Raw genomic sequence first — 53,831 nt, 5'->3', positions numbered from 1 at the left:
CCGCCACGTCGTCCGCCCGCCGGTCGGGGACGGTGTCCTCGTCGGGGTCGTCGAGGGTGCTGCCAGAGATGCCCCTCGGGTCGTGCGTGACGACGGTGTGGTCGCCCGCGAGCGCGTCGGCCAGCGGTGCGAAGGCCTCGGCCTCCATGGGTGATCCCATGACCAGCAGGAGCGGTCCCGCGCCGCGCACCTCGTAGTGCAGGTGCGCGCCGGGGACTCGAAGGGTGTGGGTGGCGGTCATGCCGGTGGTCCTTCCTCGATCGGCGCCCCGCGGTCGCGGTGCCGTTGTGGTGACAGAGGTAGGACCCCGGCCGCTGCGAAAACTCATCGCCCGGCCGCCTGTCCGCTTGTGGCACAACGGTGGGACAGCTGCTGACAGAATGGGGTGAATGGCAACACTCTCCGCTCCTCCGCCCGATGCCCGGCCTCCCGAGCCCTGGCCGGACGGCGCGTTCCTCCACGCCGGTCTCCTCGCGGCGAAGGCACGCGTCTACGACCCGAGCGGGCTCGTGTGCACGCGGCCGGTGCCCGAGGCGGAGAGCGCCGAGTACGGGGCGCACGAGTTCACCGTGGACGGCTCCGCCGTCCGGTTCCGGGTGGCCCGGACCACCCCGGCCAAGGCCGGTCAGTTCGTGACGGTGTGGAAGCGGTCCGCCGGTGGCGGGCCGATCCGGCCCTACAACTCCGGGGACCCCGTCGACCTCTTCGTCATCAGCACCTGCGACACCGACGGCTTCGGACAGTTCGTGTTCCCGCGAGCCGTGCTCCGCGAGCGGGACATCGTGTCGACGGACGGGGTCGGCGGGAAGCGCGCGTTCCGCGTCTACCCGCCGTGGGTGGCGACGACCAGTCGCCAGGCCGGCCGTACGCAGGAGTGGCAGGCGGAGTACTTCCTGCCGGTCCCGGACGGCGGGGCCGCCGACCCGGACCGGTGCCGGGCGCTCTACCGGCCGTGACCGCGGCGGCCGGTCAGCGGTAGTCCTCCGGGTGGCCCTGCATCCAGGTGTTGATGCGGTCGCGGGTGCCGATCAGTTCGGAACGGTGCTTCTCCAGGTTGTCCGTGGAGGTGTCACCGTTCAACGTCTTGCGCAGGGCGGCGATCCGGGCGATCGGCTCCTTGAAGTGGCCGGGGCCCTGCGCGTCCGCCTTCATGGCCTTGTCCAGGCCGGCCAGTTCGTCGTGGACCCGGCCCAGGAAGTAGGCGCAGTTCGACGATCCCGGGGTGCAGTTGTCGTTCAGCGTGGCCTGGAGGCCCGCGAAGGCGTCGCGTACGGCCACCGGCCTGTTGCGCTCCGCCTCGGCCGCCTCCGCCGCCTCCGCGTTCTCTTCCGCCTCGTCCTTGGCGTCCTTCGCCGCCGCGGCGTCGTCGGCGGCCTTGGACGCGGCTGCGGCGTTCGCGGACGGCGCCACGTAGGGAACGTCACCGCCCGGCCCCTGCGAGGTCTCCGCGCCCGAGCAGCCCACCAGGAACGCTCCGAGAACCACCGCCGTGACCACGGCCGTTGCCGCGCCACGTGCATCGGTACGGACGGAACGGCTGGAACCGATCGAACGGATGGAGCGGATGGAACGGATGGACATGAGGCCCCCCTCGTCAGATGGCCCAGACCATACCTTCCCACCCGGTTCCACGGCCTGGTCCCCACCGGGAACCGCAGATCAGGAACCGCCGATCAGGGTCTGCGGATCGGGGTCTGCGGATCAGGTCTGCGGATCAACGACCGTCGATCAAGGACTGCAGCGCGGGGGCGTACAGGTCCGCGATGTGTTCGGCGGTGGCGTCCGCGCCGGCGCCTTCGCGGTGGAGGCTGAGGGTGGCGCCGAGGCCGAGGAGGTGGCCGGCGATCAGTTCGGCGCGCAGGGCGCGTTCGCGGCCGGGCAGGCGGGCGGTCAGGGCGTCGGTGACCTGTTCGTGGAAGCGGTCGCGGAGCAGGGAGCGTTCGTCGCGGTTGCCGAGCGAGAAGACGACGCGCAGCAGTGGGTCGGACTGCAGTTCGCGGCGGCGGTTCACCAGTGTCACGACCATGTGGCGGCCCAGGGCGGCGAGCGGCGCGTCGAAAAGTTCGGCGGCGGCGGGGCCGAAGTCGGCGACGGTGTTGAAGAGTTCTTCCTTGCGGCCGAAGTGCTTGACCACCAGGGACGGGCTCACTCCGGCATCGGCCGCGATCCCCCTGATGGTGACCTCGGCGTACGGGCGCTGCGTGAACGCCCGGCGGGCGGCGCGCAGGATCGCGTCCCGGCCGCTGCCCGAGTCGCCGGCGGGCCGGGCAGAAGAAGGGGCCGAAGACGGGGTCGGGGCCGGTGCGGTGGCCTGGCCGCTGGTCATGCGCCCTCCTGGATCGGCGTCGTCCGCGCACCGCCCTTCCGGTCGGCGGGGACGTCACGGTGCTCTTCGACCGTACCCGTCGCGGGCGTCCGGCCGCCCGGCAGGCACAGGGTGACCAGCAGCGCCGCCAGCGCCGCGCCCCCCGCGATCAGGAAGACCAGCTGGTACGCGTGGAGCGTCGGGGCCGTTCTGCCGCCCACCCGGAACGTGATGTTGGCGAGGACCGCCGCCACCGTCGCGCTGCAGAACGCCTGCCCGATCGACCGCATCAGTGTGTTGAGGCCGTTGGCCGCACCGGTCTCGCTCACCGGGACGCCCCGCATGACCAGCGCGGGAAGTGCCGAGTACGCGATGGCCGTGCCCGAGGCGACGACCGTCGCACCGGCGATGATCAGCCAGAGGTTGTGGCTGGTGAAGTACCGCACCACGTATCCGGTGCCGATCACCCCGGCCGCCAGCGCCAGGCTGACCTTCGGGCCGTACTTCGCGGAGATCCGCGCCGAGACCGGTGAGAGCACCACCATCATCACGCCGCCCGGCAGCAGGCAGAGGCCACTGACGACGAGCGAGGCGCCCAGCCCGTACCCCGTCTCCTTCGGCTCCTGCACCATCTGCGCGGTGACCAGGGAGTTCGCGTAGAAGGCGAAGCCGATCAGCAGGGCCGCGATGTTGGTGAGCAGGACCGCCGGGCGGGCCGAGACCCGCAGGTCGACCATGGGCGACGCCACCCGGAGCTCGTACGCGCCCCAGATCAGCGCCACGACGACGGCCGCCACCAGCAGGCCGACCGTCCGGGCCGAGGTCCAGCCCCAGCCGGCGCCCTGGGTGACCGCGAGCAGCAGACAGACCAGGGCCCCGGACAGCCCCAGCGCACCGAGGGCGTCGAAGCGGCCACGGGTGCGGAGCGGGGATTCCGGTACGCACCACAGCACCAGCGCGATGTCGATGACGCCGATCGCACCCGAGACCCAGAACATCGTGTGCCAGTCGAAGTTCTCGACGACGAGGGCGGCGACCGGCAGCCCGATCGCCGCGCCGATGCCGAGCGTCGAGCTCATCAGCGCCACGGCGGACAGCACCCGCTCGGGCGGGAGTTCGTCCCGCAGGATGCTGATGCCCAGCGGCAGGACGGCGAGCGCCGCACCCTGCAGGGCGCGGCCGGTGATCAGTACCCCGATGTGGGAACTGACCGCGCACAGGACCGAGCCCACCACCAGCACCAGGAGCGAGGCGACGAGCACCCGCCGCTTGCCGTACATGTCACCGACCCGGCCCAGGACCGGCGTGAAGACGGCGCCGGTGAGCAGGGTGACGGTGACCAGCCAGCTCGCGGCGGCCGGGGTCGCGCCGGTGAGGGCCGGGATGTGCGGGAGCAGCGGGACGACGATCGTCTGCATCACCGCGACCACGACACCGCAGAACGCCAGCACACCGACGGCGAAGCGGGGGTGCGGCGCCTCAGCGGTGGCGGTGGTCGGGGCGGGTATGTCCGCGGGCATGGCTCTCCGTACGGTGCTCGGCTGCGAGGGCGTCGTGCGGGGCGCGGGAGCGCGACGCGGGGGTGCACACACGTTCACCCCCAGGGTAAACGCTTGTGCACCCCCTCCGCGACCGGAAACCCGGGCGCCGCGTCGGTCCCGGAGCGGCGTCGCGTTAGCCTCGGAGACCCGGGCCACAACCCTCCTGGAGCCCGGATCACATGAATGAGAAGGCGAAGGTGGCAGCGATGGCGAAGGTTCCGGCAGCGGCGGTGGCGGCGAGCGGGCTGGTCGGCGGGTACGCCGTCGCGCGGTGGACCAGGAAGCGGCCGCTGGGCGGGGTCGCCCTCGCCGCCGCGGGCACGGTCGCCGCGTACGAGTGGAACCGGCAGGCCGGACCGCGCGCGGCCGCCGGGCTGACCGCGGCGTACGTCGCCGCGTTCGCCGGTTCGCACCCGCTGGCCAAGAAGGTCGGCGCCTGGCCGGCCGTCTTCGCCGTGGCGGGCAGCATGGCCGCCGCGTCGTGGGCGGTCACCCGCCGGGCCGCCTGAAGCACGAACGAGGGCGGGGGCTCCGGAGAGCCCCCGCCCCTGCTGCTGCCCGGACTCCGCTACGCGCCCAGCGCCCACGACACCGTGTAGATCAGCAGGCCCGCCAGCGCACCCACCACCGTGCCGTTGATCCGGATGAACTGGAGGTCGCGGCCGATGTGCGCCTCGATCTTCTTCGACGTCTGGTCCGCGTCCCAGCTCGCGACCGTGTCGCTGATCAGCGAGGTGATCTCCGCACGGTAGGTCGTGACGACATAGACCGCCGCGTCCTCCAGCCAGCCGTCCAGCTTCGCCTGCAGCCGGCCGTCCGTCGCCAGCCGCGCCCCCAGCGACATCAGTGAGGCCCGCGCCCGCAGCCGCAGCTCGCTCTGCTCGTCCTCCGCCGCCGCGATGATCATCGTGCGCACCGACGACCAGGCCGAGGCGATGACGTCCTGGACCTCACCGCGTCCCAGGATCTCCGACTTCAGCCGCTCCACCCGGGCCCGGGTGTCCGAGTCCGTCTGGAGGTCCGCCGCGAAGTCCGTCAGGAACGTGTCGATCGAGGCGCGCGCCGGATGCCCCGGCATGTCCCGCATCTCCGTGACAAACCGCAGCAGCTCCTTGTAGACCCGCTCCCCGACCCGCTTGTCGACGAACCGCGGCGTCCAGCCCGGGGCCCCGCCCTGCACCGCGTCCATCACCGAATCGCCGTGCAGCACCAGCCAGTCGTGGGCGCGCACGCAGATCAGGTCCACCACCCTGCGGTGGCCGCCGTCCGCGACGATCTTGTCCAGCATCTTGCCTAGGCCGGGACCGATCTCCGCCGCGTCGGCCCGCCGGGTGATCGCCTCCCCCACGACGGCCTGCACATCCGAATCCCGCAGCACCTTCAACGCCCCGCGCAACGCGGTCGACAGCTCGGCGGTGACCCGGTCCGCGTGCTCCGGCTCGGCCAGCCAGGCACCGACGCGGCGGCCGACACCGAGCGCGTGGATACGGCCCCGCACGACATCACCGGAGAGAAAATTCTCGCCGACGAAGGAACCCAGGGACGCCCCGAGCTGGTCCTTCTTGGTGGGGATAATGGCGGTGTGCGGGATCGGCAGGCCGAGCGGACGCTTGAACAGCGCCGTGACGGCGAACCAGTCGGCCAGCGCACCGACCATCCCCGCCTCGGCGGCCGCGGCGACGAAGCCCGGCCAGCCGCCCACACCCGCGTTCTTCGCCCAGGTGGCCAGTACGTACACGAGCGCGACCAGCAGAAGGAGGCCCGTGGCCGTGGTCTTCATCCGGCGTACACCGCGCCGCTTCTCCTCGTCGGCCGCGGTGTACGCGAACGAGGCCAGCGGGGCCGGACGGCCACCCGGCCGCGCCGCACCCGCCGCCCGTCCCCCGGCACGCTCCTGCTGCCGCGCGGCCTCTTCCCCGGCTCCGGTCCGGTCGATCCGTTCCATCCGCTCCACCCGTCCGCGTACGCCTCGCCCCCGGTGTCCCGTACGCATTGTCCCTACCTGACCTACTCCCGGGCCGCACGTCGAGTTCCCGACGCCCTGCCCCATCATGGGATCAGTCCGATTGATCATGAGGAGACACACCGCCCATGCCCAGGCGCCAGGGGTACGCCCTGCTCATCGCCCTCGTGGCGGGCACCGCCGCGCTCGCCGCCGCCGTGGCGTTCGCCGGCTCCCTGCTGTTCTCCGGCACCGGCACCGGCACCCGGCCGAAGCCGGGGGCCGTACCCGACCCGCGGTCCGTGGCCCGTACGCCCGCCGCACCCGCGCACTCCACCGGCCTCTGGGCCGCCACCTGGACCGCGGCCCCCGTCACCGGGGTGACCGACTCGTACAACAGCAGCGCCCTCAACCGCCGCACCGTCCGTAACGTCGTGCACACCAGCATCGGCGGCGACGCGGCCCGCATCACCCTCTCCAACGCCTTCGGCACCCGTCCGCTGGTCATGGACCGCGTCACCGTGAACACCCGCCCGGTGACCTTCGCCGGCGCCGCCACCGTGACCGTGGCGGCCGGCGGGCAGATCGTCAGCGACCCCGTCACCGTCCCGGTCCCCGCCGATTCCGACCTCGTCGTCACCCTGCGCACCCCCACCGCCCAGGGGCCCGTCACCGTCCACGAGCGCAGCCACCAGACCTCGTACGTGGACACCGCGTGGGGCACCCGGCGGACCGACGGCTGGCGCTACCTCACCGCCGTCGACGTGCACACCCGGACCGCCGCCGGAACGATCGCCGTGATCGGTGACTCCCTCACCGCGGGCACCGGCTCCTCCCTCGACACGAACAGCCGCTGGCCCGACGTGCTCGCCGACCGGCTCGGCGGCCGGTACGGGGTGGTCAACGCGGGCATCGCGGGCAACCGCATCCTGCGCGACGGGCGCGGCGTACGGGCGAGCGCCCGATTCGACCGCGACGTACTGGACGTCGCCGGAGTGAAGACCGTCGTCATCGCACTCGGCATCAACGACGTGCAGCAGTCCCCGCAGGAGACCGACCCGCAGCGCATCGCGGACGGCCTGCGCGCCATGACCCTGCGCGCCCACGCACGCGGACTCCAGGTCGTCGGGGCGACGCTGATGCCGTACGAGGGGTACGCCACCTGGACCCCCGGGAGCAACGACGTACGGGAACGGGTCAACGCGCTGATCCGGGCGGGCGGGATCTTCGACTCCGTCATCGACTTCGACGCGGCGGCCCGTGACCCCTACCGCCCGACGCGACTCCTGCCGGCCTACGACAGCGGCGACCACCTCCACCTGAACGACGCGGGGTACCGGCAACTGGGCTCGATGGTGGACCTGACGACGCTGGTGCACGAGCAGCCCACGTCCGACCAGCTCTGACGGGCAGTGTCGCGTCGACGAGCGGCACCCCGGGAACACCCCGGGCCCCGGGAACACCCGGAGCCCCACGGGCGCCCCGGGGCTCCGCCCCTCTCAGTCCGACGGACCCTTCTCCAGCCGGCCGCGTCCGCTCCCGCGCTCCCCGTCCAGCTCCCGCTGCCGGTCCCGCAGCCGCTCCAGCTCCGCGTCCCTCAGCCGCTGCCTCTCCGCCTTGCTCCGCTTACGCTCCACACCGACGCCGCCCAGCAGCGCGAGCCCGGTGATCCGCACCCGAGGGGAGTCCGGCGACGGGACCCCGTCGTCCTTCGAGCGCTCCCCGAAGCCGCCCATGATGCCGATCCCCCGGACCTCGACATTCAGCTCCGGCGGAACCGTCACCTGCATGCCGCCCATGAGCGCGAAACAGCGGATGACCACCTCGCGGTCCTCGAAGTTCGCCTCCCGCAGATCGATCTCACCGCCGCCCCACATCGCGAACGCGGTGAACTTCCGGCCCACCGTCCAGTTCCCCCGGCGACCGAACCCGCCCCAGATCGCGAACGCGCCGCTCGACGTGGCGGGCTTGCCGATCCGGTCCGCCCACCGCTTCTGCGACCCGGTCCGCGCCGGAGCCGCCCCCACCGGGGCCACCTCGACGCCCGGCGCGGGAAGATCCCGCACCAACGGCTCCAACTCCCCATGCGTACGGGCCTTGTAGGCCGCTTCGAGCCGCTGCTCGAACTCCTCCATCTCCAGCCGGCCCTCGGCAACCGCCTCGCGCAGGGTCTCGGCGACACGCTCACGCTCGGAATCGGAAGCACGCATTTCCGGAAGGTCACTTGTCATACCGCGAAGCCTATTGAACGTCCCCGCCCCCGTCCCAGCCCTACATGCCGCCGGCCGACTCATACATCTTCGCGATCACCGCCTCGATGTCCGGCTCCCGCACCGACAGGTCGACCAACGGGTAGTCCGCGGCGATCCGCGCGACCAGCGGAGCGGCCGACTCCGACGCCGGGAAGGCCAGCCACTGCCGCGGCCCCTCCACCTTCACCGTACGGACCGACGGCGCCGACTCCAGCCGGATCGGCGGCAGTTGACACTCCAGATCGACCACCAGCGTCCGCTCGCTCTCGCCCACCTCATGCAGACCGGCGAGGGCCCCGTCGTACATCAGACGGCCGTGGTCGATCACCATCACACGCTTGCAGAGCTGCTCGATGTCCGTCAGATCATGGGTCGTGAGCAGCACCGTCGTACCGCGTTCGGCATTCAGATCCCGCAGGAAGCCACGGACCCTGGACTTGGAGACCACATCCAGCCCGATCGTCGGCTCGTCCAGATACAACACCTCGGGATCGTGCAGCAACGCCGCCGCGATGTCACCGCGCATCCGCTGCCCCAACGACAACTGCCGCACCGGAGTGTCCAACAGCTCGCCCAGATCGAGGAGTTCGATACAGCGGTCCAGGTTCTCCCGGTACCGCGCGTCGGGAATCCGGTACATCCGGTGCATCAGCCGGTACGAGTCGCGCAGCGGCAGATCCCACCACAACGTGGTGCGCTGACCGAACACCACACCGATCCGGTGCGCCAGCCTCGTACGCTCCCGCGAAGGGTCGATGCCCGCCACCCGCAGCCGGCCACCGCTCGGGGTGAGGATGCCGGTCAGCATCTTGATCGTGGTCGACTTCCCGGCGCCGTTCGGACCGATGTAACCGACCATCTCGCCGCGCGCGACGCGGAAACTGATCGAATCGACCGCCCGTACCTGCCGGCGTTCACTGCGCATGAATCCGGTCTTGCGACGCACGTCGAAGACCTTCTCCACCTGGTCGAGCTCGATGAAGCCGGAGGGGGTTTCCGCGTCCATGTCCGATGCCCTGTCCCGTTCGTAGTTGTGGTTCAACTTCCTGTACTGCGGTACGCGCGCAGCCCCGAGCGCCAGCCCAGACCGGCCGGCAGCCAGCACAGAACCGCCACCACCGGCGGCAGGAACGCCACCCAGACCGGCAGATCCAGCGGGTAGTCCCGGCCCAGCACGTACAGCGCGGGCAGCCAGTTCACGAAGGCCAGCGGCACCACGAACGTCACCCCGCGCACCAGGTCCTTCGCGAAGACCGACGGCGGGTACTGGAGCAGTGTGTTCCCGCCGTACGTGAAGGCGTTCTGCACCTGCGAGGCGTCCTGCGCGACGAACTGGAACGCCGCCCCCGCCACGAACAGCGCCCCGAAGACCGCCGCCCCGCTCAGCACCATCATCGGCATCATGGCCACCTTCAGCGGCGTCCACTCGATGTCCAGCGTCACCAGCGCATACCCCAGCACCAGCACCCCCTGGATCACCCGCCCCAGCCTGCGCAGCGCGAACTGGTCCGCCGCCACCTGGGCGAGCACCGGGACCGGCCGCACCAGCAACGTGTCCAGCGTGCCGTCGCGCACCCGCGCGCCCAGCCGGTCCATCGAGCCCAGCAACAGATCGGCGAGACCGAACGCGGTGCCCGCCACCCCGTACAGCAGGGCGATCTCGGGCAGTGTGTAGCCGCCCAGCCGGTCCACGTGCGAGAACATCAAAAGGATCGAGACGAAGTCGAAGGCGGTCGCCGCGAAGTTCCCGAACGCCATCATGGCGAACGAGGCGCGGTACGCCATCGTCGAGCGCAGCCACATCATCGCGATCAGCCCGTACGCCCTGACCCCCTCGACGAACCGGGACCGCTCGGCGAACACCGCATCGGGCCAGTCCGCGGGACGGCCGCCCAGCCCGTCCGCGGAACGACCGCCGGGCCCGTCCGCCGCCCCGGCCACCTCCACCGCACCGGTCGTGTCAGCCACCCTGGACCACCACCCTCCTCGTCGCCACCGACTGCACCATCCGCCCCACCAGCAGCAGCGCCAGCGCCCAGCCGGCCTGGAAGGCGTACGCCCCCACCAGCTCCCGGCCCGGGTACTTGCCCAGGAACACATCGGCCGGCACCTGGAGCAGCGACGACCACGGCAGCGCCCGCGCTACGTCCCCCAGCACCCCGGGGAACAGCGTCAGCGGAAGCAGCATCCCGGAGAAGAACATCCCGGCCAGCCAGGACATCTGCGCCATCCCCGCCCCGTCCAGCAGCCAGAACGCGGAGAGCGCCACCAGATAGCGGATCGCGAAACTCACCACGACGCCGAGCCCCACCGAGACCAGGAAGGCCACCCAGACCCCCGGCGAGGCCGGCAGCGCCAGATCGAAGGCGAGCGACCCCACCAGCATCGGCACGATGCCCCGCCCCAGCAGATGGAACGCGGCCCGGCCCAGATCGCCCGCCAGCCACCACAGTTGGAGATCGACGGGCCGGTAGAGATCGACCGCCACGTCGCCGGTCCTGATCCGCTCGATCAGCTCGTTCTCGAAACCGCCGCCCATCATGGAACAGGTCATCAGCAGCGCCTGCCCCAGCCAGACATAGCTGAGCGCCTGGGACATGTCGTAACCACCGAGCTGCGGCCGCTCGTCCCACAACGCAACATAGGTGTACGCGAGGATGAACCCGAAGACGGTGTTGGTGAAGACTCCGGCCGCCGTGGCGGTCCGGTAGGTGGCAAAGCGCCGGAACTGTCCCGCTGCCACCACCGCGTAAAGCCGCACCGCACACACCCCCCATCGCCGGGTGCCCAACGGCTTTGGACACCAAAGCGCAAGACCCTAGTCCAGCGGGGACGGCCGCCGCGACCGCTTTTCGGGGGTCGATCCGGGGTCGATCCAGGGTCGATCCGGTGCTTATTCCCCAGAAAAGGGCACTATGAGGGAACTGACCGCGGCCGAGGAGTCTGCACGGACATGAGCGACGACCCACAGCAGCCGAGCGGGGAGAACGAACCCCGGGGCTGGGCTCCCAGGGACCCGGCCGCCCACAATCCCGAGACGCCCAGGCAACCCAAGCGGCCCAAGCAACCCAAACGCCCCAAGCGCACCGGATGGCGCCGCGCCATCCCCACCTGGCGCATGGTCCTCGGCGCCGTCCTCTTCGTCGCCCTGCTCCTGATCGGCGGCTTCATCGCCGGCTACCAACTCGTCGACATCCCGCCCGCCAACGCCAGCGCCACACTCCAGTCCAACGTCTACCTCTACAAGGACGGCAGCGTCATCGCCCGCTCCGGCGAGGTCAACCGGGAGAACATCCAGCTCGCCCAGGTCCCGCTCACCGTCCAGCGCGCCGTCCTCGCCGCCGAGGACCGCGACTTCTACTCCGAACGGGCCGTCGACCTCAAGGCCATGGCCCGCGCCGCCTTCAACACACTCACCGGCAAGGGCAAGCAGGGCGGCTCGACGATCACCCAGCAGTACGTCAAGAACTACTACCTGGGCCAGGAACAGACCCTCGTCCGCAAGGCCAAGGAGTTCTTCATCGCGGTCAAGCTCAACCGCGAGGAGTCCAAGGACCAGATCTTCGAGGGCTACCTCAACACCAGCTACTTCGGCCGCAACGCCTACGGCATCCAGGCCGCAGCCCAGGCCTACTACTCCAAGGACATCGGCGAGATCACCACCGCCGAGGGCGCCTACCTCGCCTCCCTGCTCAACGCCCCCAGCGCGTACGACGTCGTCGTCCACCCCCAGAACAAAGCCGCCGCCCTCGCCCGCTGGAACTACGTGCTCGACGGCATGGTCAAGGAGAAATGGCTCGGCCCGGCCGAACGCGCCGCCATGAAATTCCCCGTACCCGGCAAGGTCAAGCCCTCCACCGGCCTCTCCGGACAGCGCGGCTACATCGTCCAGGCCGTCGACGACTACCTCACCGGCAACGACGTCATCGACGAGGACACCCTCGCCGCCGGCGGCTACCGGATCACCACCACCCTGGAGAAGAAGAAACAGAACGCCCTCGTCAAAGCCGTCGACGACAACGTCATGTCCCAAACCAGCCCCGACCGCGAGGCCGACCGCAACGTCCGCGTCGGCGGCGCCTCCATCGACCCCGCCACCGGCCGCGTCGTCGCCATGTACGGCGGCGTCGACTACACCAAGCAGTACGTGAACAACGCGACCCGCCGCGACTACCAGGTCGGCTCCACCTTCAAACCCTTCGTCTTCACCTCCGCCGTCGCCAACCGCTCCACCACCCAGGACGGCCGGCGCATCACCCCCAACACCATCTACGACGGCACCAACAAACGCATGGTCCAGGGCCCCGACGGACCCACCGGCTACGCCCCCGCCAACGAGGACGACATCAGCTACGGGCCCATCACCGTCTCCGAGGCCACCGACAAGTCCGTCAACGCCGTCTACGCCCAGATGGCCGAGGACGTCGGCCCCGCCAAGGTCAAGCAGACCGCCATCGACCTCGGCCTCCCCGAGAACACCCCCGACCTCACCGCATACCCGTCCAACGCCCTCGGCGTCGCCACCGCCAGCGTCCTCGACATGACCGAGGCGTACGCCACCCTCGCCAACCACGGCCGGCACGGCGCGTACGTCCTCGTCGACCGGATCACCAAGGACGGCGAGAACCTCGACCTCCCCGACGGCAAACACACCGAGCAGGCGGTCAGCCGCGAAGCCGCCGACACCACCACCTCGATCCTCCGGAGCGTCGTCGAGAGCGGCACCGGCACCGCCGCCCAGGCCGCCGGCCGCCCCGCCGCCGGCAAGACCGGCACCGCAGAGGAGGACAAGGCGGCCTGGTTCGCCGGCTACACCCCCGACCTCACCACCGTCATCGCCGTCATGGGCCAGGACCCCGGGACCGGCGTACAGAAACCGCTGTACGGGGCACTCGGACTCGCCCGCATCAACGGCGGCGGCGCCCCCGCCCAGACCTGGGCCCAGTACACCGAGGCCGCCCTGCGGGGCACCACGGCCACGGACTTCGACCTCCAGCTGGAGAGCGGCGCCGAGGAACCCGCCCCGCCCACCGCCGAGGAAACCAACCCCGAGAGCACCGGAACACCCTCCGAGACCACCTCCAGCACCCCGCCCAACACCCCCGGCACCACCCCGCCCACCACCCCGTCGATCCCCGGCAGCAGCGAACCGGCCACCGGAGGCACCGACACCGGAGGCACCGACACCGGCAGCCCGACCGACGGCACCACGGGCAACGAAGGCGGCGACAACGGCGGCGGCGGTCCGGGCGGGTACAACGACGGCGGAGGTCCGGGCGGCTACGACGACGGCGAGGGGCCGGGCAGGTACGACGACGGCGAGGGGCCGGGCAGGTACGACGACGGCGAGGGGCCGGGCAGGTACGACGGTGCCAGGAGCGACAACGAACTCCTCCCCGGCACCCGGGGCACACCGGCCCCGCGTCAGTGACCCGAGGTCGCCTTCAGCCCCACGACGGCGACCAGCAGCAGACAGACGAAGAAGATCCGGGCCGCGGTCACCGGCTCGTTCAGCACCACCATGCCCAGCACCGCCGCACCGGCCGCCCCGATCCCGACCCACACGCCGTACGCCGTACCGATCGGCAGCGTCCTGGCCGCATGGGACAGCATCACCATGCTCGCCACGATCCCGAGACCCGTGAACACACTCGGCCAGAGCCGGGTGAACCCCTCGGTGTACTTCATCCCGATCGACCAGGCCACTTCCAGCAGACCGGCGACAACAAGCAGAACCCAGGCCATGACAGCACCTCCGACAAGGCAGAACACGCGAACAGAACGGGTGCGTCGTCTTTTCGAAACCCGGTACGGCGCGTCTCGTCGGGGGTCACCCCACCGTAGCAAAGAACATGCAAAAGGCCTGGTGACACCGGTCACCAGGCCAAGCACACAGCTACGGACAGGGGCTACAGATAGAGCCCGGTCGAATCCACCGACCCCTCGAACCGGTCCGCCGCCACCGCATGCAGATCCCGCTCACGCATCAGCACGTACGCCACCCCGCGCACCTCGACCTCCGCACGGTCCTCGGGGTCGTACAGCACCCGGTCCCCCGGCTCCACCGTCCGCACGTTCTGGCCCACCGCGACCACCACGGCCCAGGCCAGCCGACGGCCGACCGCCGCCGTCGCCGGAATCAGGATGCCGCCACCGGAACGCCGCTCGCCCTCGGGCGTATCGGACCGGACCAGCACACGGTCGTGCAGCATGCGAATGGGCAGCTTGTCGTCGGTGTTCTCGCTCACGCCCCGCAACCTACCTGCCCGCCGCGCCCGCACGCCCCTCCGGGGGTGCACGGACCGCGCGTCACCTCTTGCGACGCCGCTTCGACGCCACGACCAGACCCACGACACCCACCGCGAGCAGCGCCGCCGGAATCACCCGCTCCAGACGCGGGGCCCCGTCCTCGGACACGAACTGTGCCTTCACGTCCGACACCGCCCGGTTCACCGCGACGAACGCCCGCCCGGCCGTCCGGTCCACGGCCTCGGCGGCCTTCGCCTTCATGTCACCCATGATCGTATCCGGGTGCACCCGCACCCCGATCTCATCGAGCACCACCGCAAGCTGCTCACGCCTGCTGATGATGTCCGCCTCGATCTGCGCAGGGGTCCTGGCATCCGACACTGCGCCGCCTCCGTGGTCGTCGTCCGGTAAACCTTCATCGAAACCTTCATCGACAGTCTGTCAGCTCGACCGCCCGCGCACCCGGCGGCACCCCTATTACGCTCGGTCCCGTACACCCCACGTGCCACCCGAGGAGAACCATGAGCGAGCGACTCCAGCCCGGCGACACCGCCCCCGCCTTCACCCTGCCCGACGCCGACGGCAACGAGATCTCGCTCGCCGACCACAAGGGCCGTAAGGTCATCGTCTACTTCTACCCGGCCGCCCTCACCCCCGGCTGCACCAAGCAGGCGTGCGACTTCACCGACAACCTGGAGCTGCTCACCGGCGCCGGGTACGACGTCATCGGCGTCTCCCCCGACAAGCCCGAGAAGCTCGCCAAGTTCCGCGAGAAGGAGAACCTGGAAGTCACCCTGGTCGGCGACCCGTCCAAGGAGACCCTTGAGGCGTACGGCGCCTTCGGTGAGAAGAAGCTCTACGGCAAAACGGTGACGGGCGTCATCCGCTCCACGATCGTCGTGGACGAGGAGGGCAAGGTCGAACGCGCCCTCTACAACGTCAAGGCCACCGGCCACGTCGCCAAGATCATCAGGGACCTCGGGATCTGAGCCGGGTTCCCGCCTGTCCCCAAAATGGCCTGCGCCGCTTCAGTCCCGACCGAAGCGGCGTAGGCCATTCCACATCTTGTCGGATATCGGACGTGACTCTCCGATAAACGCCTCGTTGATCCGTGCGAGGCTGCGAACACGCGGCCGGATGCGGAGGGGAACGTGACGGCTCGATACACCCGCGAGTTACTCGAAGAGGCGGCGCGGGAGACCACGAACACGAACGATGCGGTCCGCTGGTGCGGGGGCGCACCGACACCGGGGAGCCGGAGCTATCTGCGCCGGAAGATGGCCGAGGCGGGGGTGGACATCTCACACTTCGTCGACACAAGCGTGCGCCACACCGAAGAGATACTGCGTGAACTCGTCGCCCGCTCCAAGAGCATGGCCGAAGTGGTGCGCAGGCTGGGCATCAGCCCTGTAGGCGGTAACCAGGCGCACATCAGCCGTCGCGTGGCCAAGCTTGGCATCGATACGTCACACTTCCCGCGTACGTCTCCACGCAGGCCCAAAGGGGCTCGGGGGAACCCGCTGACTCTCGGCTCGTCGTCCGACGGCAGGATTCCCGGCCAACGGCTGCGTCGCGAGCTGATCCGCAGCGGGGTTGAGGATTCCTGCGCCGACTGCGGCAACGGCGGGGAGTGGATGGGCCAACCTCTCCGGCTCGAAGTGGATCACATCAACGGTGACTGGTGGGACAACCGCCCGGAGAACCTCCGACTCCTCTGCCCCAACTGCCATGCCGCGACCGACACTTACCGCGGCCGCAAACGCAGGAGGGCAGCATGAGCGACCAGAACAACTACCCTCGCGACCTGCTCGAACGAACCGCGGCCACAGCGACCAGTCTCGTCGACGTCCTGCGCCGCCTCGGTGCGCCGCTGGGCAGCAGATCGCTGCGTTACGTGCGTGACCGGCTCAAGCACTACGGCATCGACACGTCCCACTTCGCCGAGGAAGCCCTGCCGAGCCGAGGGCGCCGCGCGTACCCGAAGGAACTGCTCACCGAAGCAGCCGCCCGCTCGCGCAGTATCCGAGAAATATTCGAGCACATGGGCCTGCCCCCGAGCGACAGCCCTTACGGCTACCTGCGCAGAAGAATTGACCGTCTCGGCATCGACACATCCCACTTCACGAGCGGACGGAGGTACGGGACACCTTCCCCCCCACGCCACGAACTGTCGGCTGCCGTCGCTGCGTCCCGCAGCCTGGCCGGCGTCCTCAGAGCCCTGGGACAGGTCGACAACGGCGGCGCCCGTGCCCGACTGAAACGGGACATCAAGGCATATGGCCTGTCGACCTCCCACTTCTCCGGGCAGGGCCATTGCCGCGGCACGCGCTCCCCATACCGCAAGACTTCAGCCGAGATCCTTCGGCTCCAGAAGGCCGGGGCATCCCGAACGAGAACAGCCCTCCTGCGAAGAGCACTCGACGACATCGAGGTTCCTCGCAGATGCGCAAGGTGCGGAACCGGTGAGACGTGGCGAGGGAATCGCCTCGTTCTGGAGATCGACCACATCAACGGCGACCGGCTCGACAACCGCCTGGAGAACCTCCAGTACTTGTGCCCGTCCTGCCACAGCCAGACCGGAACTTTCTCGAACCGGCACAGAATCGCACAGTAGAGTGGGGTCGATGGGTCCGTACCCCAGCTGGCCAGAGGGCGCCGGTTTAGGTCCGGTGTGTCGTGGGTTCGAGTCCCACCGGGCCCACAGACACAGAGTGGCCGTCACCTTCGTTTCGAAGGCGACGGCCACTCGTCGTCTCACCCCACCAACTCCCGCACAACCGGCACCAACGCCCGGAACGCCTTGCCCCGGTGGCTGATCGCGTTCTTCTCCGCCGGGGTCAGTTCCGCGCAGGTGCGGGTTTCGCCCTCGGGCTGGAGGATCGGGTCGTAGCCGAAGCCGTTGGTGCCGGACGGGGTGTGGCGCAGGGTGCCCAGCAGGCGGCCCTCGACCACGCGTTCCGTGCCGTCGGGGAGGGCGAGGGCGGCCGCGCAGGCGAAGTGGGCGGCGCGGTGGGGCTCGTCGATGTCGGAGAGCTGGGCCAGGAGCAGGTCCAGGTTGGCCTTGTCGTCGCCGTGGGTGCCGGCCCAGCGGGCGGAGAAGATGCCGGGGGCGCCGCCGAGGACGTCCACGCAGAGGCCGGAGTCGTCGGCGATGGCCGGGTGGCCGGTGGCCTTGGCCAGGGCGTGGGCCTTGAGCAGGGCGTTCTCGGCGAAGGTGACGCCGGTCTCCTTGACGTCGGGGACGTGCGGGTACGCGTCCGCGCCGACGAGCTCATGGGTGAGGCCGGCGTCGGCGAGGATCGCGTGGAGTTCGGTGATCTTCCCGGCGTTGCGGGTGGCGAGGATGAGGCGGGTCATGTCACCCAGTATCGGGGGTGGTCAGGGGGTGCAGACCTTGCCGATCTCCGTGGCCGCGTCGGTGACCGGGGTGATGTCGGGGGTGGCGTCGCCCTTGTCGATGGAGTCGCGGACGTTGCCGACGCCCGCCTGGAGGTCGTCGACGGCCTTGCTGAGGTCGGCGTTGTCGGTCTTGTCGCCGAGGTTGCCGAGTTCCTTCTCGATCTCGTCGAGGGCCTCGGATGCCTGGGTGGGGTCACTGGTGGCGTTGGAGACTGCCTGCTGGAGGTTGTCGACGCTGGTGGCGATGGCGTCGGCGGTGCGGACGCAGTCCAGTGCCTTGTCGACGGCGCCGCAGCCGGACGCGGCGGTGAGGGCGAGGGCGGTCAGGGTCAGCGCGACGGTGATGCGGCGGTGGCGGGTGGCCTTGGCCATGGTGCGGTTCCTCCCCGGTTGCGGATACGCGGACGGGCGCACGGTTCGACCCGTGCGCCCGTATTCGTAACGACGCTCTGTGGTGCGTATTTGGTTGCTTCTTTACTCGCCCAGGGTGCGGGCGAGCGCCTCGTGCTGGATGACGGTGAGGTCCGCGCAGCCGGCCGTGGCGAGGTCGAGGAGGGCGCCGAGCTCCTTACGGTCGAAGGGGGTGGCCTCGGCAGTGCCCTGGACCTCGACGAAGCGGCCGTCGCCGGTGCAGACGACGTTCATGTCGGTCTCGGCGCGGACGTCCTCCTCGTAGCAGAGGTCGAGGAGGGGGGTGCCGTCGACGATGCCGACGCTGATCGCGGAGACGGTGTCGGTCAGCGGCTTGCGGCCGTGCTTGACGATCTTCTTGTGCTGGGCCCAGGTGACGGCGTCGGCGAGGGCGACGTAGGCGCCGGTGATGGCGGCGGTGCGGGTGCCGCCGTCGGCCTGGAGGACGTCGCAGTCCAGGACGATGGTGTTCTCGCCGAGGGCCTTGTAGTCGATGACGGCGCGCAGGGAGCGGCCGATGAGGCGGCTGATCTCGTGGGTGCGGCCGCCGATCTTGCCGCGTACGGATTCGCGGTCGCCGCGGGTGTTGGTGGAGCGGGGCAGCATGGAGTATTCGGCGGTGACCCAGCCTTCGCCGCTGCCCTTGCGCCAGCGCGGGACGCCTTCGGTGACGGAGGCGGTGCAGAAGACCTTGGTGTCGCCGAAGGAGATGAGGACGGATCCTTCGGCGTGCTTGCTCCATCCGCGTTCGATGGTGACGGGGCGGAGCTGTTCGGGGGTGCGGCCGTCGATACGAGACATGGCGTCGACTTTATCGGGTGCGGCGGTGGCGTCCGTTCGAGTGCGTCGCAGGGCCCGTTCGGGTGCGCCACAGGCCCCGTCCGGGTGGGCGGGGCCTGTACGGTGCCGGGCGGCCGGGTCGGCGGGGGGCCGGAAACGGCCGGGCGGCGGGCTCAGCGGAGGGCTGGGCGGCCGGTCACATCATGTCTTCGATGTCGGCGGCGATGGGGTCGGCGTCGGTGCCGATGACGACCTGGATCGCGGTGCCCATCTTGACGACGCCGTGGGCTCCGGCGGCCTTGAGGGCGGCTTCGTCGACCTTGCTCGGGTCGTGGACCTCGGTGCGGAGGCGGGTGATGCAGCCTTCGATCTCGTCGATGTTCTCGATACCGCCGAGCCCGGCGACGATCTTCTCAGCCTTGCTGGCCATGGCCTTCTCCCTGGTTCTTCACATGCGTGCGACGGCCCACCCTGGGTCCGTTTCGTCACCGTAACGCACGTTTGGCCCAGCTTCGCGAGCGGGTGGCTGGACCGTCCCCAATGATGACGATCACCGGTGCCCTGTCTTCCAGGCGGGTTACGCACCGTACCTCAATTGGTCTACACCAGTCTGCAACGACCGCCGACCGCGCCCTGTTCCGGGAGGATGCCGATGAGTTCGAGCAGCGCCGCAGTGCCACAGAAGACGTGGTGGAACGGCTTCTTCCAGGGCCTCCAGAAGATGGGCCGCAGCCTCCAGCTGCCGATCGCCGTCCTGCCCGCGGCCGGCATTCTCAACCGGTTGGGCCAGCCGGACGTATTCGGCGACGAGGGTCTGGGCTGGACCAACATCGCCAAGGTGTTCGCGGCGGCGGGCGGCGCGCTGCTCGACTCGGGGCTCGGTCTTCCGCTGATGTTCTGCGTCGGTGTCGCGATCGGCATGGCGAAGAAGTCGGACGGTTCGACCGCGCTCGCCGCGGTGGCCGGCTTCCTCGTCTACTACGCGGTGCTGCACGCCTTCCCGGTGGACTGCGCCCCTGGTTCGACGTTCACCTCCGGCGGCACCTGGTTCGGCACCTGCGTGACCGGCGATGCCAAGGTCACGGCGGCCGCGTACCAGAACCCCGGGGTGTTCGGCGGCATCGTGATGGGGCTGCTGTCCGCCTGGTTCTGGCAGCGGTACCACCGGGTCAAGCTGGTGGACTGGCTGGGCTTCTTCAACGGCCGGCGGCTCGTCCCGATCATCATGGCGTTCGTCGGCCTGGTCTTCGCGGGCCTGTGCGCCTGGCTGTGGCAGCCGATCGGTGACAGTCTGACCAGCTTCTCCAAGTGGCTGGTGGACCTGGACTGGGTGGGTTCCGGCATCTTCGGTCTCGCCAACCGGGCATTGCTGGTCATCGGCCTCCACCAGTTCCTGAACACCTTCGTCTGGTTCCAGTTCGGCGACTTCACCAAGCCGGACGGCACGGTCGTGCACGGTGACATCAACCGGTTCCTGGCGGGCGACCCGACGGCCGGCCAGTTCACCTCGGGCTTCTTCCCGATCATGATGTTCGCCCTGCCCGCGGCGGCGCTGGCGATCTACCACTGCGCCAAGCCGCACCGCCGGAAGGCGGTCGGCGGCATGATGCTCTCGGTCGGCCTGACGTCGTTCGTGACGGGCATCACCGAGCCGATCGAGTACTCGTTCCTCTTCGTCGCACCGCTGCTGTACGGGATCCACGCGGTGCTCACCGGTGTCTCGATGGCGGTCACGTGGGCGCTCGGTGTGAAGGACGGCTTCAGCTTCTCGGCGGGTCTGATCGACTACGTCATCAACTGGAGCCTGGCGACGAAACCATGGCTGATCATTCCGATCGGGCTGGCATTCGCCGCCGTGTATTACGCGATCTTCCGGATCGCGATCACCAAGTTCAACCTCCAGACACCGGGCCGCGAGCCCGACGAACTGGAGGAGGAAATCGAGAGGAACCTCACGAAATAGCACGTCGGACGGGCTTTCGGCCCGATCGGAACAGGCCCTCGGACCCATGCGGTCCGGGGGCCTTCACCATGTCACCGAGCGTGGGTGATAGCTCATGCGAAGTAGTCGGAATTTGCAGGTTCCTTATCTCACGCTCACCGTGCTACAACTGGTCTACACCACTGAGTGGTCCAGACCACGTGGCGTTCTGCCGCGTTTCTCGAGTCGCCGCCTCCCCCCTCAACGACCTGGGCGGCGCCTTGTCCAATGGAGGAAGTTGATGTCCACGGCAGACACCGCACCCGCGGTCACCCGGAAGAAGGGTGCCGGCGTGATGTCGGTCATGCAGCGCATCGGCCGCAGCCTCATGCTGCCGGTCGCGGTGCTGCCCGCAGCCGCGCTGCTGGTGCGTCTCGGCAACGACGACATGCTCGGCAGGGCCTCGTTCCCGGACTTCGTCACCAAGATCGCGGGCTTCATGGCCGCGGGCGGCAACGCGATCCTCGACAACATGGCGCTGCTGTTCGCCGTCGGCATCGCGATCGGCTTCGCCAAGAAGTCGGACGGTTCGACCGCACTCGCCGCCGTCACCGGCTACCTGGTCTTCCAGAAGGTGCTCGCCACCTTCACCGACAGCAACCTTCCCCAGGTCGCGACGGTGGTCGACGGCAAGGTGGTCATGACGGACGCTCCCGTGGACGCCAAGGTCCTCGGCGGTGTGGTGATGGGCATCGTCGTCGCACTGCTCTACCAGAAGTTCTACCGGACGAAGCTGCCCGCCTGGGCCGGCTTCTTCGGCGGCCGCCGCCTGGTCCCGATCCTCTCCGCCTTCGCGGGTCTGGTCATCGGCATCGTCTTCGGTTACATCTGGCCGGTCCTGGGCACCGGGCTGCACAACTTCGGCGAGTGGCTGGTCGGTTCCGGCGCGGTCGGCGCGGGCATCTTCGGTGTCGCCAACCGTGCACTGATCCCGGTCGGCATGCACCACCTGCTGAACTCGTTCCCGTGGTTCCAGGCCGGTGAGTTCCACGGCAAGAGCGGCGACATCAACCGCTTCCTGGCCGGTGACCCGACTGCCGGACAGTTCATGACCGGCTTCTTCCCGATCATGATGTTCGCCCTCCCGGCCGCGTGCCTCGCCATCGTGCACTGCGCCCGCCCGGAGCGCCGCAAGGTCGTCGGCGGCATGATGTTCTCGCTCGCGCTCACCGCGTTCGTGACCGGTGTCACCGAGCCGATCGAGTTCACCTTCATGTTCATCGCCCCGGTGCTGTACGCGATCCACGCGGTGCTCACCGGTGTCTCCATGGCCCTCACCTGGGGGCTCGGCATGAAGGACGGCTTCGGCTTCTCCGCGGGCGCCGTCGACTTCTTCCTGAACCTCGGCATCGCGAGCAAGCCGTGGATGCTGGTGCTGGTCGGCCTCTGCTTCGCGGTGGTCTACTACGCGGTCTTCCGCTTCGCGATCACCAAGTTCAACCTGCCGACTCCGGGTCGTGAGTCGGACGAGGAGCTCGCCGAGCTCCTGAAGGCCGAGGCGAAGTAACCCTCGCCCGCCGCACGACGAAGCCCTCACCTCCCACGGCGGGAGGTGAGGGCTTCGTCGTGTCCACGGGCGCCGCACACGGGGCGGGGCCTAGTGTCTTTCGTTTGGATCAGGCCGAGCCCGGCATGATCCAAACGAGAGGCCCTAGATCTCGTACACCGCCCCCGGCACCGCGACCTCGGCCGGTCCGTCGAAGACCACGCGGGCGTCGGACAGGTTGCGGTCGGCGTCGGTCCACGGCGGGATGTGGGTCAGGACGAGGCGGCCCACGCCGGCGCGGGCCGCGATCTCGCCCGCCTCGCGGCCGTTGAGGTGGAGGTCCGGGATGTCCTCCTTGCCGTGGATGAACGATGCTTCGCACAGGAACAGGTCAACGCCCTCGGCGAGTTCGTCCAGGGCCTCGCAGGCCCCCGTGTCGCCGGAGTACGCCAGCGAGCTGCCGCCGTGCTCGATACGGATCCCGAAGGTTTCGACGGGGTGGCAGAGCTTCTCCGTACGGACCGAGAAGGGGCCGATCTCGAACGATCCCGGCTTCAGCGTGTGGAAGTCGAAGACCTCGCTCATCGCGTGCTCGGACGGGGTGTCGGCGTGCGCGGTGGTCAGCCGCTGTTCGGTGCCTTCGGGTCCGTAGACCGGGAGGGGGGCGGGGCGTCCGCCGTCGTGCCGGTAGTAGCGGACGACGAAGTACGCGCACATGTCGATGCAGTGGTCGGAATGGAGGTGACTGAGGAAAATGGCGTCGAGGTCGTAGAGACCGACATGGCGCTGCAGCTCGCCGAGGGCGCCGTTGCCCATGTCGAGGAGCAGCCTGAAGCCGTCGGCCTCTACGAGGTAGCTCGAACATGCTGATCCCGCGGACGGGAACGAGCCGGAGCAGCCGACGACGGTGAGCTTCATGGAGCGTGAACCTCCGAGACGTGGGAACGGGGAGGGTTCGTGCGGTCTGTTGAGCGGTTCGTCGAGCGTAAGGCGCGAAACAGTCGGTCGCTCCTCCACGGCCGTCCGTTGTGGGGGAACTCACCTGCTCTGTCACCGGTTCGATGGAAGCGGTGGTGACGCCGGTACGGTCGGGACATGGACATGTCCTGGTGGTGGATCGCGCTCGTTCTTGTCGTGCTGCTCGCGCTCGTCGCGGCGGTCGCCGATGGGCGGGGGCGGGGCGGGCGTCGGCCCCGTGGGAGTTCCCACAGGTCGGCGGGGGCGGGGACGCGGGCCGGTGGGCGTCCGGGTGGTCGGACGCGTCCGCCGGCGGGGCCCGGCCGTGGGCCGGGGCCGGAGCACCGGCCGCGGCCGGGTGAGATCTGGTGGGCCGAGGTGCCGTACGAGGACGGGCCGGGGGCGAAGGACCGGCCGTGTCTGGTGCTGTCGGTACGGGGTGACTCGGTGCTCGTCGCGAAGATCACCAGCAAGTACCACGAGGAGCGGCCCGGGGTGATCGCGCTGCCTGCGGGAGCGGTGGGTGACGCGCGGGGCCGGGCGAGCTTCCTGGAGACGGACGAGCTGCGGGAGGTCGCCGTGCGCGGGTTCCGGCGGCGGGTGGGTGTCGTGGACGCGGGGGTGTGGGAGCGGGTGCGGGGGCTGGGGTGAGGTGGGGTGCGCCCTGTTCCGGGCGCACCCCGACCGGGGCCGTCGGGGTCTATGCCCAGAGCTGGCCGTGGAGTGTCTCGATGGCCGCTTCCGTCGTCGGGGCCGTGTAGACGCCGGTCGACAGGTATTTCCAGCCGCCGTCCGCGACGACGAAGACGATGTCGGCCGGCTCCCCCGCCTTGACCGCCTTGTTTCCCACGCCGATCGCCGCGTGGAGTGCGGCGCCGGTGGAGACGCCCGCGAAGATGCCCTCCTGCTGGAGGAGTTCGCGGGTGCGGGTGACCGCGTCCGCCGAACCGACGGAGAAGCGGGTGGTGAGGACGGAGGCGTCGTAGAGCTCGGGGACGAAGCCCTCGTCGAGGTTGCGGAGCCCGTAGACCAGGTCGTCGTAGCGCGGCTCGGCGGCGACGATCTTGACGTCCGGCTTGTGTTCGCGCAGGTAGCGGCCGACGCCCATGAGCGTCCCGGTGGTGCCGAGGCCGGCCACGAAGTGGGTGACGGACGGGAGGTCGGTGAGGATCTCCGGGCCGGTGGTCGCGTAGTGGGCGCCCGCGTTGTCCGGGTTTCCGTACTGGTAGAGCATGACCCAGTCGGGGTGCTCGGCGGCCAGTTCCTTGGCGACGCGGACCGCGGTGTTGGAGCCGCCCGCCGCCGGGGAGGAGATGATCTCGGCGCCCCACATGGCGAGCAGGTCGCGCCGTTCCTGGGAGGTGTTCTCGGGCATGACGCACACGATGCGGTAGCCCTTGAGCTTGGCCGCCATGGCGAGCGAGATGCCGGTGTTGCCGCTGGTGGGTTCCAGGATGGTGCAGCCGGGGGTCAACCGGCCGTCCTTCTCCGCCTGTTCGACCATGTGGAGCGCGGGGCGGTCCTTGATCGAGCCGGTGGGGTTGCGGTCCTCCAGCTTGGCCCAGATGCGGACGTCGTCCGAGGGTGACAGCCGCGGCAGGCGGACGAGCGGGGTGTTGCCCACCGCGGCGAGCGGGCTGTCGTACCTCATCAGTTCATGCCGCCGGCGACGGCCGGGAGGATGGTGACGTTGTCGCCGTCGCTGAGCTTGGTGGAGATGCCGTCGAGGAAGCGGACGTCCTCGTCGTTGAGGTAGACGTTCACGAAGCGGCGGAGCTGGTCGCCGTCGACGATGCGCTCGCGGATGCCGTTGTGGCGGCTCTCCAGGTCCGTGAAGAGGTCGGCGAGGGTCGCTCCGTTGCCCTCGACGGCCTTGGCGCCGTCGGTGTAGGTGCGGAGGATGGTCGGGATGCGGACCTCGATGGCCATGGCGTGTGCTCCTGTCGGAAGCGGAGAGGTGGCTTGGGGCGCGCGGCTCTGCCCCCGCGCGGGGGTTGGTGCGTACGTGAGGTGTTCTCGGGCCGCGGGCCCTGCTCAGGCCTTGCGGCCGGCGGGCAGGCGGCACGTACAGATCGCGCTGGAGAGCCTGCACAGGTCGACGTGCAGCCGCGCGACGAGCAGCATGCCCGGCGTCTTGTCGCTCACGTCATGGGGAACCATGCGCTCATCGTATCGATTCCCGGTCCGTAATCCCGAGTGTGATCTCACCTGATGGATGCTCGGTGTTCGACAGGTGGACGGGACCGTGGTGAGCGCGGTCCCGTCCGGCCACCGGCCGGGGTCGGGGCGGGGTCAGGCGGGTTCGTACGCCTCGACGACCTCGACGTCCTCCTCGGTGATCTCGCCGTCCACGATGCGGTACGAGCGGAACTGGAAGGGGCCCGCGCCGTCGGTGTCCGCGGTGGAGACGAGGACGTAGTGGGCGCCGGGTTCGTTGGCGTAGGTGACATCGGTGCGGGAGGGATAGGCCTCGGTCGCGGTGTGGGAGTGGTAGACGATCACCGGCTCCTCGTCGCGGTCGTCCATCTCGCGGTAGAGCTTGAGGAGGTCGGCCGAGTCGAACTCGTAGAAGGTGGGCGAGCGGGCGGCGTTGAGCATCGGGATGAACCGCTCGGGGCGGCCGGTCCCGGCCGGGCCCGCGACCACGCCGCACGCCTCGTCGGGGTGGTCGGCTCGGGAGTGCGCGACGATCTGGTCGTGGAGCGCCTGGGTGATGGTCAGCATTTCGCCAGGATAGGCATGCGGGCCCCGTCGTACCGAGGCGTGGTACGAGAGGGCCCGCATCGTGGACATGACCGCTGAAGCCGCAGGTCGGCGGCTCAGGTCTTCGCGAAGGCCTTGTTCTCGGGATTGCGGGCCTTGAGGACCACGTACGAGATGCCGAGGAGCGCGGCCCAGAGCGGGGCGCAGTACAGCGAGATCCTGGTGTCCTTGTCGATGCCCATCATCACGATGACCATGGCGATGAAGGCCAGTGCGAAGAGGCTGGTGAACGGGGCGCCGGGGGCCCGGAAGGTGGACTGCGGGAGCACTCCGAGGCTGGCGAGGCGCCGGTAGCGGATCTGGCTGATCAGGATCATGATCCAGGCCCACATGCCGGAGATGGTGGCGAACGAGACGACGTAGGTGAAGGCGTCACCGGGCCACTGGTAGTTGATCCAGACGCCGACGAGCATCAGGGCGGCGGAGAAGGTGGTGCCGACGAGCGGGGTGCCGCTCCTGGTGAGCCGGGTGAAGAGTTTCGGGCCCTGTCCGTTTAGGGCGAGGTCGCGCAGCATGCGGCCGGTGGAGTACATGCCGGAGTTGCAGGAGGAGAGTGCCGCGGTCAGCACGACGAAGTTGACGATTCCGGCGCCGAGGCCGAGGCCCATCTTCTCGAAGGCGGCGACGAACGGTGAGACGTCGGGCTGGAACTCGGTCCACGGGACCACGGAGAGGATCATGACGAGGGCGCCGACGTAGAAGACGGCGATGCGCCACGGCACGGTGTTGATGGCCTTGGGCAGGACGGTCTTCGGGTCCTTGGACTCGCCCGCGGTGACGCCGACGAGTTCGACGGCGAGGAAGGCGAACATCACGATCTGCAGGGTCATCAGGGTGCCCGTGATGCCGTGCGGAAAGAATCCGCCGTCAGACCAGAGGTGGGTGACGGAGGCGGTGTCCCCGGCGTCGGAGAAGCCGAGGGTGAGGATTCCGGCGCAGATGAGGATCATGCCGACGATGGCGGTGACCTTGACCATCGAGAACCAGAATTCGAGTTCACCGAAGAGTTTCACGGAGATCAGGTTCACCCCGTACAGGATGACCGTGAAGATCAGTGCGGAGATCCATTGCGGAATTTCGAACCAGAACGTCATGTACTGGGCCGCTGCGGTGACTTCGGTGATTCCGGTGACGACCCAGAACAGCCAGTAGGTCCAGCCGGTGACGAATCCTGCGAAGGGGCCGATGAATTCGCGGGCGTACTCGGAGAAGGAGCCCGAGACCGGCCGGTACATGAGGAGTTCGCCCAGGGCCCGCATGATGAAGAAGATCACCAGGCCGGCGATGGCATAGGCCAGGATCAGACTGGGTCCGGCCTTGGATATCGCCTTGCCCGCACCGAGGAAGAGCCCGGTGCCGATGGCTCCGCCGATGGCGATCATCTGGATCTGACGGGCACCGAGGGCCCGCCGGTATCCCTCGCCGGCCACTTCGGCGTCCGCAACCTCTACGCCCTGCCCGCCGCTGTTCCCGTTGTCGACCTGCGCCGATTTCATGTGCTGCGCCTTTCTCCACGCCGATCCGCGCCGTTGAGGCTGCGAATCAGGTCCTGATCCCCCCGGATATGGATGGAGTGCCGCCGGTGGTGGCCGGCTCGTGGCGTCCTCGGGAACAGGTGTGGCGTCCCCCGAGTGGTCGTGAAGATTTATCACGGACACCGGGGCGCGCCACCGGACGTTATGTGGTGCACACCACAGTAAAAAGCGGACAAGGGTTTCGTGCCGCAGTAAAAAGGCCATTCAGGTGACGGGATCGTTATTCGGATTTGAGCGTCCGTTGAGCGAACACTCGACGTCCGTCCGGAGCACGCCGCCCCCGCCACCGGCCACGGACGGCCCTTACGGCATCAGCGTCTCCACGAGCGTCTCCTGGAGCCCGCCGAGCCAGAGATAGGCCATGACCATCGGCTTGCGCGGGTCGCTGTCCGGGAGCCGGTAGAGCGAGTCGGCCTCGCCCTCGTCCTGGTCGGAGACCTCCAGGCGGGTGCCGATGGTGAGCCGGAGGTCGTTGAGGGCGCCGAGCCAGTTGCGGCATTCGTCGCCGGTGAGTTCGAGCACGGCGCCGCCGTTCCCGGCGATCGTGAGCGCGTCCAGGGTGCGCACGACGGCGAGGGCGTCGGTGCGCTTGCGGGCGCGCAGGTCGTTCTCGGTGAAGCGGCGGAACTCGGCGGAGGCGGCGCGAAGTTCGCTGTCCTCGTCGCCGTACGCCTCGGGGAAGAGGCGGGCCAGGGCGGGATCGGCGGGCGGTTCGCTGGGCCCTTCCGCGAAGAGGGCGGCGAGCGGGTCCGCGCCCTCTTCGGGCTCGTCGCCGGGACCGATCAGTTCCAGCAGCTGGACGGCGAGGGAGCGCAGGATCGCGATCTCCACCTCGTCGAGCGCGACGGCCGCGCCGCCGCCGGGGGTGGCCTCGAAGTGGCCGGCCATGGGTTTTCTCCGATGGTGGGTCGGGCGGGGCAGGGTGGGATCGGGCGTGGCGGGGGGGCCGGTCTAGTTGCGGTCCTGCGTGAGGGTGGCCCACAGTCCGTAGCCGTGCATGGCCTGGACGTCGCGCTCCATCTCCTCACGGCTGCCGCTGGAGACGACCGCGCGCCCCTTCTGGTGGACGTCCAGCATCAGCTTGTGCGCCTTGTCCTTGGGGTAGCCGAAGTAGGCCTGGAAGACATAGGTCACGTAGCTCATGAGATTGACCGGGTCGTTGTGGACCAGCGTCACCCAGGGGACGTCCGGCTCGGGGACGACAACGCTCTCCTCGGCCGATTCGGGACGCTCGATCTCTGTGGGTGCGACGCTCACCCACCCCATGCTGCCACTCGGGAGGGTGCATCGCACAAACGACCCGAGATCTCGTCACTCTGACGAAATAGGGGTAGCATCCGCAGCATGAACTCTGCGGACCTTGGGCGTCGGGTCGGTGTGCCGTCGACCGCGCTCTTCACCGACCAGTACGAGCTCACGATGGTGCAGGCCGCGCTGAAAGCCGGCACGGCCGATCGGCGCTCGGTCTTCGAGGCGTTCACGCGCCGGCTGCCCGAGGGGCGGCGCTACGGCGTCGTCGCGGGCATCGGACGGGTGCTGGACGCGGTGGAGAACTTCTCCTTCGACGACGAGATGCTCACCTTCCTGCGCGAACAGCACGTCGTGGACGCGCCGACGCTCGACTGGCTGGCCGATTACCGCTTCAGCGGCGACATCTGGGGCTACCCGGAGGGCGAGGTGTACTTCCCCGGCTCCCCGATCCTGCGGGTCGAGGGCTCCTTCGCCGAGTGCGTGCTGCTGGAGACGGTGATCCTGTCGATCCTCAACCACGACTCGGCGATCGCCGCCGCGGCGTCGCGGATGTCCGCCGCGGCCGGCGGGCGTGGCCTGATCGAGATGGGTGCACGACGCACCCATGAACTGTCGGCGGTGGCCTCGGCGCGCGCCGCGTACATCGGCGGCTTCAACACCACGTCCGACCTGGCGGCGGGCTTCCGCTACAACATCCCCACCGTCGGGACGAGCGCCCACGCCTTCACGCTGCTCCACGACACCGAGCGCGACGCGTTCCGGGCCCAGGTCGACTCGCTGGGCCGGGGCACGACGCTGCTGGTCGACACGTACGACGTCGCCGAGGCGGTCCGTACGGCGGTCGAGATCGCCGGGACCGAGCTGGGCGCGGTACGGATCGACTCCGGGGACCTGCTGCTGGTCGCGCACCGGGTGCGGCAGCAGCTGGACGAGCTGGGCGCCACGAAGACGAAGATCGTGGTGACCTCGGACCTGGACGAGTACGCCATCGCCTCGCTGGCCGCGGCGCCGGTCGACGCGTACGGGGTGGGCACGCAGCTGGTGACCGGCAGCGGGCAGCCCACCTGCTCGATGGTCTACAAGCTCGTCGCCCGTGCCGGGTCCGCCGACCCCGCGGAGCCGCTGCGCCCGGTGGCCAAGAAGTCGCTCGGCGCGAAGTCGTCGGTGGGCGGTCGCAAGTGGGCCGCGCGCCGGCTGGACGAGCACGGGGTCGCCGAGGCCGAGGTGATCGGCACCGGTGCCGTACCGCCGGAGCTGGCCGACCGGCAGCTGCTGGTCGAGCTGGTCAGGGACGGCGAGGTGATCGCCCGCGAGCCGCTGGACGCGGCGCGCGAGCGGCACATAGCGGCACGGGCGGGGCTGCCGATGTCGGCGGTGCAGCTGTCGCGCGGAGAGCCGGTGATTCCCACCGAGTACCTGTGACGGGGGGCGGACGGTGCGGTGAGCGGCGCGCCCCGGTCACCCCCGCGGCCACGGGCGCCGCAAGGGCTCCGTTCCGTCCCCTCCCTATCCGGGGCCGGAGTCTCTAGGCTCGAATACGCCCCATGAGGCCAGAACCCGCCCCCACCCCCACGAACGCCGACCGTCCCCCACCGAAGGACACCCGTCATGCACCGCGCGTTGATCGTCGTCGATGTCCAGAACGACTTCTGCGAGGGCGGCAGCCTCGCCGTGACGGGCGGCGCCGATGTCGCCGCCGCCATCACCGACCTGATCGGCGAGGCCCAGGCCGGGTACGGCCATGTGGTGGCCACCCGTGACCACCACATCGATCCGGGCAGCCACTTCTCCGACCACCCGGACTTCGAGAACTCCTGGCCCCCGCACTGCGTGGCCGGCACGGAGGGCGTCGGCTTCCACCCCAATTTCGCGCCGGCGGTCGCCTCGGGGGCGATCGACGCGGTGTTCGACAAGGGCGACTACGCGGCGGCGTACAGCGGCTTCGAGGGCCTCGACGAGAACGGCATGGGGCTGGCCGACTGGCTGCGGGAGCACCGGATCACCGAGGTCGACGTGGTCGGTATCGCGACCGACCACTGTGTGCGGGCGACGGCGCTGGACGCGGTCCGGGCGGGCTTCACCACGCATGTGCTGCTCGACCTGACCGCCGGAGTCGCCGAGACGACCACGGAGCGGGCGCTGGAGGAGCTCCGCAGGGCGGGCGTGAAGCTGTCCGGCAAGCCGGTGGTGTAGGGCGCCGCCACGGCCCCGTGACGCGTGATCCGTGGTCCGCGCAGCCCCCGCGCGCCGCTCAGGCCGGCCGGCGGACGGGTATGGCCGGGCGGAGCAGGGCCCGGATCGGATGCCAGAGCTCCTGCGCCTGCTCCGGCCTCGCACGCCAGAGCACCCCGTCGGGATGGTGCAGCACGGCGGTGATCTCGTCGGGAGTGGGCGGCTCCGCGTTGCCGCGGAGGTAGACCGCGCGCAGGCCGGCGTTGCGCAGCCGGGTCAGGGCGCGGGCCCGGTTGGGCGCGTGCACCAGGACCCGGACCGGGGTGCCCGAACCGGCTCCGTCGGCCGGACTGGGCAGGGTGATCGCCACCACCACGCTTCCGTTCGGCAACTTGCAGAATCCTCCGCCTGCCATGCTCCGCGCTCCCCCGTGAGACGTCGTGTCAATAAGCATCTGAACAAGACGCACCTAAACACGATCGGCCGCCGCCCGCTAGAGGGCGACGGCCGATCATGCTTTGACCTGCGGTTATGCGGAACTACTTGTGCGAGGGACCGACCTTGACGGTGATCGTCTGGCCGCTGCGCGGCTCCTTGACGATCGAGATCCGGGTGTTCGTGTCAGTGACCTGAACACTTCCGGTCGGGTTCTCCTCGTACCAGTACGTGCCCTTGTGGTCGTCGAAGACCGGGATGCCGCGCTGCGACTTCACCCGGACCGGTACGTCCGCGTTGTGCAGCGTGAAGGCGTCGGTCGCGTACCAGCTGAAGGGCGCGTCGAACGGCTGGATCTTGTTGCGGATGACCGTGCCGTCGGCCCACTTCAGGGGCTTGGCGTGCGCGTCGACCGGCAGGATCAGACCCTGGCCGGGGTGCTGCGACACGTTGTTGTCCTTCTGGGACTTGTCCCAGAGCCAGACCATCAGACCGTTCTGGTACGGGTAGTGCTCGACCCAGTCCGGACGGGTCTTGGAGAAGCCGAAGTTGTACGGGCCGACCGCGAGGGTCTTGTCGTAGCTGACGTACTGACGGTTCTCCGCGATGTAGTACTGCGGGTAGTCCTTGGTGAACGACTCGCCGACGCGGGAGAAGCCCTTGGCGGTCCAGCCGTTGTCGTCGCCCTCGGCGTTGTCCGAGAAGAGCACGGCACCGTCAGCGGTGACCGAGATGGTGTCGGCCGCGAAGCCGATGCCGCCCGCGCCGCCGTCGGTGGCGTAGCGGAAGCGGACGTCGATCTTCTTGCCCGCGTAGGCGTCCAGCGGGAAGGAGAGCTGCTGGTACTTGCCGGAGACGTCGGTCAGGGCCGGCTTGTCACTGGCGTCGCGCGGGATCGCCTTGCCGTCGGCCGTGCCGTCGATCGCGGTCCAGCTGGTGCCGCCGTTGTCCGACACCTCGGTGTAGAGGTAGTCGTAGTCCTTCTCGATGTCCCACCAGCCCGAAAGGTCCAGGGAGGCCTTGGACTTGCCGGTGAGGTCGACCGAGCGGGTCAGGGTGTTGTTCAGGTTGTCGCCCATGTCGCTCCACCACTGCTTGGAGCCCTCCGCCGGCTTGGTGACGTCGGTGGTGACGGGCTTCTCGGGCAGCGTGACGACGAGCGCCTGCTTGTTCTTGGTGTTGTACTCCGAGACACCGAGCTTGTGGGTGGACTTCGTCGCGGCCTTGGCCTCGGCGTAGTCGAGCCAGCCCAGCTGGAGCTTGTCCCAGGCGGTCATGTCGCCGGGCAGGTCACCGATCGAGTTCTTGCCGGTGCCGAGCCAGGAACCGGCCGACATCAGGGACCAGAAACCGACCGAGTTCTCGGCGGTGTTGGTGGTGTCGTAGAGGTCCGGCAGGCCGAGGTCGTGGCCGTACTCGTGGGCGAAGACACCCAGGCCGCCGTTCTCGGGCTGCGCGGTGTAGTCGCCGACCCAGATGCCGGTGTCACCGATCTGGGTGCCGCCCGCCTTGTTGTCGGCCGGGCCGGACGCGCCGGCGTCCGTGCCGTAGGCGTACCAGCGGTGGGCCCAGATGGCGTTCTTGCCCTCGGCGCCGCCACCCGCGGACTCGTCCTCACCGGCGTGGACGATCTGGAAGTGGTCGATGTAGCCGTCGGGCTCGTTGAAGTTGCCGTCGGCGTCGAAGTCGTAACGGTCCCACTGGTCGTACTTGGCGAGGTCCGTCTTGATCTGCTCGGGCGTACGGCCCTGGGCCTTCTGATCGGCGGCCCAGGCGTTCACGCCGTCCCGGATCATGTCCCAGGCGTTGGCGCAGTTGGTCGAGCCGCAGTAGTTCGAGCCGTAACGGGCCTCGTTGTACGGCACCTTGACCCAGTCGGAGACCTCGCCGTCGACCGAGTAGCGCCCGGAGGACGTCTTCTCGTAGTACGTCTTCAGCGAGTCCTTGCCGGCACCCTCACCGAAGTAGAGGTCCTGGAAGTGCGCCTGGTTGTAATCGGCCTGCCAGGCGGTGCTGTTGTCCTTCTTGGGGTCCGGCTTGGCTATCTTGTTGTGCAGCGGGCCGGGCGTGCCCCCGTACTTCGGGACGGCCGGCTTCGGGCCGTCGCCGTCCGGGTCGAACATGGTGGTGTTGTCGACCTTGTCGCCGAACTCCACCAGGACCGTGAAGATCTTGTCGGTCTTCTCCCGGCCGAGCTCGACGTACTTCTTGTCGTCGAGCTTGACGACCTGGGAGCCGCCCCGCTTCGAGATCTTCTTGTCGCCCGATATGACCTGCTCGAGGGCGGCCTGACGCTGCGCGTCCTGCTGCTCGCTGAACGGGCCCTTCAGGTCGTGCTCATTGCCCTTGGCCGACCCCGGATCACGGCGGTCGACGCTGGTGCTCTTGGCGCCCGGCGCCTTGTCATCTGCCTGGGCCGTGGCGAAAGCTGACGCCGTGGCGGCAGTGGCGGCCATGGCCACGACAACCGCAGCAGCGCGAAGCGCCCGTCTGTTCTTGGTCACTTGATGCAGTCCTCCCCGGCACCCGCGGCTGCGGCCTTGAGTGGTGTGGAGGGGCCGCGCGCGAATACGCGTCACAAGTGACGACATTCGACCGGAGTTACGCGAGAAAAGACAGACCTTGACTTGAACAGGCCAAGTGCACTATGCAGGAGAACGCTTCCGTTATCCGGACGTTCAGCAAACGACCAACCGGCGCGTCATCGACCACGGTTGGAGCGGCAAATGACTCCGTGCGCCCCCTGTGCACCGGCACCGTGGGTTAGGCCACGCTTACCGATGTCCCCGCTCGGGCATCCACCGTCGTAGAGTCGCTTGACAGTGCGACCGTGTTGAGAGACTGCCCATCCGATGCCCCGAGGACGGATACCGCCATGCCGCATCCCACTGCCGCACAGCTCTCCTACGGTTCGGTCACCGTCATCTTCTCGACCCTTGCGATGCTGCTGCTCTCCCGTACGGAGTCGGGCCTCGGCATCGCCGTCATCGGGACCGCGGCGCTCGCGCTCGGTCTGCTGGTGGCCGTGACCGTACCCCAGCCGTCACGCGCGAAAACCGCGAACCGGGCCGGTGCCCGCTCCGCGGTCCGCGTGAACCAGGACGCGGTCTCCGCAGCCGTCGAGGCCGAGGGCCTCGCCCGCGACGGCGCCCAGGGCACGGTCGCGCCCCGCGAGGCCGCACCGCGACCCGCGACCCCCGCAACCCCTGCGGACGAGCGCGTGGGCCGGCACTCCGTACGCCACTAGGACTTGCCCGGGCCGGGTCGGTCGCGGTCGGCCCGGTCGGTGCGGCACAGCCGGCCCGGCACAGCTGGCCCGGCTCAGTTGGTCTGGACGACCACCGTCTTCGCCGCCTTGTCCTGCAGGCCCTGCCGGTACGGCTTGTCCGTGAACATGAGCACGATGTTGATCAGCCACCACAGGCACGGACAGCACAGCAGCGCGGGCAGCCAGAGCACCACGGCCCGCAGGAACGCGGCCCCGGTGTCCGGCACCCGGCCGTCGTTGAGCATCGCGACGCGCAGCTTCAGCAGCCGCTTGCCGATGGTCCGGCCGTCCTTGTGCGTGAAGTACGTGTCGTAGGCGACGTACACGACCAGACCGATCAGCGACCAGATCATCTGGTGCCCGCTGTACGTCTGGTTGAAGATGTCGCCGAAGTCGTCGCTGCTGCCGTTGTTGTTCGACACCTCGACCACGCCGCCCCACGGCAGCGAGATCAGATAGAGCGGGATCGAGACGATCAGGAAGTCGATCAGCCGCGCCAGGATGCGCTTGCCCGGCTCGCCGAGCGGCGGCATGCCGGCCAGTGGATCCGGACCGCCGTACGGCCCGCCGCCACCGTAGGGGCCCGGATCGTACGGCGGCTGGGGCGGGGGCGGGGGCGGCGGAGTGCTGTCGTACGGCGAGCCCGACGACGGTGGCGGCTCATTCGGCTTCTTGAGGAACGGGTCGTCCTCGGGCGGCTGACCGGACGTCGGCTGATCGTTGCTCATGGGGGCAGTGCACCCCGGGCCGGAGGGGCCCGCAACGGCTCAGAGCCTGTCGGGTGACCTCCGACCGCCCGATCAGAGGTCACCCGACAGGCTCCAGGTGCGTTCGGGGGAACGGCCGGGCCGACGGTCCGTCACTCGATGGGCCGTCGGCCGAGCGGGTGCGGTCAGCCCGCCACGAAGGTGTGCGCCGCCTTGTCGTGCCAGCACTGGCGCCACGGCCGGTCGATCAGGCACCACAGCACGTTGAACACCCCGATCACGAGGATGCCCAGCACACCGTAGACCAGCCACCGGCGCAGTGCGGCGCCGAAGGACGGGGCACCGTGGGACTCGATGTCCCGCACTTCGAGTCCACAGAGCTTCTTGCCGAGCGTGCGTCCCCACTTGGCCATCGGCAGCGCCTCCAGCAGGACACCGAGCACGAGGAACGCGCCGAGCACCGCGCCGAACAGGCCGGCCGTGGTGGAGTCCACCAGCCAGACGGTGACCGTCTCACCGGACAGCTTCGCCGCATCGATCTTCTCGTCGATGTGGTCCAGCGCCTTCGAGACCAGCGGGAAGCCGATCGCACCGACGAGCGCCATCAGCACGACGCTGTCGATCAGCCGGGCGGCGAAGCGCTTGCCGAGCCCGGCGGGCCTGGCAGCCGCCTGGGCCTGCGCGAGCTGCTGGAAGGGGTCGTCGACCGGGGGCTTCCAGGGCACGACGGGCTGATCCGGCTGAGCACCCTGAGCGCCCTGCGCACCGAACTGCGGGCGGGGCTGCTGGGGCTGGAGCGGTGGCTGCTGGAGCTGGGGCTGCTGAGGCTGGAGCTGTCGGGGCTGGGGCTGGGGCTGCTGGGCCGGCAGAGCCGCCTGAGCGGGCTGATTGGCCTGCTGCGCCCAGGGGGCGGGGCCCGGCGCCGGGGCGGGGTTCTGGGCCGGGGCGGAGGGCTGTGCGCCCGTGCCGGGGGCGATCGCGCGGATCGCCATCGTCCCTTCAGGTGCCGCCGGTTCGGTCGTCCGACGGGCCGGCGGGCTGCCGCCCTGGCCCACGGCCCGGATCGTCACCGTCCCATCGGTGGGCGGGCGCCCCGCGTCGCCCGCACCGGCATCCGTGCCGCCGCCGGGGCGGCCCTGTCGGCCGATCCGGATCGCGACGGTGTTCTCCGGCGCAGGCGCAGGCGTAGGCGCAGCGGGAGAAGGAGAGGGAGAGGGAGAAGAAGCGGCGGGCTGCCGCGGGTCCGGTGCGGGGGCGGGGGCACGGTCGGCGGGGGTACGGACCGCCGGGGCGCGATCGTCCGGCACCCGGCCGGCCGGGGCGCGGTCCGCAGACGTACGCGGATCGCCCTGTCCGCCGGGTTGTCCGCCCTGCTCGCCGGGCTGCCCGGTGCCGCCGCCCCAGGAGACCCGCCGGTCGAGTTCCCCGCCGAAGCCGGTCTGCCGGGAGGTGTCGGCCTGCCAGGCGGTGGCCGGTTCGGGGCGGTTGCCCGCGTTCGGCTCGTCGTCCAGGAAGACCGGGCCGGTCTCGTCCACCGGCGCGGGGGCCGACGGCTGCGGCCGGGACTGCGGTTGCGGCTGCGGTTGCGGCTCGGGCGCCGGTGCGGAGGGTGCTGTTCCGGAGGGGGTCGCAGGCGTCGACTCACCCTGCTCAGGGGCGGGGCGGCTCGTGCCTGGCACCCACGAAGCGCCGTTCCAGTACCGGACATATCCGGGAATGGAAGGGTCGGGGTAGTACCCCTCGCGGGGGCTTTCGTCACCGGGTGCCGGGGTTGGGGCGCTCATCACCGTGGTCCCGTATCTCTTCGAGGCCTGAATACAACGGGTCCACATCTACCAGACGCCCGCGTACCCCTGGGCCACTCCAGGGGTTTGGGCCACTTTCCCGTCGCTCGGAAATTTTTCTCGGAAGTCGCGTAATAGATGGCGTGGAGGTCGCTCTCTCCTTGTGCGGACCGGTCAGGAGGCCGGTCCACAGGCACCGGAAGGACGCACTCATGCACACCACCGTGGAACGCGATCTGGAACTCAAGCTGGTCCTGTCGCCCGAGCACAGCATCCCCGTCCCCGCCCGTCTGACGTACCGCACTCAGGACCCGTACGCCGTGCACGTGGCCTTCCACATCGGCTCCGACTTCCCGGTGCACTGGACGTTCGCCCGCGATCTGCTGGTCGAGGGCGTGTTCCGGCCGTGCGGTCACGGGGACGTCCGGATCTGGCCGACCAAGGTCGACCAGCGCAACGTCATCTTCGTCGCGCTGACCTCGCCCGACGGGAACGCGCTCCTGGAGGTGCCGTCCGCCGCGGTGGCCGCCTGGGTGGAGCGGACGCTGCGGGTGGTCCCGCCCGGCACGGAGGCCGAGCGGCTCGGGATCGACGAGGGCCTCGCCGAGCTGCTCGCGCCGCTGCCGGCCGACGACCTGTGGCTGCGCGACCCGTGGCCGTCGGACGAGTCGCAGGACGGCGAGGCGTGAGCGGGCACGGCTCCGCCCGACCGCCGGAGCACCGGCCGCCCGAGCACCGGCCGTCGTCGAAACACCGGACCCCGTCGCAGCACCGGCCCCCCTCGCGCCCGCCGTCAGAACACCTTGCCGGGGTTGAGGAGCCCCAGCGGGTCGAACGCCTGCTTGATGCCCTGGTGCAGTTCGACGCTGACCTCGCCGAGCTCGCGCGCGAGCCACTCCTTCTTCAGGAGGCCGACGCCGTGCTCGCCGGTGATCGTGCCGCCCAGCTCCAGGCCGAGCGCCATGATCTCGTCGAACGATTCGCGGGCCCGCCGGGACTCGTCGGCGTCGGTGTGGTCGAAGCAGACGACGGGGTGGGTGTTGCCGTCGCCCGCGTGCACGCATACGCCGATGGTGAGGCCGTACTTGTCGGCGACGGCCGCGGTGCCCTCCAGCATGGCGCCGAGCTTCGAGCGGGGTACGCAGACGTCGTCGATCATCGTGGCCGACTTGACGGTCTCCAGCGCGGTGAGCGACATCCGCCGGGCCTGGAGCAGCATCTCGGACTCGGCGGCGTCCTCGGCGGGGACCACCTCGGTGGCGCCCGCGGCGGTGCACAGCTCTGCGACGGCGGCCAGATCGGCCGACGGGTCCGGGGTGTCGAAGGCGGCGAGCAGGAGCGCCTCGGTGGTGTCGGGGAGGCCCATGTTGGCCATCTTGTTGACGGCCCGGACCGTAGTACGGTCCATCAGTTCGAGGAGTGACGGAGTGTGACCGCGCTCCATGATCCGGCAGATCGCGTCGCAGGCGCTCGCCGCGCTCGGGAACTCCGCGGCCAGGACCAGCTGCTGCGGCGGCCGGGGCTTCAGCGCGAGCACGGCCTTGACGACGATGCCGAGGCTGCCCTCGGAGCCGACGAAGAGCCGGGTGAGGTCGTACCCGGCGACGCCCTTCGCGGTGCGGCGGCCGGTGGTGAGCAGCCGCCCGTCGGCGAGGACGACCTCCAGGCCGAGTACGTATTCGGCGGTGACCCCGTACTTCACGCAGCACAGGCCGCCGGACGCGGTGCCGATGTTGCCGCCGATGGTGCACATCTCCCAGCTGGAGGGGTCCGGCGGGTAGTACAGACCGTGTTCGTCGACCGCACGGGACAGCACCGCGTTGATGACGCCGGGCTCGACGACGGCGATCCGGTCGACGGGACTGATCTCCAGGATCCGGTCCATCTTCACCAGGGACAGCACGATGCAGCCGTCGGAGGCGTTGGCCGCGCCCGACAGCCCGGTGCGGGCCCCCTGCGGGACGACCGGGACGCGCAGGGCGGTGGCGGTGCGCATGACGTGCTGGACCTGCTCGACCGTGCGCGGGAGCACGACGACCGCGGGTGTGCCCGCCTCGCAGAAGCTCGCCATGTCGTGGGCGTACGAGGCGGTGACGTCGGGATCCGTGATCAGCGCCTCGGCGGGCAGACCGGCACGCAGCTGTTCGAGAAGACCGTCCATGATCCAAGAGTGACACCCGGGCCCATTGGTGTGAACCCGTCTGCGACGGCCTTCGCAAGGCGCGGTGTGCTCTTATTACTGACGCAGAGTGATCGGCATGGATGTCACGCCGCAGCAGCCTCCGCAGGCCCCCGATCCGAGCAGCCGACCTCCCCTTGACGTCTCCGACTTCTCCGGCGCCTCCGCGCTCTCCGCGCTCGCCGATCCGGCGTCGCTGGCCGAGCCCCCGCCGCTCTCGCTGCGTGCGACGCTGCGCAGGGCGGCCCTGGGTGTGGTGGCGGGTGCGGTGCTGGTGACGGGTGCGGTGGTGGCCGTTCCGGAGGACGGGAAGAAGGCGTCGCGGCCGCCCGTACCCGGTCCGGTCTCGCGTGCGCTGGCGGCGACGGCGGCCGGATCGCCGGCCTCGCTCTCCGATCTGACGGCGCTGATCGGGGACCGGCAGCAGTGGGTGGGCACGCATCCGTCGGACGCGGGGTCCTGGGCGATGCTGGGGACGGCCTACGTGGAGTGGGGGCGGCGTTCCGCGGACACGGCGTACTACGGCCGGGCCGAGCAGGCGCTGAAGCGCTCGCTGGACATCCGGCCGGGTGAGAACGGGAACACGGCTGCCTGGGTGGGGCTCGCGGAGCTCGCCGATGCCCGGCACGACTTCGTCACGGCGAAGAAGTGGGGCGAGACGGTACGGGCGCGGCAGCCGAAGCAGTGGGCCGCGTATCCGGCGCTGATCGACGCGTACAGCGGTCTCGGGGACCGCAAGGGCGTGAGCATGGCAGTGGAGCGGTTCACGGCGCTGCGCGCGGGGGTTCCGGCGCTCATGCGGACGGCACGGATGCACCTGGACCGCGGCCGGCCCGAGGACGCGCTGGCCGACGCGCAGGACGCGGCGGACCGGGCGGCCACGCCCGCGCAGAAGGCGGAGTGCCTGGCCCTGCTGGGCGAACTGGCCTGGGAGCGGGGCGAGCCGGCCGAGGCGGTCGCGCAGTACGGCGCGGCGCTGCGGACCGACCGCGCCCACCACCCGTCGCTCGCGGGCCGGGCCAGGGCACTGGTGTCGCTCGGCCGCACGGACGAGGCCCGGCGCGACTACCGGGCGGCGCTGGTGCATCTCCCCCGGCCCGAATACATGCTGGAGCTGGGTGAGTTGTACGAGTCGCTGGGGCTGGACGAGGAGGCCGACGGCCAGTACTCGCGGCTGCGCGAGGCGCTCGCCCGGGACGAGGCCCAGGGCGTGGACGAGGCGCTGCTGCGCGGCCGTTTCGAGGCCGATCACGGGGACCCGGACGTGGCGGTCGAGCTGCTGGGCGCCGAGTGGGGGCGCTCGCACCGCAGCGCCGCGGTGGCGGACGCGCTGGGCTGGGCCCTGCACCGCTCCGGCCACCCGTCCGCCGCCCTGGAGTACGCGGCCCGCGCGGTCGATGCGGGTGGGCGGAACGCCTCGTACGCGTACCACCTGGGCGTGATCCAGAAGGCGTTGCGGGATTACGGTCCGGCGCGCCGGAATCTGGAGGCGGCGCTGCGCACCAACCCCCGGTTCTCGCCCCTGGCCGGACCCGCCGCCCAGGAGGCCCTGGACGATCTGACCCCTTCCTCGCCGGGCGGCCCGCAGCACCCGCGGCCCGCCCCGGCTCCGGCCCCGGTCGTTCCCCAGCGGAATCCGGCCGCGTGACAACCGGGTTCCGGACCACGGCAGCAGCCCGCGGCCGGCCACTGCGGATCACGCTCGCCAGGACCATGACCTGGCAGGAAGGGCGAACGTGACACCTGGGGCATGAAGTGTCACGTTCGCACGATGGGGTACCTCCCCGGCCGCCGGCATGCGGATGCCCCGTCGGACGGGCCGGCGCACCGGTCCGGCCGGCGGGCGGTCGGCCGCCCGCCGGGCCGGGCGGTCAGAGGTTGCCGCGCTTCTCCTGCTCGCGCTCGATCGCCTCGAACAGGGCCTTGAAGTTGCCCTTGCCGAAGCCCATCGAGCCATGGCGTTCGATCATCTCGAAGAAGACGGTCGGGCGGTCCTGGACCGGCTTGGTGAAGATCTGCAGCAGGTAGCCGTCCTCGTCCCGGTCGACGAGGATCTTCAGCTCTCGCAGGGTCTCCACCGGCACGCGGGTCTCGCCCGCCCACTCGCCGAGGGTGTCGTAGTAGGAGTCGGGGGTGTCCAGGAACTGGACGCCCGCCGCCCGCATCGCCCGTACCGAGGCGACGATGTCGTTCGTGGCGAGCGCGATGTGCTGGACGCCGGCGCCGCCGTAGAACTCCAGGTACTCGTCGATCTGGGACTTCTTCTTGGCGATCGCCGGTTCGTTGATCGGGAACTTGACCTTGAGGGTGCCGTCGGCGACGACCTTCGACATGAGCGCGGAGTACTCGGTGGCGATGTCGTCGCCCACGAACTCCTTCATGTTGGTGAAGCCCATGACCTTGTTGTAGAAGCCGACCCACTCGTTCATCCGGCCGAGCTCCACGTTGCCGACGCAGTGGTCGACGGCCTGGAAGGTGCGCTTGGCGGGCGGCTCGACGATCGGCGCGGCGGCGCCGTAGCCGGGCAGGTACGGGCCCTCGTAGCCGGTGCGCTCGACGAGGGTGTGGCGGGTCTTGCCGTACGTGGCGATCGCGGCGAGGACGACGGTGCCGTTCTCGTCCTTCACCTCGTGCGGCTCGGTGAGGCCGAGGGCGCCGTGCTCGACCGCGTACGCGTAGGCGGCGCGGGCGTCCGGGACCTCGATGGCCAGGTCGACGACACCGTCGCCGTGCTCGGCCACATGGGCGGCGAGGAAGCGGCCGTGGTCGGTGGCGGCTTTGATGACGGAGGTGAAGACGAAACGGGCCGATCCGTTGGTCAGTACGTAACTCGCCGTCTCGCGGCTGCCGTTCTCCGGTCCGGAGTAGGCGACCAGCTTCATGCCGAACGCCGTCGAGTAATAGTGCGCGGCCTGCTTGGCGTTGCCGACGGCGAAGACGACCGCGTCCATTCCCTTGACCGGGAAGGGGTCGGCCTGCCGGGCTGTTTCGGGGGTGGTGTGCAGAGTCTCAGTCATGTCCGAAGGCTCTCGCCGCTTCGCAAGGTGCGCAATAGTTCGCGAATCCACTGGGCAATCTGTACAGCTGATAGGGATGACAGGCAGGCTATCTGTACATGATGACCATCACGTCGACCTTGCGGAGCTGATCATGGCGATCGATCATCTGGACGGGCGGCTGATCGTGCTGCTGGCCCGCGAGCCCCGCATCGGCGTACTGGAGGCATCGCGCAGGCTCGGCGTGGCGCGCGGGACGGTGCAGGCGCGACTCGACCGGCTTCAGTCGAATGGCGTCATCCGCGGATTCGGTCCGGCGGTGGATCCGGCGGCGCTCGGCTACCCCGTCACCGCGTTCGCCACCCTGGAGATCAAGCAGGGCCAAGGAGCCGACGTGCGGGCCCACTTGGCCGGCGTGCCGGAGGTGCTGGAACTGCACACCACCACCGGCCACGGCGACATGCTCTGCCGTCTCGTCGCGCGTTCCAACGCCGATCTTCAGCGGGTGATCGACCGGGTTGTCGGTTTTGATGGCATTGTCCGGGCCTCCACGGCCATCGTCATGGAGAACCCGGTCCCGTTGCGGATCATCCCGCTCGTCGAGCAGGCCGCGAAGGACACCGACTGAGCCGAGGAGTGACGTGTGAGCTTCTGGGAGTACCTGGGCAACCGGCACCAACAGCTGCTCACCGACGCGTACCAGCACGTCAGTGCCGTGTTCCAGTGCATGGTCATCGCCACCGCGCTGGGCATCCTGATCGGGGTCGTCACCTACCGCAGCGGCTGGGCGGGGTCGCTGGCCATCACCTCGACGGCGACGATCCTCACCATCCCCTCGCTCGCCGCGATCGGTCTGCTCATCCCGCTCGTCGGCCTCGGGGTCGCGCCCACCGTGATCACCCTGACGCTGTACGGGCTGCTGCCCGTCGTACGCAACTCCATCGTGGGGCTGCGCGGTGTGGATCCGGCCCTGGTCGACGCGGCGAAGGGCATCGGGATGTCGCGGCTGGCCCGGCTGTGCCGGGTGGAACTGCCGCTCGCCTGGCCGCCGATCCTCACCGGCATCCGGGTCTCCACCCAGATGCTGATGGGCATCGCCGCCATCGCCGCGTACGCCTCGGGCCCCGGCCTGGGCAACGAGATCTTCCGCGGCATCGCCTCGCTGGGCAGCGCCAACGCGCTCAATCAGGTGCTCGCGGGCACGCTCGGCATCGTCATCCTCGCCCTGCTCTTCGACGCCGCGTACGTACTGCTGGGGCGGCTCACCATCCCGAGGGGGATCCGTGTCTGAGACCGCCGCCGGGAGCACCGCCGACGACAGCGCCGGGCCGGAGAGGACCACGTCCGGGGCCACCATCCAGCTGGAGGACCTGACCAAGCGCTATCCGGGCAATCCGAACCCGGCGGTGGACAGCGTCTCGATGGAGATCAAGGCCGGCGAGACGGTGATCTTCGTCGGCCCGTCCGGCTGCGGGAAGTCCACCACCCTGAAAATGATCAACCGGCTGATCGAGCCGTCGTCCGGGCGGATCAGGATCGACGACGAGGACGTCACCGACATCGACCCGGTGAAGCTGCGCCGCAAGATCGGCTACGCGATCCAGTCGTCCGGGCTCTTCCCCCACATGACGGTCGCCGAGAACATCGCCCTCGTACCGAAGATGGTCGGCTGGCCGAAGTCGAAGGTGAAGGACCGGGTCGAGGAGATGCTCGATCTGGTGGGGCTGGATCCGCGGGAGTTCCACGGGCGCTATCCCCGCGCGCTCTCCGGCGGTCAGCAGCAACGGGTGGGCGTGGCAAGGGCGTTGGCGGCCGATCCGCCGGTTCTGCTGATGGACGAGCCGTTCGGCGCGGTCGACCCGATCACCCGCGACCACCTCCAGGACGAACTGATCCGGCTCCAGCACGAACTGCACAAGACGATCGTCTTCGTCACCCACGACTTCGACGAGGCGATCAAGCTGGGCGACCGGATCGCGGTGCTGCGGGAGCGTTCGCACATCGCGCAGTTCGACACCCCGGAGGCCATCCTCACCAATCCGACGGACGACTTCGTCTCGGGCTTCGTCGGGGCCGGTGCGGCGCTGAAGCGGCTCAACCTCACCCGCGTACGGGATGTGGAGATGGCCGCGTTCCCGACGGTGACGGTCGACGACCCGCTCCAGTCGATCTTCAACAAGCTGCGCAGCGGCCCGCACAACGAGCTGCTGATGCTGGACCGCAGGAACCGCCCGTACAAGTGGCTGCGGCGCGGGGACCTGATGCGGGCCCGGGGTTCGCTGGCGCGGGCCGGGCAGCTGGTCCACGACACGGTGACGCGTGACGGGACGCTGCACGACGCGCTGGAGGCGGTACTGACCGACAGCGGTGGGCGGGTCGCGGTGACCGGGCGGCGCGGCGAGTTCATCGGGGTCGTCGACATGCAGACCCTGATGAACTCCGTCCATGAGCTGCTGGAGGCCGACCGGCTCGCCGCCATCGAGCACCAGCACGACCTGGAGGAGTCGCGCAGCCACCAGACCGAGACAGAGCTGGAGGGCGGTCCGGGCGCATGACTCGCAATCCACCGCTGAACCACGAACCCCGCCGGCCGCGCCCCGAGCCGCCCGTGCCCTCCTCCGACAAGGACCGCCCGCCCGGCGAGCACGACGTCAAGGGCCATGCCTTCCGGGACGAGGAGGAGGAGCCGGCTCCGCCGCCGGCCGGTCCGCCGCGCCGGTTCACCTGGCGCAAGCTGGTGATGATGCCGCTCGCGCTGTTGGTCGTGCTGGCCATCACGTACCTGTGGATCACCAATGTGCATCTCGACTCGATCGCGCGGAACTCGCTGACCGGCGGCAATGTGCGGTTGCGCTGGTGGCAGCATGTGCGGCTGACCGCGATCTCGACGTTCTGGGTGCTGATCATCGCCATTCCGCTGGGGATCGCGCTGACCCGGCGCCGGCTGCGCAAGGGTGCCCCGGTGGTCACGGCGGTCGCCAACATCGGGCAGGCGACACCGGCGATCGGTCTGCTGGCGCTGCTGGTGATCTGGCTGGGCATCGGCCCTTCGACGGCGATCATCGGCATGGTGATCTACGCGGTGCTGCCGGTCTTCTCCAACACGGTGGCCGGCCTCAGGGCGATCGAGCCGAACCTGATCGAGGCCTCGCGCGGCATCGGCATGTCGGCGACGGGGACGCTCACCAAGGTCGAACTGCCGCTCGCCGTCCCGCTGATCCTGGCGGGTGTGCGTACGGCGCTGGTGCTCAACGTGGGTACGGCGACGCTGGCCACCTTCGTCGGCGGCGGCGGCCTCGGGGACCTGATCACCTCGGGCATCCAGACCCAGCGGATGCCGGTGCTGGTGCTCGGTTCGGTGCTGACGGTGGTGCTGGCGCTGCTGGTGGACTGGCTGGCCTCGCTGGTCGAGGTGGCGCTGACGCCGCGCGGACTGGAGGTGGGGTGATGGGTCCGCGGAAGGTGCGTGCGGGTCTGGCGGGGGCGGCGGCGCTGGCGCTGCTGCTCTCCGGGTGCGGGCTGAAGAGCGGTTCGCCGATGGTGGACGAGGTGGAGCCGGGCTCGGTCGGCCAGGGGCAGCCGCTGGACGGTGCCTCGCTGACCGTCACCTCGAAGAACTTCAGCGAGAACATCATCCTGGGCCAGATGATCGGCCTGGTCTTCAAGGCCGCCGGAGCGGAGGTCCTGGACCGGACGAACCTGCCCGGCTCGATCAGTGCGCGCGAGGCGATCGTCAAGGGCGACGCGGACGCGATGTACGAGTACACGGGCACCGGCTGGATCACGTACCTCGGCCATGCGGAGCCGATCCCCGACCCGGTGAAGCAGTGGGAGGCGGTCCGGGACGAGGACCGCCGCACGGGGGTGACCTGGCTGACGCCGTCCACGCTCAACAACACCTACGCGCTCGCCATCAGCCGGCAGAACAACGCGAAGTACCACCTGAAGACGCTCTCCGACGTCGCGGCGCTGTCGAAGATGGACCCGTCGGCGGTGACGATCTGCGTGGAGAACGAGTTCGCCTCGCGCGACGACGGGCTGCTGGGCATGGAGAAGGCGTACGGGATGTCGCTGCCTGCCGCCAACATCAAGAAGATGGATGCCGGGATCATCTACACCCAGGTCTCCAAGTCCGACTCCTGCCTGCTGGGCGAGGTGTTCACCACGGACGGCCGGATCAAGGCGATGAACCTCGAAGTGCTCGTCGACAACAAGCACTTCTTCCCCAACTACAACGCGGCCCCGGTGATCCACACCAAGACCTTCGAGAAGTACCCGCAGATCGCCGGGCTGCTCGACCCGGTCAGCAAGAAGCTGACCACCGAGGTCGCCCAGGTGCTCAACGCCAAGGTGGACGTGGACGGGCAGGACCCGCACGAGGTGGCGAAGGACTGGCTGATCCAGGAGGGGTTCATCAAGCAGGGCTGAGCCGGGAGCCCCTCGCGAAGGTTTGTTGCAAAGAAACCGATGCAAAGAACCTGTTGCAAAGAGAGCTTTGCAACTCTACGGTTTACCCATGCCCGCACCAGAGGACGGCGCCGAGACCCCCGCCGAAGCCGAGAACATCCACAAGGTCGATGCCCGCACCCTGCGCGGGCTGGCCCACCCCCTGCGGCTGCGGCTGCTGGCCGCACTGCGGGAGTACGGCCCCGCCACCGCCTCCGGTCTCGCCGACCGGCTCGGCGAATCCAGCGGTGCCACCAGCTACCACCTGCGGCAACTGGCGGCGTACGGCTTCGTCGAGGACGACCCGGAGCGCGGCAAGGGCCGCGAGCGCTGGTGGCGTGCCGCGCACCGGGGCACCGTCTTCGACAGCGGCCGGTTCCTCAGCCACCCGGACCCCGAGGTGCGCGGCGCGGTCGACGTCGTGCTCCACGAGATCGCCACCACGCACTCCCAGGAGCTGAACACCTGGATCGGCACCATGCGCGAATGGCCCGACGCATGGCGCGAGGAAGGCTGGGACATCAGCGACTTCCAGGTGCGCCTCACCCCCGATCTCGCCGAGGAGCTGATCGGGAAGATCCACGAACTCATCGAGGGCTACCGGGGCCAGGTCCCGGAGGGCACCGAGGGATCGGCCAACGTCCGCAGCCATGTGCACCTCTTCCCGCGCCCCGCGGAGTAGCCGGCCCCGCCTGACCGGAAGGACACCGTCATGCACTCCGACACCCATCTGCTGCTGCACGACCTGCGCTCCGCCGAACTGCGGGGCCGCGCCGTGCGGTCCGGCCCCGCACCGGCCTCGCCGGGCACCGGTCTGCGCACCCGGCTGGGCTGGGCCCTCGTCGACCTGGGGCTGCGCGTCCTGCCCCGCCACCCCGGCCGCCCCTCCTCCGTCGCAGCCGGTCCGGCATGACCGGCCGGGGGGACCGCAGCCGTATTCCGCTCGCCGCCGTACTGTCCGCCAACTCCATATCCAGGGCAGGTAGTTCACTCACGCTGATCGGCGTTCCGTGGTTCGTGCTGGAGACCACGGGAAGCGCCGGCCGGGCCGGTGTCGTGGCCTTCTGCGCGACCCTGCCGATCGTCGTCTCCGCCCTGATCGGCGGACCCGTCATCGACCGGATCGGACGGCGCCGGGTCTCCGTCGTCTCCGACCTGGTGTGCGGCCTCTCCGTCGCCGCCATCCCGCTGCTGCACTTCGCGGACGCCCTGGACTTCTGGATGCTGTGCGCGCTGATGGCGGTCGGCGGGCTCATGCACACCCCGGGCGACACCGCACGCTACGTCCTGGTGCCGGACCTCGCCGAGCACGCCGGCACCACCCTCGCCCGCGCCGCCAGCCTCTTCGACGCCGTCTCGCGCGGCGCCCGGATGGTCGGGGCGGCGCTGGCCGGCCTGCTGATCGCGCTCGTCGGCGCGGAGACCGTACTGCTGCTGGACGCGGCGACCTTCCTGACGTCCGCGCTGCTGATCGCGGCAGGCGTACGGGGGGTGCGCGCGGCCGAGCCCCGCAAGGCCGAGGCGCCGGTCTCGCTGCGGGCGTACCGCACCGAGATGCGCGAGGGCTTCGCCTACTTGCTGGGCACCCCGCTGCTGCTGGCGGTCGTGGTGATGGTCCTGTTCATGAACGGCACCGACCAGGGCTGGTACGCCGTCCTGCTCCCGGTGCACGCCTCCGCCGAACTGGGCGGGGCCGGGGACATCGGGCTGCTCACCGCGCTGTTCGGCGCGGGCGGGCTGGCCGGGGCGCTGCTGTACGGGGCGGTCGGGCACCGCTTCTCGCGGTGGACCGTGTTCACGGTGTGCGTGCTGCTGTGCGGCGCGCCCAGGTACGTGGTCGCGGCGCTGACCGGGACGACGCTGCCGCTCGCCGTGACCATGGCACTGAGCGGCCTCGCGGGCGGGGTGCTGAACCCGATCCTGACGACGGTGATCTACGGAACGATCCCCGACGAGCTGCGCAGCCGGGTCTCCGGGGTCATCACGGCGGGCTGCGAGCTGGCCATGCCGGTGGGCGGTCTCGCGGCCGGCCTGCTGGTGGAGAGCGCGGGCGTGAAGGGGGCGCTGCTGGCGATGGGCGGGGTCTACCTGCTGGCGACGCTGAGCCCGCTGGTGTTCCCGGTGTGGCGCACGATGGACGGCACGGGCGCGGACGGCGCGGGGGCGGAGGCGGGCGGTGGCCCCGTACCGGCGCCTTCACCGGCCGGCGAGGTCAGCAGCTCGGAACCTTGCGCCCCTGCTCCAGTGCCTGGAGCGAGGACACCGCGCCCTTCAGAGTCGTGACCGGAATCAGCCGCAACCCTTTGGGCAGCTCGGCTCCCGCCTCCCGGCACTCCGCCTTCGGCACGAGGAAGACGGTCGCCCCGTCGCGGCGCGCGGCCTGAGTCTTCAGCGACACCCCGCCGACCGCCCCGACCTCGCCGTTCGCCTCGATCGTGCCGGTGCCCGCGATGTTGCGGCCACCGGTGAGATCGCCGCCGGCCCCGTCCCCGTCGAGCTTGTCGACGATGCCGAGGGCGAAGAACAGGCCGGCGCTGGGGCCGCCCACGTCGGCGAGATGCAGGGTCACGTCGACCGAGCCGGGCTTCTTCCCGAGGTAGTTCAGGGCGGCGTCGACCGCGGAGTCCTGCGACTTCCGCATGTCTTCGAGGTTGTGCTTCTCGATCTCCTTCTCGGAGCCACCACTCGGGTAGACGGAGTCGCGGGGCAGCACCGCCCGGTCCGTGCGGAACCAGCTGTCGATCACATCACCGATGCCGACCTCGGCGGTGGGCCCGGTCGCGACGATCGTCGTCATCCGCAGCTGGCCCTCGGTGGTCCGGGTCGGCGCGCCCTTGATGCTGATCACCGGTGTGCCGTGATCGTCCCCGAGCACGTTCGCGGTCGAGCCGGGCTGCGCCAGGGTGAACGGCAGCGGCGCGAAGGCGGCCACACCGAACAGGGCGAGGACGGGCAGGGCGCACAGGGCGAGGGCACGGGGACGCGAGAGACGAGGGAGCACCCGCCCAATCTAACCGCCGGGCCCCGGACGCCGGGGCCGGGAGCCCCGTACGCGGCCGGGGAAACAGCTCCTGGGGGCGTTCCCTACGGCGTCCGCCGGCTTCCCATCGACATGGCCAGGGCGACCACCCAGCCGATGAACGTCCAGCCGAGGAAGAGATTGATCACGAACACCGAGCCGGTGTTCACCCCGCGCCCCGCGGCGATGAAGAAGGGCAGGAAGTACACCGCGATACCCACGATGACGAGAAGCAGGAAAACGGAACCATCCATCAGAACCCCCCGGAACGGCCACGCGCTTCGGTCAAGGCGTGAGCCCCGAAACCATACGGCCCGACCGGGCACCCGCGGAGACCTGAACCGGCCAGAAATCCGCCCCGGGCAACCACCCCGGCATCGGCCCGGGATCGGCCCCGCCGGGCCCGTCCGGCCCACCGGCCCTCCGAGCCCGGCGCCCCGCATTCTCGGAGCACGCCCGCCACGTCCTGTCGGAGCGCGTCCTGCAGGAGCGCGCCCCGGAGCACGCCCTACCGGAGCGCGTCCGCCACTTCCCGGGCCGCGTCCACCACGCGGGGCCCCACGCGCTCGGGTACGGAGTCCGCGAGCATCACCACGCCCACGCTGCCCTCGACCCCGGTCACCCCCACCAGCGCCGCCGCCGCCCCGCTCGCCCCGGCCTCCAACTCGCCGTGGGTGAGGGTGAAGGCGGTCTCGCCGACCGGTTTCTGACGGGCGGCGAGGATCGCCCGGCCCGCGGCACCCCGGTCCAGCGGGTGGCGGAAGCCGGCCCGGTAGGCCACGTGGTAATCGGTCCAGGTCGGCTCGACGACCGCGACGGCCAGCGCGTCGCTGCCGTCGACCAGTGTGAGATGGGCGGTGGCCCCGATGTCCTCGGCGAGCGACCGCAGCGCGGGCAGTGCGGCCTCGCGCACGAGTGGATGCACCTGGCGGCCCAGGCGCAGCACGCCCAGGCCCACTCTGGCCCGGCCGCCCAAGTCGCGGCGTACCAGGGCGTGTTGCTCCAGGGTGGCGAGCAGACGGTAGACCACGGTCCGGTTGACCCCGAGTTTGTTGGACAACTCGGTGACGGTCAGACCGTGGTCGGTGTCGGCAAGCAGTTTGAGGACCCTCAGTCCCCTGTCGAGCGTCTGGGAGGTTTCCGCTGTCACGACGCCCTCTCCTCTTTGATGAGCGGCAGCGGCTGATTCCCACGGAATGTGCGCCGCCGGTCCCAGCGGCGACGCACGGAGAGGCCGCCGGCCTGGCCAGGCACCGGCTGCGCCCCGCTGCGGCTCTGCCACGGGGCGTTCATTTTTTTGGGACAGTAGCGAGCGAGTCCGCTCAGCGGAAGACCTCGTCCAGAATCCGGGCGTCGCCGGAACGGGAGTTGGCTTGAAGCAGCATAAGCGCCGGTCAGCGCGGCGTCGGCCGGGTCCTGGAGGTCTACGCGCGTCCAGGTCGGCCGACGCCTTCACGGCACTTCACGCACCAGAAGTGAACTGCCGTTAACTCACGGTGAATGACTGCTGCACAATTTTTCCGTTAACGAGTACCTCGCAGGCCCGGATCGACTTCGTCGCCGGGTCACGGACGGTGAAGTCGAGGGCGAAAGTGCCGTCGAGTCCGATGACCCGGGTGACGTACGGGTCGGCGGTCTGCTTCCCGTCCGCGGTGCGGCCGGTCACCGAGACCGTGGCGACGGGGGCGAATCCCCGTCCGGTCACCTGGACCACCGTGCCGACGGGCCCCTCGGGCGGCGAGAGCGCGAAGGACGGTCCGGCGGGCACGGTTCCGTCCTGGACGGTGAACGCCGCCGTCTCGGTGCGCGGGTTGACGAGGACCTCCCGTACCCGGATGGCGACGGTGTCGGCGGCGTTGACCTTGAAGGACTGCGAGAACGCCCCGTCCAGCCCCACCACCTTGGTCTTCGCCGGGTCGGACGTCTGTGAGCCGTCGGCCCGCAGCCCGACGATGGACACGGTCGCGACCTTCGCGAAGCCCTGCCCGATGACGGTGACGGTGGTGCCCTTCGGACCGGCCGAGGGGGTGAGGACCACGAAGGACGGGGAGACGGTCAGCGGGGTGAGGGCCTGCGCTCCCCCGGCGGTGACCTGGAGCGCGTACACGGCACGCGGGGTGGACCCGGCCACGGTGACCGTGCCGGCGAGGGTGCCGTCGGCGCCTGTCCGGAGAGTGGAGCCGCTGATCCGGGCGCTGTCGCAGGAGCTGCCGTCGGCGTTGCAGAGCGCGGCGGTGGGCGTGGTTCCGGACGGCCAGTCACCGCCGGAGAGGGCGATCGTTCCGCCCGGCTTGACCTTCGCCGCGCCCGCGGAGAGCGTCGCGGAGGCGTCGGTCACGGTGAACGGTGTGGTGAGCACAGTGGCCGGATCGTTGCCCTCGTCGACCTGGATGGCGGCGATGGCCGGGTCGGAGACGGTGAACTCGGCGCTGAACGTGCCGTCGGGGGTGCTCTTCACATAGACGGCGGTGTCGTCGAGCGTCGCCCCGCTCGCGTCCAGGCCGACGGTGTTGATCCACCGGTCCTGGAAGTAGTTGCTGCCGGTGACGGAGATGACGCTGCCGACCGGTGCGCCGGAGCGGGAGAGCGCGATGGCCCGCGGCCCGGTGGGGGTGAAGGCCTTGACCGTCAGGGGCGCGGTCGCCTCCTTCGTGCCGTCGCCGACCTTCACCAGGTACGAGCCGTCGGGCACGGCGCCCGCGGCGGCGAGCACCGCGCTTCCGCTCAGCTCCCCCGAGGCGCTGATCGCGAGGGTGCTGGAGGCGAACTTGCCGGTGTCGCAGCCGCCGCCGTCCGCCGAGCAGAGCGACGGTACGGGAGTGGCGCCCGCGGTCCAGAGGCTGCCGGACAGGGCGACGGCGGTGGACGGCCGGACGGCGGTGGTGGGCGCGGTCAGGGTGGGCGGGTGGCCCGCGGTGCCCTCGGCGGTCACCGTGCCGATGGAGCCGCCGCCGCTCACCACGTCGCACGGGGTCTCGTAGGTGGAGCCGAGCACCTTCGTACGCGTCAGATTGCGTATCGGGGTGAAGGTGATCGGGCCGCTCGCATTGGCGGGGATGAGGAAGTCCCCTTCGTACGGCGGGATTTCGATGGGCTTGCCGGACGGGATGTCGAGGTTGATCTGGGGGCCGGTGACGGTGACCGTGCCGGTGGCGCCGCCGGACATCGCGAAGTCGATGCTGGGGGTGGTGGGTACGTCGTTCAGGCTGAGGCCGCTGGTGGCGGGGGACGGGCCGAGGGTGACCTTGGCGTGGACCTTGCCGCCCGGGTCGACGATCGACGGCGACAGGTCGACGCTCATCTGCTGCGGCCCGGTCGCCTCGCCCTGCCCCGCGGGCAGGGAACAGTGCACGGTCGGGGTGACGGTGCCGGCCTCGGCGACGGGCGCTAGCGCGACGGTGCCACCGGTCCAGACGAGCACGGCCCCGGCGATGAGGGCCACGGCACGGCGTAACCCCGAACCCGGACCGTGGGCCCTTCCCGGCCGGTCTGTTCTTCTCGGTCTGACGGACACGGACATGCGTCTCCTCCATGGCTGAGGTGCTGGCTGAGGTATCGGCTACGGGAATTCCCCGGATCCGGACCGGATTCGAACCGGATTCGGAATGGAGGCGCCCGCCCGCTCCGATGCGATACGGAGCGGACGGGCGCCTCCGGAACTTCCCCTTACGGTTCCCGGAGAATTCAGAGAAGGGTGAGGGTGAGAGTGGCGCTGTAATCTCCCGGCCGGGTGAATCCGGGAACGGTGAGGACGAGATCGGCATCGGCGTCGAACCGGCCGCCGGTGAACGGACGGGAACCGTCCGGATCCATCCGGCAGAGGCTCGCCGCCTCGCTCCCGAGCGCGGCGGGCGAACCGGCCACCGGCACCCCCACGCTGCCGTTCTGCGCCGTGCACTTGGGCGTCCACCGGACGGCGTCGGCCGGGATGGTTCCGCCGCCGCTGCTGGTGAAGCCGGAGAGAGTGGCGGTC

General features: G+C 70.0%; 58 protein-coding genes, 1 tRNA gene and 1 riboswitch (2 of these 60 running past the window's edge). Of the genes, 24 read left to right on the top strand and 35 right to left on the bottom strand.

Going from position 1 to position 53,831, the window contains the following annotated elements; all coding sequences use genetic code 11:
- Positions 1-241 carry the 5' end (the start) of an alpha/beta fold hydrolase gene (locus ACFYY7_RS35090; protein ID WP_388667855.1) on the bottom strand. Its footprint begins 599 nt before the window's first position, so only the first 241 of its 840 coding nucleotides appear in the window; it begins with the start codon at positions 239-241; its stop codon lies beyond the left edge, outside the window.
- Positions 242-389: 148 nt separating this feature from the next.
- Between ACFYY7_RS35090 and ACFYY7_RS35085 the strand changes: the two genes are divergently transcribed.
- A complete protein-coding gene (locus tag ACFYY7_RS35085; RefSeq protein ID WP_388667854.1) occupies positions 390-956 on the top strand; it encodes a MepB family protein in 567 nt (188 codons plus the stop codon).
- 13 nt (positions 957-969) lie between these two features.
- On the opposite strand, the gene ACFYY7_RS35080 is transcribed toward ACFYY7_RS35085, so the two are convergent.
- From ACFYY7_RS35080 to ACFYY7_RS35070, 3 genes are all read right to left on the bottom strand, one after another.
- Entirely contained in the window at positions 970-1,581 is a 612-nt protein-coding gene (locus ACFYY7_RS35080; protein WP_388667853.1) for a hypothetical protein, read from the bottom strand.
- Between the two features lie 133 nt (positions 1,582-1,714).
- Entirely contained in the window at positions 1,715-2,326 is a 612-nt protein-coding gene (locus tag ACFYY7_RS35075; protein WP_388667852.1) for a TetR family transcriptional regulator, read from the bottom strand.
- Positions 2,323-3,825 carry an MFS transporter gene (locus tag ACFYY7_RS35070; protein WP_388667851.1) on the bottom strand — a complete coding sequence of 501 codons (1,503 nt, stop codon included), beginning with the start codon at positions 3,823-3,825 and terminating at the stop codon, positions 2,323-2,325. Before ACFYY7_RS35070 ends, ACFYY7_RS35075 begins: the two co-directional genes overlap by 4 nt.
- Positions 3,826-4,052: 227 nt before the next feature.
- Here ACFYY7_RS35070 and ACFYY7_RS35065 point away from each other — a divergent pair, with 227 nt between their 5' ends.
- A complete protein-coding gene (locus ACFYY7_RS35065) occupies positions 4,053-4,355 on the top strand; it encodes a hypothetical protein (protein WP_266732658.1) in 303 nt (100 codons plus the stop codon).
- A 59-nt stretch (positions 4,356-4,414) separates the two neighbouring features.
- On the opposite strand, the gene ACFYY7_RS35060 is transcribed toward ACFYY7_RS35065, so the two are convergent.
- Complete coding sequence (locus ACFYY7_RS35060) at positions 4,415-5,839, bottom strand: DUF445 domain-containing protein (protein ID WP_388667850.1); 1,425 nt, start codon at positions 5,837-5,839, stop codon at positions 4,415-4,417.
- Positions 5,840-5,937: 98 nt separating this feature from the next.
- Between ACFYY7_RS35060 and ACFYY7_RS35055 the strand changes: the two genes are divergently transcribed.
- Entirely contained in the window at positions 5,938-7,194 is a 1,257-nt protein-coding gene (locus ACFYY7_RS35055) for an SGNH/GDSL hydrolase family protein (protein ID WP_388667849.1), read from the top strand.
- A 93-nt stretch (positions 7,195-7,287) separates the two neighbouring features.
- On the opposite strand, the gene ACFYY7_RS35050 is transcribed toward ACFYY7_RS35055, so the two are convergent.
- The 4 genes from ACFYY7_RS35050 to ACFYY7_RS35035 all read right to left on the bottom strand — a co-directional run bounded on the left by ACFYY7_RS35050 (position 7,288) and on the right by ACFYY7_RS35035 (position 10,801).
- The gene (locus ACFYY7_RS35050) at positions 7,288-7,998 is read right to left on the bottom strand and encodes a DUF1707 domain-containing protein (protein ID WP_388667848.1); all 711 of its coding nucleotides are present in this window, start codon (positions 7,996-7,998) and stop codon (positions 7,288-7,290) included.
- A 61-nt stretch (positions 7,999-8,059) separates the two neighbouring features.
- A complete protein-coding gene (locus tag ACFYY7_RS35045; RefSeq protein WP_388667847.1) occupies positions 8,060-9,046 on the bottom strand; it encodes an ATP-binding cassette domain-containing protein in 987 nt (328 codons plus the stop codon).
- A 32-nt stretch (positions 9,047-9,078) separates the two neighbouring features.
- Positions 9,079-9,936, bottom strand: coding sequence for an ABC transporter permease (locus ACFYY7_RS35040; RefSeq protein ID WP_388667889.1), 858 nt, complete (start codon positions 9,934-9,936; stop codon positions 9,079-9,081).
- 64 nt (positions 9,937-10,000) lie between these two features.
- Positions 10,001-10,801 (bottom strand): ABC transporter permease, encoded by an 801-nt coding sequence (locus ACFYY7_RS35035; protein WP_388667846.1) that lies wholly within the window; start codon positions 10,799-10,801, stop codon positions 10,001-10,003.
- A gap of 192 nt (positions 10,802-10,993) precedes the next feature.
- Between ACFYY7_RS35035 and ACFYY7_RS35030 the strand changes: the two genes are divergently transcribed.
- On the top strand, positions 10,994-13,471 hold the full coding sequence (locus tag ACFYY7_RS35030; protein ID WP_388667845.1) for a transglycosylase domain-containing protein: 2,478 nt from the start codon (positions 10,994-10,996) through the stop codon (positions 13,469-13,471).
- Here the strand turns inward: ACFYY7_RS35030 and ACFYY7_RS35025 are convergent.
- The 3 genes from ACFYY7_RS35025 to ACFYY7_RS35015 all read right to left on the bottom strand — a co-directional run bounded on the left by ACFYY7_RS35025 (position 13,465) and on the right by ACFYY7_RS35015 (position 14,670).
- Positions 13,465-13,785: a multidrug efflux SMR transporter gene (locus tag ACFYY7_RS35025; protein ID WP_189545185.1), complete on the bottom strand. Its 321-nt coding sequence runs from the start codon at positions 13,783-13,785 to the stop codon at positions 13,465-13,467. The two genes, ACFYY7_RS35030 and ACFYY7_RS35025, sit on opposite strands and share 7 nt — an antisense overlap.
- 39 nt (positions 13,786-13,824) lie before the next feature.
- Positions 13,825-13,890: riboswitch (guanidine-III (ykkC-III) riboswitch) on the bottom strand.
- Positions 13,891-13,949: 59 nt separating this feature from the next.
- On the bottom strand, positions 13,950-14,288 hold the full coding sequence (locus ACFYY7_RS35020; protein ID WP_030923137.1) for a co-chaperone GroES: 339 nt from the start codon (positions 14,286-14,288) through the stop codon (positions 13,950-13,952).
- A 61-nt stretch (positions 14,289-14,349) separates the two neighbouring features.
- Positions 14,350-14,670: a DUF3618 domain-containing protein gene (locus tag ACFYY7_RS35015; protein ID WP_356087043.1), complete on the bottom strand. Its 321-nt coding sequence runs from the start codon at positions 14,668-14,670 to the stop codon at positions 14,350-14,352.
- Positions 14,671-14,810: 140 nt separating this feature from the next.
- Between ACFYY7_RS35015 and bcp the strand changes: the two genes are divergently transcribed.
- The 4 genes from bcp (at position 14,811) to ACFYY7_RS34995 (ending at position 16,990) form a co-directional block, all read left to right on the top strand.
- Positions 14,811-15,278: a thioredoxin-dependent thiol peroxidase gene (gene bcp / locus ACFYY7_RS35010; protein ID WP_266732642.1), complete on the top strand. Its 468-nt coding sequence runs from the start codon at positions 14,811-14,813 to the stop codon at positions 15,276-15,278.
- A 162-nt stretch (positions 15,279-15,440) separates the two neighbouring features.
- Positions 15,441-16,067 carry an HNH endonuclease gene (locus ACFYY7_RS35005; protein ID WP_388667844.1) on the top strand — a complete coding sequence of 209 codons (627 nt, stop codon included), beginning with the start codon at positions 15,441-15,443 and terminating at the stop codon, positions 16,065-16,067.
- The gene (locus ACFYY7_RS35000) at positions 16,064-16,903 is read left to right on the top strand and encodes an HNH endonuclease (RefSeq protein WP_388667843.1); all 840 of its coding nucleotides are present in this window, start codon (positions 16,064-16,066) and stop codon (positions 16,901-16,903) included. Before ACFYY7_RS35005 ends, ACFYY7_RS35000 begins: the two co-directional genes overlap by 4 nt.
- Positions 16,904-16,915: 12 nt before the next feature.
- Positions 16,916-16,990, top strand: a tRNA-Leu gene (locus ACFYY7_RS34995).
- A gap of 53 nt (positions 16,991-17,043) precedes the next feature.
- Here the strand turns inward: ACFYY7_RS34995 and rdgB are convergent.
- From rdgB to ACFYY7_RS34975, 4 genes are all read right to left on the bottom strand, one after another.
- The gene (gene rdgB / locus ACFYY7_RS34990; RefSeq protein WP_388667842.1) at positions 17,044-17,646 is read right to left on the bottom strand and encodes an RdgB/HAM1 family non-canonical purine NTP pyrophosphatase; all 603 of its coding nucleotides are present in this window, start codon (positions 17,644-17,646) and stop codon (positions 17,044-17,046) included.
- A gap of 21 nt (positions 17,647-17,667) precedes the next feature.
- A complete protein-coding gene (locus ACFYY7_RS34985) occupies positions 17,668-18,060 on the bottom strand; it encodes a hypothetical protein (protein WP_266732638.1) in 393 nt (130 codons plus the stop codon).
- Positions 18,061-18,162: 102 nt separating this feature from the next.
- On the bottom strand, positions 18,163-18,900 hold the full coding sequence (rph, locus tag ACFYY7_RS34980; RefSeq protein WP_072484102.1) for a ribonuclease PH: 738 nt from the start codon (positions 18,898-18,900) through the stop codon (positions 18,163-18,165).
- Positions 18,901-19,075: 175 nt separating this feature from the next.
- A complete protein-coding gene (locus ACFYY7_RS34975) occupies positions 19,076-19,309 on the bottom strand; it encodes a glucose PTS transporter subunit EIIB (RefSeq protein WP_014156020.1) in 234 nt (77 codons plus the stop codon).
- Between the two features lie 222 nt (positions 19,310-19,531).
- On the opposite strand from ACFYY7_RS34975, the gene ACFYY7_RS34970 reads away from it, so the two are divergent.
- Together ACFYY7_RS34970 and ACFYY7_RS34965 are read left to right on the top strand one after the other, a co-directional pair.
- Complete coding sequence (locus ACFYY7_RS34970; RefSeq protein ID WP_388667841.1) at positions 19,532-20,842, top strand: PTS transporter subunit EIIC; 1,311 nt, start codon at positions 19,532-19,534, stop codon at positions 20,840-20,842.
- Between the two features lie 259 nt (positions 20,843-21,101).
- Positions 21,102-22,367, top strand: coding sequence for a PTS transporter subunit EIIC (locus tag ACFYY7_RS34965; protein WP_388667840.1), 1,266 nt, complete (start codon positions 21,102-21,104; stop codon positions 22,365-22,367).
- 144 nt (positions 22,368-22,511) lie between these two features.
- On the opposite strand, the gene ACFYY7_RS34960 is transcribed toward ACFYY7_RS34965, so the two are convergent.
- Positions 22,512-23,264: an MBL fold metallo-hydrolase gene (locus ACFYY7_RS34960; protein ID WP_388667839.1), complete on the bottom strand. Its 753-nt coding sequence runs from the start codon at positions 23,262-23,264 to the stop codon at positions 22,512-22,514.
- A 177-nt stretch (positions 23,265-23,441) separates the two neighbouring features.
- Between ACFYY7_RS34960 and ACFYY7_RS34955 the strand changes: the two genes are divergently transcribed.
- Positions 23,442-23,954 carry a type II toxin-antitoxin system PemK/MazF family toxin gene (locus ACFYY7_RS34955; protein ID WP_388667838.1) on the top strand — a complete coding sequence of 171 codons (513 nt, stop codon included), beginning with the start codon at positions 23,442-23,444 and terminating at the stop codon, positions 23,952-23,954.
- A 49-nt stretch (positions 23,955-24,003) separates the two neighbouring features.
- Here the strand turns inward: ACFYY7_RS34955 and ACFYY7_RS34950 are convergent, their stop codons facing one another.
- From ACFYY7_RS34950 to clpS, 7 genes are all read right to left on the bottom strand, one after another.
- Positions 24,004-24,954, bottom strand: coding sequence for a PLP-dependent cysteine synthase family protein (locus tag ACFYY7_RS34950; RefSeq protein ID WP_388667837.1), 951 nt, complete (start codon positions 24,952-24,954; stop codon positions 24,004-24,006).
- Entirely contained in the window at positions 24,954-25,232 is a 279-nt protein-coding gene (locus ACFYY7_RS34945; protein ID WP_266732627.1) for a MoaD/ThiS family protein, read from the bottom strand. The genes ACFYY7_RS34950 and ACFYY7_RS34945 overlap by 1 nt, the downstream gene beginning before the upstream one ends.
- Before the next feature lie 105 nt (positions 25,233-25,337).
- Positions 25,338-25,463 (bottom strand): putative leader peptide, encoded by a 126-nt coding sequence (locus tag ACFYY7_RS34940; RefSeq protein ID WP_256088703.1) that lies wholly within the window; start codon positions 25,461-25,463, stop codon positions 25,338-25,340.
- 132 nt (positions 25,464-25,595) lie between these two features.
- Positions 25,596-26,027: a Mov34/MPN/PAD-1 family protein gene (locus ACFYY7_RS34935; protein ID WP_388667836.1), complete on the bottom strand. Its 432-nt coding sequence runs from the start codon at positions 26,025-26,027 to the stop codon at positions 25,596-25,598.
- 95 nt (positions 26,028-26,122) lie between these two features.
- Positions 26,123-27,562: an amino acid permease gene (locus ACFYY7_RS34930; protein WP_388667835.1), complete on the bottom strand. Its 1,440-nt coding sequence runs from the start codon at positions 27,560-27,562 to the stop codon at positions 26,123-26,125.
- A 342-nt stretch (positions 27,563-27,904) separates the two neighbouring features.
- Positions 27,905-28,489 (bottom strand): DUF2017 domain-containing protein, encoded by a 585-nt coding sequence (locus ACFYY7_RS34925; protein ID WP_388667834.1) that lies wholly within the window; start codon positions 28,487-28,489, stop codon positions 27,905-27,907.
- A 63-nt stretch (positions 28,490-28,552) separates the two neighbouring features.
- Positions 28,553-28,867 carry an ATP-dependent Clp protease adapter ClpS gene (gene clpS, locus ACFYY7_RS34920; RefSeq protein WP_266732620.1) on the bottom strand — a complete coding sequence of 105 codons (315 nt, stop codon included), beginning with the start codon at positions 28,865-28,867 and terminating at the stop codon, positions 28,553-28,555.
- Between the two features lie 78 nt (positions 28,868-28,945).
- Here clpS and ACFYY7_RS34915 point away from each other — a divergent pair, with 78 nt between their 5' ends.
- A complete protein-coding gene (locus tag ACFYY7_RS34915) occupies positions 28,946-30,274 on the top strand; it encodes a nicotinate phosphoribosyltransferase (protein WP_388667833.1) in 1,329 nt (442 codons plus the stop codon).
- A gap of 186 nt (positions 30,275-30,460) precedes the next feature.
- Positions 30,461-31,045 carry a nicotinamidase gene (locus ACFYY7_RS34910; protein ID WP_388667832.1) on the top strand — a complete coding sequence of 195 codons (585 nt, stop codon included), beginning with the start codon at positions 30,461-30,463 and terminating at the stop codon, positions 31,043-31,045.
- A 58-nt stretch (positions 31,046-31,103) separates the two neighbouring features.
- Here ACFYY7_RS34910 and ACFYY7_RS34905 read toward each other — a convergent pair whose 3' ends face one another.
- Both ACFYY7_RS34905 and ACFYY7_RS34900 read right to left on the bottom strand, forming a co-directional pair.
- A complete protein-coding gene (locus ACFYY7_RS34905) occupies positions 31,104-31,439 on the bottom strand; it encodes a hypothetical protein (protein ID WP_376632966.1) in 336 nt (111 codons plus the stop codon).
- Positions 31,440-31,563: 124 nt separating this feature from the next.
- On the bottom strand, positions 31,564-33,963 hold the full coding sequence (locus tag ACFYY7_RS34900) for an immune inhibitor A domain-containing protein (protein ID WP_388667831.1): 2,400 nt from the start codon (positions 33,961-33,963) through the stop codon (positions 31,564-31,566).
- Between the two features lie 371 nt (positions 33,964-34,334).
- On the opposite strand from ACFYY7_RS34900, the gene ACFYY7_RS34895 reads away from it, so the two are divergent.
- Complete coding sequence (locus tag ACFYY7_RS34895; protein ID WP_388667830.1) at positions 34,335-34,706, top strand: hypothetical protein; 372 nt, start codon at positions 34,335-34,337, stop codon at positions 34,704-34,706.
- Between the two features lie 74 nt (positions 34,707-34,780).
- On the opposite strand, the gene ACFYY7_RS34890 is transcribed toward ACFYY7_RS34895, so the two are convergent.
- Both ACFYY7_RS34890 and ACFYY7_RS34885 read right to left on the bottom strand, forming a co-directional pair.
- Positions 34,781-35,455, bottom strand: coding sequence for an RDD family protein (locus ACFYY7_RS34890; RefSeq protein ID WP_388667829.1), 675 nt, complete (start codon positions 35,453-35,455; stop codon positions 34,781-34,783).
- Positions 35,456-35,619: 164 nt separating this feature from the next.
- Entirely contained in the window at positions 35,620-37,218 is a 1,599-nt protein-coding gene (locus tag ACFYY7_RS34885) for an RDD family protein (protein WP_388667828.1), read from the bottom strand.
- Between the two features lie 212 nt (positions 37,219-37,430).
- Between ACFYY7_RS34885 and ACFYY7_RS34880 the strand changes: the two genes are divergently transcribed.
- A complete protein-coding gene (locus ACFYY7_RS34880; RefSeq protein WP_388667827.1) occupies positions 37,431-37,907 on the top strand; it encodes an SsgA family sporulation/cell division regulator in 477 nt (158 codons plus the stop codon).
- Between the two features lie 104 nt (positions 37,908-38,011).
- Here the strand turns inward: ACFYY7_RS34880 and ACFYY7_RS34875 are convergent, their stop codons facing one another.
- Positions 38,012-39,379, bottom strand: a complete 1,368-nt coding sequence (locus ACFYY7_RS34875; RefSeq protein ID WP_388667826.1) for an FAD-binding oxidoreductase — start codon at positions 39,377-39,379, stop codon at positions 38,012-38,014.
- Positions 39,380-39,476: 97 nt separating this feature from the next.
- On the opposite strand from ACFYY7_RS34875, the gene ACFYY7_RS34870 reads away from it, so the two are divergent.
- Positions 39,477-41,045, top strand: a complete 1,569-nt coding sequence (locus ACFYY7_RS34870; protein ID WP_388667825.1) for a tetratricopeptide repeat protein — start codon at positions 39,477-39,479, stop codon at positions 41,043-41,045.
- 223 nt (positions 41,046-41,268) lie between these two features.
- Here the strand turns inward: ACFYY7_RS34870 and hppD are convergent, their stop codons facing one another.
- Positions 41,269-42,414: a 4-hydroxyphenylpyruvate dioxygenase gene (gene hppD / locus ACFYY7_RS34865; protein WP_388667824.1), complete on the bottom strand. Its 1,146-nt coding sequence runs from the start codon at positions 42,412-42,414 to the stop codon at positions 41,269-41,271.
- A gap of 133 nt (positions 42,415-42,547) precedes the next feature.
- Between hppD and ACFYY7_RS34860 the strand changes: the two genes are divergently transcribed.
- The 8 genes from ACFYY7_RS34860 to ACFYY7_RS34825 all read left to right on the top strand — a co-directional run bounded on the left by ACFYY7_RS34860 (position 42,548) and on the right by ACFYY7_RS34825 (position 49,122).
- The gene (locus tag ACFYY7_RS34860) at positions 42,548-43,021 is read left to right on the top strand and encodes an Lrp/AsnC family transcriptional regulator (RefSeq protein ID WP_266732602.1); all 474 of its coding nucleotides are present in this window, start codon (positions 42,548-42,550) and stop codon (positions 43,019-43,021) included.
- Between the two features lie 15 nt (positions 43,022-43,036).
- A complete protein-coding gene (locus ACFYY7_RS34855) occupies positions 43,037-43,684 on the top strand; it encodes an ABC transporter permease (protein ID WP_266732600.1) in 648 nt (215 codons plus the stop codon).
- Positions 43,677-44,948: an ABC transporter ATP-binding protein gene (locus ACFYY7_RS34850; protein ID WP_388667823.1), complete on the top strand. Its 1,272-nt coding sequence runs from the start codon at positions 43,677-43,679 to the stop codon at positions 44,946-44,948. The genes ACFYY7_RS34855 and ACFYY7_RS34850 overlap by 8 nt, the downstream gene beginning before the upstream one ends.
- The gene (locus tag ACFYY7_RS34845; RefSeq protein ID WP_388667822.1) at positions 44,945-45,841 is read left to right on the top strand and encodes an ABC transporter permease; all 897 of its coding nucleotides are present in this window, start codon (positions 44,945-44,947) and stop codon (positions 45,839-45,841) included. The genes ACFYY7_RS34850 and ACFYY7_RS34845 overlap by 4 nt, the downstream gene beginning before the upstream one ends.
- Positions 45,841-46,821, top strand: coding sequence for a glycine betaine ABC transporter substrate-binding protein (locus ACFYY7_RS34840; protein ID WP_388667821.1), 981 nt, complete (start codon positions 45,841-45,843; stop codon positions 46,819-46,821). Before ACFYY7_RS34845 ends, ACFYY7_RS34840 begins: the two co-directional genes overlap by 1 nt.
- Before the next feature lie 88 nt (positions 46,822-46,909).
- Positions 46,910-47,521, top strand: a complete 612-nt coding sequence (locus ACFYY7_RS34835) for a winged helix-turn-helix domain-containing protein (protein ID WP_388667820.1) — start codon at positions 46,910-46,912, stop codon at positions 47,519-47,521.
- Between the two features lie 30 nt (positions 47,522-47,551).
- Positions 47,552-47,752 (top strand): hypothetical protein, encoded by a 201-nt coding sequence (locus tag ACFYY7_RS34830; RefSeq protein WP_388667819.1) that lies wholly within the window; start codon positions 47,552-47,554, stop codon positions 47,750-47,752.
- Positions 47,749-49,122 (top strand): MFS transporter, encoded by a 1,374-nt coding sequence (locus tag ACFYY7_RS34825; protein ID WP_388667818.1) that lies wholly within the window; start codon positions 47,749-47,751, stop codon positions 49,120-49,122. The genes ACFYY7_RS34830 and ACFYY7_RS34825 overlap by 4 nt, the downstream gene beginning before the upstream one ends.
- Here ACFYY7_RS34825 and ACFYY7_RS34820 read toward each other — a convergent pair.
- From ACFYY7_RS34820 to ACFYY7_RS34800, 5 genes are all read right to left on the bottom strand, one after another.
- A complete protein-coding gene (locus tag ACFYY7_RS34820) occupies positions 49,052-49,840 on the bottom strand; it encodes a S16 family serine protease (RefSeq protein WP_388667817.1) in 789 nt (262 codons plus the stop codon). The two genes, ACFYY7_RS34825 and ACFYY7_RS34820, sit on opposite strands and share 71 nt — an antisense overlap.
- Positions 49,841-49,923: 83 nt before the next feature.
- Positions 49,924-50,112, bottom strand: a complete 189-nt coding sequence (locus tag ACFYY7_RS34815; RefSeq protein ID WP_388667816.1) for a superinfection immunity protein — start codon at positions 50,110-50,112, stop codon at positions 49,924-49,926.
- 254 nt (positions 50,113-50,366) lie between these two features.
- Complete coding sequence (locus ACFYY7_RS34810; protein ID WP_124723277.1) at positions 50,367-51,008, bottom strand: IclR family transcriptional regulator; 642 nt, start codon at positions 51,006-51,008, stop codon at positions 50,367-50,369.
- Between the two features lie 336 nt (positions 51,009-51,344).
- Complete coding sequence (locus ACFYY7_RS34805; RefSeq protein WP_388667815.1) at positions 51,345-53,300, bottom strand: hypothetical protein; 1,956 nt, start codon at positions 53,298-53,300, stop codon at positions 51,345-51,347.
- Positions 53,301-53,542: 242 nt separating this feature from the next.
- Positions 53,543-53,831 carry the 3' end of a hypothetical protein gene (locus tag ACFYY7_RS34800; protein ID WP_388667814.1) on the bottom strand. It continues 1,340 nt past the right edge of the window, so 289 of the gene's 1,629 nt are visible here — the last part of the coding sequence; its start codon lies off the right edge, out of view — the gene reads right to left on this strand; the stop codon is at positions 53,543-53,545.

This window comes from Streptomyces sp. NPDC001933, from assembly GCF_042890955.1.
Taxonomy (GTDB): Bacteria; Actinomycetota; Actinomycetes; order Streptomycetales; family Streptomycetaceae; genus Streptomyces.
This window is presented reverse-complemented; position numbering and strand designations above follow the sequence as displayed.

Excerpts from the sequence above, each read along its gene's own strand:
- bcp (WP_266732642.1), top strand. The coding sequence starts at position 14,811 with ATGAGCGAGCGACTCCAGCCCGGCGACACCGCCCCCGCCTTCACCCTG.
- ACFYY7_RS35045 (WP_388667847.1), bottom strand. The coding sequence starts at position 9,046 with ATGGACGCGGAAACCCCCTCCGGCTTCATCGAGCTCGACCAGGTGGAG.
- ACFYY7_RS34840 (WP_388667821.1), top strand. The coding sequence starts at position 45,841 with ATGGGTCCGCGGAAGGTGCGTGCGGGTCTGGCGGGGGCGGCGGCGCTG.
- hppD (WP_388667824.1), bottom strand. The coding sequence starts at position 42,414 with ATGACTGAGACTCTGCACACCACCCCCGAAACAGCCCGGCAGGCCGAC.
- ACFYY7_RS34945 (WP_266732627.1), bottom strand. The coding sequence starts at position 25,232 with ATGGCCATCGAGGTCCGCATCCCGACCATCCTCCGCACCTACACCGAC.
- ACFYY7_RS34845 (WP_388667822.1), top strand. The coding sequence starts at position 44,945 with ATGACTCGCAATCCACCGCTGAACCACGAACCCCGCCGGCCGCGCCCC.
- ACFYY7_RS35060 (WP_388667850.1), bottom strand. The coding sequence starts at position 5,839 with ATGCGTACGGGACACCGGGGGCGAGGCGTACGCGGACGGGTGGAGCGG.
- ACFYY7_RS34970 (WP_388667841.1), top strand. The coding sequence starts at position 19,532 with ATGAGTTCGAGCAGCGCCGCAGTGCCACAGAAGACGTGGTGGAACGGC.
- ACFYY7_RS34915 (WP_388667833.1), top strand. The coding sequence starts at position 28,946 with ATGAACTCTGCGGACCTTGGGCGTCGGGTCGGTGTGCCGTCGACCGCG.
- ACFYY7_RS34825 (WP_388667818.1), top strand. The coding sequence starts at position 47,749 with ATGACCGGCCGGGGGGACCGCAGCCGTATTCCGCTCGCCGCCGTACTG.
- rdgB (WP_388667842.1), bottom strand. The coding sequence starts at position 17,646 with ATGACCCGCCTCATCCTCGCCACCCGCAACGCCGGGAAGATCACCGAA.
- ACFYY7_RS34910 (WP_388667832.1), top strand. The coding sequence starts at position 30,461 with ATGCACCGCGCGTTGATCGTCGTCGATGTCCAGAACGACTTCTGCGAG.
- ACFYY7_RS34975 (WP_014156020.1), bottom strand. The coding sequence starts at position 19,309 with ATGGCCAGCAAGGCTGAGAAGATCGTCGCCGGGCTCGGCGGTATCGAG.
- ACFYY7_RS35070 (WP_388667851.1), bottom strand. The coding sequence starts at position 3,825 with ATGCCCGCGGACATACCCGCCCCGACCACCGCCACCGCTGAGGCGCCG.
- ACFYY7_RS34875 (WP_388667826.1), bottom strand. The coding sequence starts at position 39,379 with ATGGACGGTCTTCTCGAACAGCTGCGTGCCGGTCTGCCCGCCGAGGCG.
- ACFYY7_RS35055 (WP_388667849.1), top strand. The coding sequence starts at position 5,938 with ATGCCCAGGCGCCAGGGGTACGCCCTGCTCATCGCCCTCGTGGCGGGC.
- ACFYY7_RS34815 (WP_388667816.1), bottom strand. The coding sequence starts at position 50,112 with ATGGATGGTTCCGTTTTCCTGCTTCTCGTCATCGTGGGTATCGCGGTG.
- ACFYY7_RS34870 (WP_388667825.1), top strand. The coding sequence starts at position 39,477 with ATGGATGTCACGCCGCAGCAGCCTCCGCAGGCCCCCGATCCGAGCAGC.
- ACFYY7_RS34890 (WP_388667829.1), bottom strand. The coding sequence starts at position 35,455 with ATGAGCAACGATCAGCCGACGTCCGGTCAGCCGCCCGAGGACGACCCG.
- ACFYY7_RS34905 (WP_376632966.1), bottom strand. The coding sequence starts at position 31,439 with ATGGCAGGCGGAGGATTCTGCAAGTTGCCGAACGGAAGCGTGGTGGTG.
- ACFYY7_RS34985 (WP_266732638.1), bottom strand. The coding sequence starts at position 18,060 with ATGGCCAAGGCCACCCGCCACCGCCGCATCACCGTCGCGCTGACCCTG.
- clpS (WP_266732620.1), bottom strand. The coding sequence starts at position 28,867 with ATGGGGTGGGTGAGCGTCGCACCCACAGAGATCGAGCGTCCCGAATCG.
- ACFYY7_RS34965 (WP_388667840.1), top strand. The coding sequence starts at position 21,102 with ATGTCCACGGCAGACACCGCACCCGCGGTCACCCGGAAGAAGGGTGCC.
- ACFYY7_RS35030 (WP_388667845.1), top strand. The coding sequence starts at position 10,994 with ATGAGCGACGACCCACAGCAGCCGAGCGGGGAGAACGAACCCCGGGGC.
- ACFYY7_RS34835 (WP_388667820.1), top strand. The coding sequence starts at position 46,910 with ATGCCCGCACCAGAGGACGGCGCCGAGACCCCCGCCGAAGCCGAGAAC.
- ACFYY7_RS35050 (WP_388667848.1), bottom strand. The coding sequence starts at position 7,998 with ATGCGTGCTTCCGATTCCGAGCGTGAGCGTGTCGCCGAGACCCTGCGC.
- ACFYY7_RS35080 (WP_388667853.1), bottom strand. The coding sequence starts at position 1,581 with ATGTCCATCCGTTCCATCCGCTCCATCCGTTCGATCGGTTCCAGCCGT.
- ACFYY7_RS34930 (WP_388667835.1), bottom strand. The coding sequence starts at position 27,562 with ATGAAATCGGCGCAGGTCGACAACGGGAACAGCGGCGGGCAGGGCGTA.
- ACFYY7_RS35025 (WP_189545185.1), bottom strand. The coding sequence starts at position 13,785 with ATGGCCTGGGTTCTGCTTGTTGTCGCCGGTCTGCTGGAAGTGGCCTGG.
- ACFYY7_RS34960 (WP_388667839.1), bottom strand. The coding sequence starts at position 23,264 with ATGAAGCTCACCGTCGTCGGCTGCTCCGGCTCGTTCCCGTCCGCGGGA.
- ACFYY7_RS35085 (WP_388667854.1), top strand. The coding sequence starts at position 390 with ATGGCAACACTCTCCGCTCCTCCGCCCGATGCCCGGCCTCCCGAGCCC.
- ACFYY7_RS34860 (WP_266732602.1), top strand. The coding sequence starts at position 42,548 with ATGGCGATCGATCATCTGGACGGGCGGCTGATCGTGCTGCTGGCCCGC.
- ACFYY7_RS35075 (WP_388667852.1), bottom strand. The coding sequence starts at position 2,326 with ATGACCAGCGGCCAGGCCACCGCACCGGCCCCGACCCCGTCTTCGGCC.
- rph (WP_072484102.1), bottom strand. The coding sequence starts at position 18,900 with ATGTCTCGTATCGACGGCCGCACCCCCGAACAGCTCCGCCCCGTCACC.
- ACFYY7_RS34895 (WP_388667830.1), top strand. The coding sequence starts at position 34,335 with ATGCCGCATCCCACTGCCGCACAGCTCTCCTACGGTTCGGTCACCGTC.
- ACFYY7_RS34830 (WP_388667819.1), top strand. The coding sequence starts at position 47,552 with ATGCACTCCGACACCCATCTGCTGCTGCACGACCTGCGCTCCGCCGAA.
- ACFYY7_RS34940 (WP_256088703.1), bottom strand. The coding sequence starts at position 25,463 with ATGGTTCCCCATGACGTGAGCGACAAGACGCCGGGCATGCTGCTCGTC.
- ACFYY7_RS34935 (WP_388667836.1), bottom strand. The coding sequence starts at position 26,027 with ATGCTGACCATCACCCAGGCGCTCCACGACCAGATCGTCGCGCACTCC.
- ACFYY7_RS34950 (WP_388667837.1), bottom strand. The coding sequence starts at position 24,954 with ATGAGGTACGACAGCCCGCTCGCCGCGGTGGGCAACACCCCGCTCGTC.
- ACFYY7_RS34925 (WP_388667834.1), bottom strand. The coding sequence starts at position 28,489 with ATGGCCGGCCACTTCGAGGCCACCCCCGGCGGCGGCGCGGCCGTCGCG.
- ACFYY7_RS34880 (WP_388667827.1), top strand. The coding sequence starts at position 37,431 with ATGCACACCACCGTGGAACGCGATCTGGAACTCAAGCTGGTCCTGTCG.
- ACFYY7_RS34955 (WP_388667838.1), top strand. The coding sequence starts at position 23,442 with ATGGACATGTCCTGGTGGTGGATCGCGCTCGTTCTTGTCGTGCTGCTC.
- ACFYY7_RS35000 (WP_388667843.1), top strand. The coding sequence starts at position 16,064 with ATGAGCGACCAGAACAACTACCCTCGCGACCTGCTCGAACGAACCGCG.
- ACFYY7_RS34885 (WP_388667828.1), bottom strand. The coding sequence starts at position 37,218 with ATGAGCGCCCCAACCCCGGCACCCGGTGACGAAAGCCCCCGCGAGGGG.
- ACFYY7_RS35065 (WP_266732658.1), top strand. The coding sequence starts at position 4,053 with ATGGCGAAGGTTCCGGCAGCGGCGGTGGCGGCGAGCGGGCTGGTCGGC.